This is a genomic window from Planktothricoides sp. SR001 (assembly GCF_001276715.1).
In the GTDB taxonomy this organism is placed as follows: Bacteria; Cyanobacteriota; Cyanobacteriia; order Cyanobacteriales; family Laspinemataceae; genus Planktothricoides; species Planktothricoides raciborskii.
Genome location: NZ_LIUQ01000004.1, coordinates 82,039 through 139,709 on the forward strand (window position 1 = coordinate 82,039; position 57,671 = coordinate 139,709).

Genomic DNA, 57,671 nt, shown 5'->3' on the forward strand with positions numbered 1-57,671 from the left:
TACACCCTACACCCTAAACCCTCTCTTCCCCACACCCCACATCTTTCCGTGTGAATGTTGCTCAAATTTCCGAGATACTAGATATAGATGAACACTGTTGTGGAGAAAAACTGTGCTACTAACAAAAGGCTTTGAGGTCGAAATGTACACAGGCACCCCGCAGGGGGATATTATCGGCCTCTCGGACAAAATTGTCGCGGCGTTAAATCGGTTTGTCCGCGAACCCGATAGCCGAAATGTGGAATATACGACTCCGCCGTTATGTTCCTACGATCGCCTATTGTGTGACTTGGTCCGACCTCGGTTGCAGCTACGAGACTATCTGAAAACATTGGGGGACTATACCCTGGTTCCGGGTAGTACCTTGTCCTTGGGTCACAGCGATCGCTTTTATCGGTCAGACCCAGGCAACCCTTACCATGACTATATCGAGCAAACTTATGGCACAAAAATCGTCACCGCCAGTATTCATATCAATATTGGCATTGAAGATCCAGAAGTGCTGATGCGGGCTTGTCGAGTGATCCGCATGGAAGCCCCTCTCTTCCTTGCCCTGAGTGCTTCTTCTCCGTTTTTAGATGGGGAAGTCACCGGCTATCATTCAACTCGGTGGCAGTTATTCCCGAAAACGCCTGTCCATGTGCCTCTGTTTGAAAGTCACAGCCATTTTATCCGCTGGACGGAAGAACAACTCGCAGCCGGGACAATGCAAAATGTGCGGCATTTATGGTCGTCGGTGCGTCCCAATGGGGATCACCGTCCTTATAATATTAACCGCCTGGAACTGAGGATTTGTGATGCGATCGAAGACCCGATCGCCTTATTAGCTATTGCGGCATTCTTAGAAGCCCGAATTATGCAGGTAATAGCAGACCCCAACTTAGATCCCCTGGTGCAAAGCCAACTCCCAGCCCAAAGTCGCGCTGAAGATTTAGCCAGTCTCGCTGATGCTAACGAAACCGCCGCCGCTACCAATAGTTTAGATGCTGAGTTGCGCCATTGGGTTGATGGTAGAACAATTTTAGCCCGGGATTGGATTGCTGAACTATATGAAGAAATGAACCCTTTGGCCAAAGAACGGGGTTTTGCTTGCTTCCTTTCACCCCTGAAAAAAATCTTGCGTCAGGGGAACCAAGCTCAACAATGGTTAAAACTTTATGAAGGAGGGACGGATATTCGCACGGCGATCGCGCAAGGGATTATCGCTATGATCAAAATGGAACATGAACTAGAAGATAAATTATGTCAACAATTGGTGGCGTAAACGTTCCCTGATTGTCGATATAAGTAGGTGGGCATAAATGAATTCAGTATATACTCACCAGATAAAAAGCTGTCATTCCCGCAAATGCGGGAATCCAATATATTGGAAAATCATCTCACCCTATTTTTTAGGCATTGATTCTCATGTTTGATCCCCCCAACCCCCATTAAGAATGGGGGATAAGAAAAATCATATTTCTCGGTCATTTCCACGTTCCCAGGTAAGACCTGGGAACAATCATTTTTTAATTTTTCGCCTCAAGCAAAAGTGATGAAAAACGGAGGCAACAGGTGCTACGTCTTTACTCTTATACCTTATTTTTAAGTGCATTTCTGTTATTTTCCGTGCAACTAATGGTTGCCAAAATGATTTTACCCTTGCTGGGGGGTTCGCCCTCAGTTTGGAATACTTGTCAGTTCTTTTTTCAAGGCACATTATTGCTGGGCTACGGATATGCTCATTTAAGCAGTAAATGGTTAGGAACCCGTCGTCAAGGGATGATACATATTCCTTTGCTTTTATTGCCACTGACTTGTTTACCGATCGCGATATCCACCCCTTTCTATACTCCTGAAAATTTGCGTCCTATTCTGTGGTTATTGACCGTCTTAACCCTCAGTGTCGGATTACCTTTTTTTGTGGTTTCCACCACGGCGCCGCTGCTACAGAAATGGTTTGCCGATACAGACAATCCGGGCAGTAGCGATCCCTATTTTTTATATAGTGCTAGTAATATTGGCAGTTTATTGGGTCTCTTAACCTATCCGACTTTAATTGAGCCATATTTTTCTTTAACATTTCAAAGTAAGATATGGTCTATATTATATATATTATTAATTTTTTTAGTCTGCTTTTGTGCTGTTAGTAGTTGGCAATCTAAACCGAAAATTAAAACAACAGAAAATGACGACGGAAATACAGATAATATTATTTTAGAGCGAGATATCGAAAATATCGAAAGAGAATCGCCACATTTAATAGAAATTTTCCAATGGATTATTTTAGCCTTTATTCCTTCCAGCTTGCTGTTAGGTTTAACAACTTATATTACCACAGACTTGGCGGCAATGCCAATGCTTTGGGCAATTCCTCTCGCCCTTTATTTGTTATCATTTATTCTCACTTTTGCCCGAAAGCAATTTTTGCCTTATCCCCAATTTTTGGCCATATTACCGGCGTGGTTGACTCCGTTAATTTTCCTCTGTTGGGCGCGATTGGTTAATCCTTTATGGTTTGTCCTATTGTTACATTTGGGCGGATTTTTTATCACTGCTTGTTTGTTTCATTGGCAGTTAGCCCAAAGACGCCCCAACCCGGAACATTTAACCAGTTTTTATTGGTGGATTTCCGTGGGAGGAGTTTTGGGCGGATTGTTTAATGCGATCGCCGCGCCTTTAGTATTCAACTACTTATTAGAATATCCGCTGATAATGTTGTTGTCTATTTTAGTGGTGCGTTCGCGGAGCGTTGCGGATGCAACATCGCCCCAATTATTCCAGGGCATAGAATTTGCATCTTCCGCCCAATTTTTAACCATTAAAAAAATTCAAACTATCAGTGTCGGGTTATTGTTTGGCGGATTATTCGTAGGATTTTCGCCAGAAGCATTTCTGAATAATCTCAGGGGTTATATTATAGCTATAGGGCTAATGATATTGATATTTTATCCCTTTAAATTGAAAAAGATCACCTGGGTACTGGGTTTATGTTTTATTTTCCTAATTGGCCAGTTTTCTTTGAATAACTTAGGCGGCATCCTCTACAGTGAACGGAGTTTTTTTGGCATAAATCGAGTAATTCAGTATGATAATGAAATTGGGGGTAAATATCATAGTTTACTGCATGGCACCACCCTGCACGGGAAACAGAGTCTCGATCCCAAACGCCGGAATGATCCGTTATCTTATTTTACTATAGATAGCCCCATTGGTCAATTTTTTTCTTCGGTAAAACCGCAAAAGTTATCCCAGGTTGCTGTCTTAGGTTTGGGTGTTGGTACTTTAGCCGCTTATGCCCAACCGGGACAAGCATGGACTTTTTATGAGATTGACCCCACGGTGGAAAAAATCGCTCGCGACCCGCGTTATTTTACTTTTTTACAAGACGCCAAAGCCCCTTATAAGGTAATATTGGGAGATGGTCGATTGCAGTTAGCGCAGGTGCCGGATCGGGCTTATGATTTACTGATTATGGATGCCTTTAGTTCCGATTCTATTCCGGTTCATTTGGTGACAAAAGAAGCGTTTCAGCTATATTTTAGGAAAATCAAAGCATCGGGATGGTTGCTGGTGAATATTTCTAATCGGTATATTGATTTAGAACCCGTACTAGGCGCGATCGCTCATAATTTAGGACTGGTGGCCATCCATCAACAAGAAGGAGAAATATCCCAAACAGAAAAAGCAATGGGTAAATCCGCTTCTCACTGGGTAATTTTGACTCAGAAATCCGAGAATTTTGGCTCATTACTCCAAGACCCTCGCTGGGAAGCGATAGCATCCACCCAAACCCGGTCTAGTCCAGAAACTTTAATTTGGACTGATGATTATTCTAATATATTGAGTGCTTTACGTTGGGTGACTCAAAAATAATGCCATTATGGTTATTTGTTGTTTGTTGTTTGTTGTTTGTTGTTGGGTAGGGATTCTTTTGTTGTTTGTTGGTTGTTCTTTCATGGAAACCAACAACGAAGAACCATAGGAATTACGCAGGGAATCTATATATGGGGTGTTGGTGCGTTACGCTTTGCGCTAACACACCCTACGGATTTCTATATATGGGGTGTTGGTGCGTTACGCTTCGCGCTAACACACCCTACGGATTTCTATATATGGGGTGTTGGTGCGTTACGCTTTGCGCTAACACACCCTACGGATAGCTGATAAATAAGCCAACAATCAACAATCAACAACCAACTAACAACGAACAACCACCAACCAACAACCAATAACCAACAACGAACAACAATCGCTGATTTTTTATCAATAGAGAAACTACCAATGACCACAAATATCGATGAAATCTTAAAAGAGTTTGAACATTTTGGGGTGAACCTGGGTTTAGAGAGAATTCAACGACTCTTAGGCGACTTGGGCAACCCTCAAGCCAAAGTGCCCATAATTCATGTCGCGGGTACTAATGGCAAGGGGTCTGTTTGTGCTTATCTGTCCGCAATTTTAACCGCCGCAGGTTATCGGGTCGGTCGCTATATTTCCCCTCATTTAGTTGATTGGACGGAACGAATTTCTCTGAATGAAAAGCCGATCGCCCGTGAGGAATTTATCTCTCTTTTAGAACAAGTTAAAGCAGCGATCGACCCAGCCGCCCCCTGTCCGACGCAGTTTGAGGTGATTACTGCTGCCGCTTGGTTATATTTTGCCCAACAGCAAGTGGATATCGCGGTGATGGAAGTGGGACTGGGGGGTCGATTGGATGCCACCAATGTCTGCGATCGCCCCTTGGTTAGCATCATTACCTCAATTAGTTGGGAACATTGGCAACGCTTAGGGCCAACGATCGCCGATATTGCCAGAGAAAAAGCTGGTATTCTCAAACCCGGTTGTCCGGCGATTTGCGGGTCGCTGCCTCCTGACGCGCAAAAGGTCGTAGAAAATCGCATTGCTGAACTGAATTGTCCCGCGATTTTTCCCGAACCAGCGCGGATCGTCGAACATAATTCTGTTAATTCCTCAGAGGATAATTTTTTGCCTAATCAACCACAATGGGCAGTTTATGAAAATATCAAATATCCTTTACCATTGTTGGGTGAAATCCAATTAACCAATTCTGCTTTAGCCATTGCTGCCATAAAAGTCTTGCAAGGGCAAGGTTGGCAAATTTCCGACGCACAAATTGCTGATGGCATGGGGAAAACACGCTGGCCCGGTCGTCTGCAATGGGTCAACTGGTCCAATAGTGGCACACGATTATTAGTTGATGGCGCTCATAATGCGGCTGCGGCTCAAGTTTTGCGCCAATATGTAGATCAAATATCCCCGCAACCTGTGAACTGGGTAATGGGAATGTTATCGACAAAAGACCATCCGGGTATCTTTAAGGCATTGCTCCGACCGGGCGATCGCCTATACTTAGTACCAGTCCCCGATCATAGTTCTGCCCTGCCCGAAGACTTAGCCGCGATCGCCCAGCCAATTTGCCCAGAATTGGCGGAAATCAAGTGCTATCCAGAATTGGCGATCGCCCTAGAACATTGTCATCATCCGGATCTGTCTAGTTGCGACACCCTGACAATTTTATGCGGTTCTTTATACTTACTGGGCTATTTTTTTGCCACTCATAACCAGATTGACCATTAACCCCAAAAATTGTTATTGGTTATTGGTTATTTGTTATTTGTTGTTTGTTGGTTGTTGTTTGTTGTTTGTTGTTTGTTCTTTGCTATTGGTTATTATTTCAGGGAAACCAACAACGAACAGGGTGTAGGAGAGCGGGGGTGCCGCCATCGAGCAGAGGAGTGGGGGTGCCGCCATCGAGCGGGGGAGCGGGGGAGCTTTCGGTGCAGGGGTGCTTTCGGTGCAGGGGTGCAGGGGGGATATTTTTCTCCTCATCTCCTCTGCTCCTCTGCCCCTCCGCCCCTCATCCCCTCATCCCCCCTGCCGACGGCAGGCTCCTCATCCCCCCTGCTCCTCTGCTCCTTATCCCCGTTCCCCGTTCCCTGATAACTGTTCCCCTTTCCCCAACCAAAGAATCCCTACCCAAAGAATCCCTACCCAACAACCAACAAATAACAAACAACCAACAACCAATAACCAACAACCAAAGACAGGAGCCATACTGCCGTGCAGAGTCTGCAAAATCTATTGAAAAAGTTCTTGCCAGGAAAAGCCCCTGGATTGGGCATCGAAATAGCCCCAGACCGGATTAATATTGTGCAATTGAGTCAGAAAAAGCCTGGATATAAACTAGAAACTTTTGTATCGGTGGAAGTAGGAGAAGGGTTGATCGAAGAAGGACTGATTGCCGATCCACCGGAAGTCGCCATGCTGATTCAGACAGCTTTAGCGGATAATAATATCAAAGCCAGACACATTGCCACGGCTATCCCTGCCAAAGAAGGTGTGATCCGGGTGGTGCCAGTGCCCGCCGAACTCAATGATTTAGAATTGCGGGAAATGGTGAATCAAGAAGCGGGGCTATACTTACCCTTTCCCAGGGAAGAGGCTGATGTAGATTATCAAAAGATGGGGGTGTTTGAGGATGAAGACGGAATTTCTAAATTCCAAGTCCTCCTAGTGGCAACTCGTAAAGAAGTCACCGATACTTATATTAGTACCTTTGAACAAGCAGGGTTAAAGATTGATGTTTTAGATTTAACTATTTTTTCCCTGCTGCGGACGATTCAAGGTGAATTAAGCCAACTGCCCCAAGAAGAACCAGTGGCGATCGCGGACATTGAATTTGACAGTACCGAAATAGCCATTCTCATGGATGGCATTCCCCAATTTTCCCGCACTATTCCCATTGGCACTTACCAAGTTCAGATGGCACTGTCCCAAGCCATGAACTTGCCTCCCTCCAGACAGACCGATATGCTACAAGAGATATCGATTCCCGCTAATCCAACGGAAATTACTGGGGAGGGTACAATGGGAGAAAGCAATCCTGGAGTCCAGGCAATTGTTAAAGTATTGTCTGAGCTTACCGATGAATTGCGGCGATCCATTGACTTTTTTATCAATCAAAGTGAAGGCCCTGATGTCTCCCAGCTATTTCTCGCCGGACCAGGGGCAGCGATCGGCCAAATCGAGGAATTTTTTAGTCATCGATTAGGTTTACCCGTTATGATCGTCGATCCAGTTGGTGACTTGGCGATCGAAGATGAAGAACAAAAACTATCCCAAGCCATCCACCCAGCATTGGGGGTCGTCTTGGGTCTAGGAATGCGAGAGGTCTAATCATTATGTATTCTATTGATATTAATTTTCTTAATGACCGACCTGATTATAAGCCACCGGATATTTCCAAACCAATTCCAGGTAAACAGACATCCACTGCCAGTCTTCCTTTCCTGATTGGGGGGGCAGCGGTGGCGGTGGCTGCCATTTGTAGTGCCGGGGGGTGGTGGTGGATTGTCACTACCAAAAATGCCCAATTACAAGCAGAAATTACAAAATTAGAAAGTGAAAGTGGTCTGCTAGAAGCTGAAGTGAAGAAAGTTGAAGAACTGGAAAATAAAACCAAGCAATATAATGAGCAAACTAAATTTTTTACCAGTATCTTTAACACTTCAGTCAAACCCGTATCCTCTTTGCTAGATGAATTGAGTAGCATTCTGCCTCCTGGGATGCAACTTTCCCAGATTAGTCAGACCTTGAAACCAGCAGAAGGAGAAAATATTCAAGCCAACACTCCTTGGGGGGTGATTTCACAAGATATAGAAATTACTGGACTTTCTCCTAGCTTTGCCGAAGTGAACGATTTGCTATTAATTCTGAAAAGCTCTCCTTTTTTTAATGAAAAAGAAACTGCATTAGTGGAAGCAGAGTTAATAGAGATTCCCATACAAGTAGAATGGACGGGAATTGGGGATGCGCCAGAAAATTTAACTCCCAAAGTGGTGCAATATAAAATTTCAACGAAGGCCACCAATGTTCTGGCTTCAGAAATACTCCCAGATTTACAAAGAACAAACGCACAAGGACTATTAAGTAGGCTGAATCGATTACAACAATTAGGGGTGAAGTTCGATGACACTAGCAAGTGAAGAAGGTTTTGTACCTCAACAGGAAAGTCCGCCGCCGCCGCCAGGTAGTTTGGTAGTCGGCCCACTGGTAATTACTCCCCAGATCCAAGGGATTGCGATTGCTTTGGTTGGGGTGGCTTTGGCGGGGGTTGTGGGCTGGAAATTGATTTTACCAGCTATGACCCAAACTCAAGAACTGGAAGCAAAAATTAGTGAATTAAACAATAACATTGAAGGGCAGAAAAAAAGAAAAGCTAAATTAGAAGAAGTCACGAATCAACTAGAAACTGCCAAACAGGAAAAAGAAAGTGTGATGGCATTATTTGGGAAAAACGACTTTTTGGATACCTTGCTATTTGATGTGAACAAAATCGTGGTGGAAAAACACCAGGGAACAATAGACAAGTTTAATCCGGTGAAAAGTTCTAGTAGTGGTTGGATTCTCGGGCAGACTGACGCCACTGCCGAGGCACAACCAGCCCCAGCAGACCCGGCTGCCCCACCGGGTCCTAAATTATCAGAAGCGATTAAAGGGGTGACGATTGAGGTAGAGATGCAAGGCAAGTGGGAACAACAGCAAGCTGCTTTGCAGGATTTGGAAAGATTACCGGCAATGGTGTTAATGGATCAGTTTGTGTTAGAAGTCGATCGCACTAACCAAAAACTCTTATCTAGCAGAGTGAATCAATACACTCCCGAAGGCGAACCGAAACTGAACACTAAGTTTAATTTATTAGCTATAGTGCCTTTACCGGCAGAAGAGTTAGAAAAGCTGGCCGCACCCCCGCCACCGAAGGAAGGAGAAACGAAAGAGGGTGAAGCGCCAGCCCCGGCAACGCCCGAAGCCAAACCAGAATAAATCACCGCAAATCCGGTTATCAAAACCCACTTATACTCGTGAGGTGTCATTCCCGCGAATGCGGGAATCCATAAGCGTTTTAGGGGATTGTAGGGGCGGGAATATTCTCCTCTCTTACCAGAAAAGCGGATTGGGAATCTCAGGTTAATGTGCGATCGCAGCGATAAATTTAATTGCCTTAATTGCCCAATTAATCGCCCCGATCGCCAAAATATCGCCAAAATGATTAAAGACTAATTCAAAGATCGGATCAAACATATTTAGTGAGGAGGAAACAGTGAAACCAAATTATCTCCTGGGGGTAATCCTGGGCAGTTCAATGGGTGTCAGTCTAGGCGCGATCGCCGTAGTTCAGCCAGCTTGGGCTCAATCTACCGCAATTACTAACGTAGAAGTCATCTCCAGTGGTGGCGGAATTCAACTGGTCTTACAAACTTCTGGCGGCGAAGCGCCCCAAGTTTTTACCATCAATCGGGGTAATGACGTAGTAGCGGATTTAGTCAATACCACCCTCAAACTGCGAGAAGGCGGCAGCTTCCGGCAAAACAACCCGGCTCCGGGCATTGCCTCAATTGTGGTCACGCCCTTAGATTCTAATAGCGTGCGGGTGATTGTCAGTGGCAGCGGCAGCGCCCCGAATGTAGACATTGCCGAACGTAGTCCGAATAGAATTACCATCAACTACGGCACCGGCATCGCTGGCGCCCCAGTGAATCCGCCACCCCCAGGGGCAAATCCTCCCCCAATGGCGCAAGAACAACCCAGACAAATTTCTCAGCAACCGCAACAACCGCAATCAGAACCGGAAGTCCTAGTCCGCAACCCAGAGATCACCATTAATGGGGTGCCGGTTCCTTCAACGGGAACCAGCCAAGCCCCACCGTTCTTGCCCCGCGCTGTAGCGCCGCCGGTCGGGGATATTGCGATTTCCAATACCGACTCCTCTCCCAACTTAATTACGCTGGGAAGTAGCGAGATGATCCAAAGTTTAGTGTTCAAAGATACACCAGTCCGAGAAGCCTTATCGGTCGTCGCACGATTGGCCGGAGTCAACGTCGCCTATGCAGCGGCGGGAAATACCACCAACGCTCAAGAAGTCGGAGAACTGACCATTAACCTGGATATCGAAAACGAGTCCCTAGAAAATGTCTTTAACTATATTCTTCAACTGAGTGGCCTGCAAGCTAACCGAGTCGGCAATACCATTTTTGTTGGACTTAAACTTCCTGAATCGGCTCAAAATATTGTCACTCGTAGCTTGCGGATTAATCAGGCTAACGTAGCGGAAGCTTCAGCTTTTCTCAGCGCTCAAGGTGCGGAAACTCAACGGGTGGTAACTCGAACAAGACGAACAGCGGAAGGAGAAGGGGCTAATCGAACCATTATTGAAGAAACTACAACAGAAATCATTCCCCTCGGAGCCACCGAAGGAAATGGACCATTATTGCTCAGAGGATTGTCAGTTCTTACCGATGAACGATTGAATACGATTACTTTAGTTGGTGAGCCAAGCAAGGTTGATATCGCCACTCGATTCTTGGTTCAGCTTGATGCTCGTAAGCGTCAAGTAGCTGTCAATGTAAAAATTGTGGATGTTAACCTGAATAACCAGGATACTTTTAATACAAGCTTTTCCTTCGGAATTAATGACAGTTTCTTTGTCAGTGATAACGGTTCAGCAGCGATTAACTTTGGTGGAGTGAATCCTCCTAGTGCGACAACTACCGCTGGAGGTACTCTGGTGCCCACGGTGATTCGCAGTCCGCTTCGTACAATTGACGAAATTGAAGATGTGGAACTTCAGCCTTTCTACGATCCCAACCAAGTTCGGGTGCCGCTAACGGCTCCTGGTCAAGAGGGGGGAGCATTTTTACGCCCGATCGCTCCATTAGCGAATGATGTCAACAGCGCTTTGCAACCGGGAATTTCAGGATATACCTCATTTAGCCTCGATCCCGGTGATACGACTCTGGGTTCTTTAGAGTTGGGAGAAGCTTTTTTTGGCCTCCCGACTTTATTTCAATATCCCACTAAGTTTTTGGCTCTGCTACAAGCACAGGTGATCAGCCGCAATGCCAAAATCCTCACCGATCCTACCGTGGTGGTTCAGGAAGGAGAAACCGCCAGCGTTGGTCTGACTCAAGATGTCTTGTCCAAGGTGGATGTGACCATTACTGATACCAATGCCGGTCAAAGAGAAACCAGAACTCCGCAACTAGCCCAAGTGGGTTTAACCCTGGAGTTGAAAGTAACTCAAATTGATGACAATGGTTTTGTCACCCTCTCCATTTCGCCAGAAGTGAGTTCGCCGATTGGGACAGAACAAACAGGACAGGGTGGTTTTGTCACTTTGGTTCAGCGAAGATCTCTTAATACTGGCACAATTCGCCTGCGGGACGGTCAGACCTTAATTCTTTCTGGAATTATTCAAGAGCAAGAACGGTCTACGGTGACTAAATGGCCAATTCTAGGGGATTTACCGATTATTGGCTCTTTATTCCGGGGAAGTTCCACAGAAAACCAACGGGCTGAGGTGATCGTGTTGGTGACTCCCCAGGTTTTGGATGACTCCGATCGCTCTGGGTTTGGTTACGGTTATGTCCCCGGACAAGATGCCCAAGAAATGATGAACCGTTCCCGCTAAGACCGCCATTTTTACGGCGATCTGCCATCCGTGGATCCTTGATAAACCCAAAAAATACAATAACTTGTCAGATTTTACTCAAAACCCCTGTTGCCAAAACAGGGGTTTTTTCTGGAGTTCAGCAAATTTCAACCAATTTCGCTTGTAGCCACAAAAGTAATGATAAAATAACGTCAATTTAGAGGCTTTGGCACATCCAGTCGGTCGTGAATTGTTAAAAAAATCCTGAAATCTACAGAAATTAAAGGTTTCATCGATCCATTTTCAGGTTGAATACTTTCAGAAACCGGGTTTCTGCGTTAAATTTAGCATCACAGCCAAAATCTCACTTTTGAGGTTGAATATTTTCAGAAACCGGGTTTCTGCGTTAAATTTAGCATCATAGCCAAAATCTCACTTAAGAAACCCGGTTTCTAGAAAATAGATTGTATGGGAGTTTCAGAGATTTTGTGTCAGAATGACTGAGAATTGCCACGAAATCCCCCTGGGCGATCTGAAATTTCATCGTGGCGTTCAACGCCCAAACACATAAAAGGAGTATCGAAATGAACAAAGGTGAACTCGTAGACGCAGTTTCCGAAAAAGCCGGTGTCACCAAGAAACAAGCTGACGCCGTTTTGACCGCAGCATTAGATGTAGTCATCGACGCCGTTGCCGCTGGAGATAAAGTGACTTTAGTGGGCTTTGGCTCATTTGAAGCACGTCACCGCAAAGCCCGTGAAGGTCGTAACCCCAAAACTGGCGATAAGATGGAAATCCCCGCTACTACAGTTCCAGCTTTCTCCGCTGGAAAATTGTTTAAAGAAAAAGTAGCCCAAGCGCAATAAACCATCAATTGCGAATTTAATGGCCGTTAACCGACCAGTACACGGGGGAAATTTGCTCTGGGCAGCCGCACTAGCAGGTTGTCCCCCAAGTTCACTTGTGGATTTTTCCGCCAGTATCAATCCTCTGGGCCCGCCCCAGTCGGCGATCGCGGCGATCCAATCTCACCTAGAGGAAATCGCCGCTTACCCCGACCCTAATTATCGTGAACTGCGTAAATCTCTCGGTGAGTATCATCAAATTTCCCCAGAGTGGATTTTGCCGGGAAATGGCGCCGCTGAGTTGCTGACCTGGGCTGGTTGGGATTTGGCCACTCTTCCCAAGGTGGTGCTGGTGACTCCAGCATTTGGTGACTATCGGCGCTGTCTGCGGGCATTTAACGCCAAAGTTGTTGAGTCTTGTCTGTGGGCAAACTTACCAGAAGACATGGAAGCAGTTGATATTGACAGATGGTCTTTGCCTTCTTCCATGTCCCCAAGTTCAGGACTCTTGCTGAATAATCCTCATAATCCCAGTGGTTGGTTATTTTGCCGGGAAACTTTGCTGCCCTATTTGGAGCAATTTGAGTTGGTGGTGGTGGATGAAGCCTTTATGGACTTTTTGCCGCCACCAAAACAAGAAAGTTTGGTCAGCGAGGTGGCAAGATTCCCTAATCTGGTGATTTTGCGATCGCTGACTAAGTTTTACAGCCTGCCCGGACTGCGCTTGGGATATGCGATCGCTCACCCCGATCGCCTGCGCCGCTGGCAAGAATGGCGCGACCCTTGGCCGGTGAACGTTTTAGCCGCTGCGGTGGGGGGCGCGGTACTCCAAGATACAGCCTTTCAGCAGCAAACTTGGTCTTGGTTGCCCCCAACGCGAGATGAACTATTTCAAGGCTTAAGCCAGCTACCAGGGCTGACCCCATACCCAAGTTCGGTTAATTTCTTATTAGTAAAAACCGAGCAGCCCAGTTCTGAACTGCAACAAGCTTTACTCCAACATCATCAAATCTTGATTCGTGACTGCCTGAGTTTTCCCGAACTAGGCGATCGCTATTTTCGGGTAGCCATTCGTTCCCAACCAGAAAACCTGCGTCTCCTCCAAGGACTCAGGGACGTTTTATCATAATTGTTGATTGTTGATTGTTGATTGTTGATTGTTGTTTGTTGTTGGTTGATTGTTGTTGGTTGTTGGTTGGTTGTTGTTGGTTGTTGGTTGGTTGTTGGGTACGGGCGAAGCATTCCCGTAGACAGATTGTTCTTTAAACCGGAATATTTCTGCGGGAATGCTTCGCCCCTACAAACTGTTAACTGCCAATAACCAATAATCAACAATCAACAATCAACAATATAGCGGTAGCAATGCGGATGAAGTACAGAGGTTTTCTGGATTCCCGCCTGCGCGGGAATGACGGATTTTTTTTGGACTTCATAACTCTGACATACGATATAAACAACCACCAACCAACAACAATCAACCAACAACCAACAACCAACAACCAACAACCAACAACCAACAACCAACCAACAACAATCAACCAACAACAGTGAATTTTGATTACGATTTAGTCATTATTGGCGGCAGTGTGGCTGGGGTTTATGCGGCGAAAACCGCAGCCCAGCTAAAAGCCCGTGTCGCCCTGGTACAACCGCTTCTAGAAACCGGGTTTCTTGAAGAAACCCGGTTTCTCCAGCAGGAAATTTGCAGATTTCAGCAGCAAAGATTTTCCCTTTCTCCAGAGTTAAGTTTCTATGATTTGCCCGTAGGAGAACCGTATTCTCCGGGGATTTTGGCATCGTTGGGCATTGATGTGATCATTGGTGAGGGTCAATTTTGCCCCAAACCTAGGTTAGCTTTTGAAGTGAAAGATCGCCTATTGCGATCGCGTTCTTATTTATTAGCCCCGGGGTCAATTCCAGCAATTACTAACTATATCGAAGGATTAAATAGGGCTAAAGCCGAACAATTTAATCAAGAAGTTTTAGCCGATTTTATAGATTTAAATCCTTTAAAAAATACCGATAATTCACCTAAGCGTTTAATTATAATTGGCGGCAGTCCTCAAGGGATAGAAATTGCTCAATGCTTTGCCAAAATTGGCTATTTAGTAACACTTATTGTCAAGAGCGATCGCCTGCTTACGGAAGAAGATGCGGAGGCAGCTTTTTTAATTCAGTGTCAATTAGAAGCGGATGGCATCCGATTATTGACGAATACTTCCGTGAGTCAAATTAAGCGAATTAATGACAAAATATGGGTGCAAGCTGGTGACAAAGCCCTGGAAGCTGACCAAATTTATATTGCTACCGGCAACCAGCCCAATCTAGAATCATTAAATTTAGACCGGGTTGGGGTGGAAACTGTTAAGCATGATTCATTATATCAGGAGTTAATTTTAAATAAAAAACTCCAAACCACACGGTCTTCTATTTACAGTTGTAGCCATTTAGCCCAAAAATATGGCTGGAAAAATCTGGCTATATATGAAGCAAATATAGCCATAAAAAATGCTTTATTTTTGCCGATTCATCAGGTAAAATATCATCATATTCCCTGGGCTATTTTTACTCATCCTCAATTCGCTAGGGTCGGTTTAACGGAAGCCCAAGCTAAAGAAAGCTATGGTAAAGATGTTTTAGTATTTCGCCAGTATGAGAAGAATATTACAGCGGCACAGTTGTCGGGAGAAACTACCGGAATTTGTAAAGTTATTACTCGGAGAAATGGGGAATTATTGGGAGTGCATTTGGTGGGAAATAGCGCCAGTGAGTTAATCCATACCTGGGCTTTGGCGATGCAAAATAATTTAAAAATAGGTGCGATCGCTTCTCTGCCGCATATTTTCCCGTCCTTCTCGGAAATTAACAGCCAAACAGCCCAATTGTGGCGATATCATCAGCGGATTCGACCCTGGGAAAATCTGCTTGAAGGCTTCTTTAATTGGCGCCGGGGTTGAAGCGATTCCAAAGCCAGTGCGGTCTTGGGGTCTCCCCAAGTAGAGCAACTGGCGTACTTATGCCACAATCTGATTATTACTAAATCTGTGATTTTTCCCCCTTGTAATGACTAAGCCCAAAGACCAACAATCAAACCAAGACTCTAACGCCAAAATTATCCAGCGATTGCGTACCTTAACTCATGTGCTGGATAATGCCATTCCGATTCCCGGAACGAACTACCGTATTGGACTCGATCCCTTTTTAGGACTGATTCCCGGTGGCGGTGATATTGCTGGGGCGGCATTGTCCGCTTATATTGTAATTTCGGCGGCACAGTTGGGTTTACCGCGAGAAAGTTTGCTGCGAATGGTGTTCAATATTTTGCTAGAAGTTTTTGTGGGGACTGTGCCCGTCTTGGGAGATTTGTTTGATGTGGCATGGAAAGCTAATGTGAAAAATATGGAATTGTTGGATATCCATATTAAGTCGCCACAGATGGGTAAAAAAGCTGATAAGTGGTTTGTGTTTTTATTAGTAGGTGGTTTGATGTTAGTGGTAATCGGCGCGATCGCTCTCGGCATTACCTTAATCACTTTGGTGTTTGGTTTACTCACCGGCAATGGATAGGAAATTTCTTCAGTTAAACTAAGACAGAGAAATTGTCAATGGAGAAAACCCTTGTCACAGCCAACCCCAAAAACTCAACAGCGGGCAGAACAACTGCGGCAACAATTGCAAAAAGCTAGTTATGCCTACTATGCCCTAGATAATCCGATCATGGAGGATGCGGTTTACGATCGCCTCTATCGGGAACTGCAAGACCTGGAACAGCAATATCCGTCCCTCATTTCACCGGATAGTCCCACCCAACGGGTAGGGGAACGACCTGCCACCGCATTTGTCTCGCTTCAGCATAAAATATCTCTCTACAGTTTGGAAAATGCCTTTAATTTGGCAGAGTTTGCCACTTGGCAGGAACGCTGGCAAAGGGTAGTGTCCCCTGAGAAACCGGGTTTCTATGTAGGGTCCGGTGGGGAGGCAAACATTTCTCAGAGAAACCCGGTTTCTGGGTCTGGGGGGGGTTATGTTTGCGAATTAAAAATAGATGGTTCCGCTTTAGCTTTAAGTTATGAAAATGGCTTACTGGTGCGCGGCGCCACACGGGGGGATGGCACCACTGGGGAAGAAATTACCCAAAATGTGAAGACTATTCGCTCCATTCCCTTACGCTTAAATTTAGATAATCCGCCACCTTGGGTAGAAGTGCGCGGGGAGGCATTTTTAGCCTTAGATGTGTTTGCCCAAATTAATCAAGAACGAGAAAAAATAGGGGAATATTTATTTGCTAATCCACGCAATGCAGCAGCGGGAACTTTGCGGCAGTTAGACTCCCGCAAAGTGGCCGATCGCCGTCTTGATTTCTTTGCCTATACCTTACATTTGCCGGAAGAACTGCAACCAGCATCTCAATGGGAATGTCTGCAATGGTTGCAACAAGCTGGATTTAGGGTTAACCCCAATCGAGATTTATGTCCCTCTTTGACCGAAGTCAAAGCTTTTTACGATCGCTGGGAAACGGAACGAGAACATTTACCCTATATGACCGATGGGGTGGTGGTCAAAATTAACTCTTTGGCGTTACAAAAGCAATTGGGCTTTACCCAAAAGTTTCCTCGTTGGGCGGTTGCCCTAAAATATCCCGCTGAAGAATTACCGACGATTGTAGAAGCGGTGACTGTACAAGTGGGACGGACGGGGGCATTAACTCCGGTTGCGGAGTTGAAACCCGTACAATTAGCCGGAACTACGGTGTCACGGGCAACTCTGCACAACAGCGATCGCCTGGATGAATTAGATTTACATATTGGCGATACGGTAATTGTGAGAAAAGCCGGGGAAATTATCCCGGAAGTGGTGCGGGTGTTGCCAGAGTTACGCCCAGAAAATGCCCCACGGTTTCAAATGCCTAAGTTTTGCCCGGAATGCGGGTCAACGGTGGTAAAACCCGCTGATGAAGCCGTTACCCGTTGTATTAATACCTCTTGTCCGGCAATTCTGAGAGGTTCCCTGATTCATTGGGCTTCGCGCAAGGCTTTAGATATTAATGGTTTGGGCGAAAAACTGGTACAACTTATGGTCGATCGCGCATTAGTAAAATCCGTTGCCGATCTATATAGTTTAACCGTGGCAGAATTGATGACTTTAGAACGCATGGGTCAGAAATCGGCGGAAAAGTTAGTCACAGCGATCGCCAGCAGCAAAACCCAACCTTGGGCTAGAGTGCTCTATGGTTTAGGGATTCGCCATGTGGGGAGTGTGAATGCTCAAGTTTTGGCAGAAAAATTCCGTGACATAGAAGCATTAGCCGCCGCTACCCCTCTTGCGATCGCCTCTGTTTATGGCATTGGTTCAGAAATTGCCGATTCCGTGTCTCAATGGTTCCAAGTTCCCGCCAATCAAACCTTAATTGACCGCTTAAAAACTGCTGGGTTGCAACTAGCTACACCTTTAGAAACCAGTACACAACAGCCGCAAGCTATATCTGGAATCACAACAACATTGCCTCTATTGGGTAAAACTTTTGTGATTACCGGCACTTTGCCCACCATGACGAGAGAGGAAGCTAAGGCGAAAATTGAACAAGCGGGCGGTAAGGTCACGGGTTCAGTCAGTAAAAAAACCAACTATTTATTAGTGGGAGAAGATGCCGGGTCTAAGTTGGAGAAAGCACAAGCCCTGGGGATTCCCTGTATTTCCGAAGCGGAACTCTGGGAGTTATTGCGTCCTTGAAGATGGGGTGTAGCCCTGAGCCTGCCGAAGGGTAAGAGGTGTAGGGAAGAGTGAATAGTGAAGAGTGAATAGTGAAGAGTGAATAGTGATAATTCTTTTGTACGGGCGTCCTTGCGAAGCCCATGCCGTCAGGCTATATGGCCATTCGCCCCTACGACTTTTCACTTCTCGATTGGCGGATCCTCGGTCGGTGAGCGAAGCCTGTCCTGAGCGCAGCCGAAGGGCCGAACCGCCGCTCCTCCGCCCCTCCGCTACTCTGCTCCCCCGCACCAGAAGCTCCTCATCTATCAATTAGAAGCGTGAATTTGTTCCGGGAAAGATCGCGCCCGTACCTGGTGAAAAATTAAAATTGAGTTGCGATCGCTGACGGCAAGTTACGCGATCGCTACTCAAAATAGGATATTATTATAAAATAAATCCCGCCATTGAAATTGATTTTATAATTTATAATTTTTAATTTTTGTCACTGATTACTAAATAGTAAAAAGCCACTATGAGAATTTTACTGGTAGAGGATGACGAGGCGATCGCCAATGTCTTAGTTTCCACACTCAACAACCAAAATTATCTTGTAGATGTTGCCACTGATGGTCAAGAGGGGTGGCAATTAGTGGAAAGTTGTGTCTATGATTTGATTGTCCTAGATGTAGGACTGCCAAAAATTGATGGGATTAGCCTTTGCCGGAAGATGCGATCGCAGGGCTATCAAATGCCCATTTTGTTACTCACCTCCCGTGATAGCACCCACGATAAAGTCATGGGACTCGATGCGGGGGCGGATGATTACCTGGTAAAACCTTGTGAACCCCAGGAATTATCGGCGCGAATTCGGGCTTTACTGCGTCGAGGTGACTCCGCATTACCTCCGGTGATTTCTTGGGGCAGTTTACAGCTTAATCCTAATACTTTTGAAGTGACTTATGAAGACGAACTGGTGAATTTAACTCCGACAGAATATCGTTTGTTAGAGTTATTCCTGCGGAACAGTAGTCGAGTTTATAGTCGGAGTGCCATTCTGGATCACTTATGGTCTTTTGAAGATCCACCGGGAGAAGAAACTATCCGCGCTCACATTAAAGGATTACGTCAAAAACTCAAAGTATCTGGCGCACCGGGAGATTTAATCGAAACAGTTTATGGGTTAGGTTATCGCTTAAAGCCATTGCCGAAAAAAACTGAAACTACCCCAGCAATTAGTAAGGTTCTCCTGGCAGGACTGCCGGATGAATTAGGCGAATGGTTGGTTAAAAGACTAGAGTATATCTCCGTGGAAACCGCTTATACCGGAGAAGAAACTCTGCAATACCTGACGACAGATAAATGGTCTCTAATTATTATTGATGAAGGCTTGCGAGAACCTTCGGTGTCAGAAGTTTTTCGCTTAGGGAGTAAAAAAAATATTTTTAGGAAAATTCCGATTATTTTTTGTCAAAAAGTAGTCAATAATAGCGATAAAAAATCTATTATTAGTCAACTGATAGAACCCCTAAATTATCCGATCGCCATTTTCAATATCACTCCCCCAATCGATCGGGAAAAATTAGCGCGGCAAGTGGCGGAAAAACTGAAGATTTCTCTATCGCCGCCACCGGAAAAACTGTCGAGTCCGGCTAAAACTATTACTGAGCCGACTGTGGCCACTGCCGAAGAAGAGGGCAAAACAACGGCGCCTGACCATCCGCCATTATTCACCGCAGAAACTCACCAAGAAGAAGACCATCGAGAGGCGATCGCCGAAGTTTGGGAACGGTTTAAGCATCGGATTGGCCATCGAGTCACTGTATTGGAGCAAGCAGTCATCGCTTTACGGGCAGGAATTTTAGATGATGAACTGCGTCAGTCAGCCACGGAAGATGCTCATAAATTAATTGGTTCATTGGGAACTTTTGGCTTTGTCCGGGGTTCAGGCTTTGCCCGAAAAATTGAAAGCATTTTAGAACAACCGAAAGTAGGGCGAGAACAAGTGCCGGAGCTAGAGAAGTTAGTCCAGCATTTGCGCGACGAATTAGAACATAAGCCCAATGAAACCATCAGGGATGTTCAGAAAATTTCTCCTAGCAACCCTAGTTTCGAGTCAGATCGGGCAGTGACACAACTGCTGATTATCGATCGCGATCACACGGTAGCGGAACAAATGCAACAAGAAGCTCAACGCTGGGGCATCAAAGTAAAAATTATTGATGATTTATGCACCGCACGGGAGGCGATCGCTCAAGCACGACCGGAGATGGTTTTGCTAGACCTAGCCATCTCAGGAGAACCTTGCACCAACCTGGAAACTGCCCAGGAAGGATTAAAACTCCTCGCTGAACTCACGAATCACGTTTCTCCAGTGCCGGTACTGATTTTTACCGCCTCTGGCAGCACCGAAATTCGTTTAGAAGTGGCTAAATTAGGCGGACGGGCTTTTATCCAAAAGCCTCTCAGCGCCGCTCAAGTCATGGAAACGGTGATCCAAGTTAGACAGCGATCGCTTCGGGAAGAAGCCAAAGTCATGGTCGTTGATGATGATGCGGATCAATTAGTAGAATTACGCAGTTTTTTAGAACCTTGGGGACTCAAATTCATGGGCTTATCTAATCCAGAGAAATTTTTAGAAGCCCTCGACTCTTATCAACCCGACTTACTAATTCTTGATGTAGAAATTCCCAAAATCGATGGCATTTCCCTCTGCCAAGTCGTGCGGAATGACCCCCGTTGGAGTGGCATTCCCATCTTATTTTTAACTGCCCATCGAGAACCGAAAATGGTTCACCGTATCTTCGCAGCCGGTGCCGATGACTATGTAAATAAACCCATTGTCGGCCCAGAATTAGTCACCCGCATTCTCAACCGCTTAGAACGGATTCAATTACTCCGCAATATGGCCGAAACTGACCCCCTCACCGGGGTAGCCAACCGCCGAAAATCTAGCCAAGAACTCAATCGATTTTTACAACTAGCCAAACGGCATAAACAACCCATTTGTTTTGCCCTCTTAGACCTAGATCACTTTAAACAAATTAATGACAAATATGGTCACGCAATGGGAGATGCTATTTTACATCGCCTAGGTCGATTATTAAGTCTGTCTTTCCGCAGTGAAGATATTGTCGCTCGTTGGGGGGGAGAAGAATTCATTGTCGCCATGTATGGCATGACCAAAGAAGATGGGCTGAAACGGCTCACGGAATTACTGGAACAACTCCAAAATCAAGAATTCAATGCCACGATTTTGTCATCATATAATGAGCCAACCGATGAATTTACAGAAGACTGGGAGCATCAACCACCAATTACAGAAAACATTACAGAAAAAATTACAGAAAGCTTTTCTGTCACATTTAGTGCCGGAATTGCTCAGTATCCCGAACATGGTTCAGATTTACAATCTCTCTATCGATCTGCTGATAGGGTACTTCATCAGGCTAAGGCCGCTGGTCGTAATCGGATTATGATTGGTGAGTAAAAATCAGCGATCGGCGAGATGTCTGGGGAAACTTTTGTCTGGGGAAAAATTGGATTATTCATCCTAATTACCCCAGATATATCCCAGATACATTCCAGATATTTCATCCTGGAAACCCTCAGAATATACCGATAAGATACCGATAATATACCGATAATATCCTGAGCCTTTTCTTCCCTCTTCTCCTGCTTCCCATCACCTCATACCCCACCCCCTCACAGCCCCAGATCCGGGAACCGCCCCAATTTAGGTTCGGTAAATACCCCTACATAATCAGCCCAAATACCCTCACCATATAGATTAGTAAACGTAAAACAATATGGGAGCGCTGGAAACAAATTGCCGGTTGCATTCCCAGATCGCTGGTGAACAACTCGGCGCCAGCCATAAATAATATCTTTGTTATCAGTGGAGTGAAAATAACGGTATGGGTAAAGTAGTTGGCATCGACTTAGGAACTACAAACTCTTGTGTGGCAGTAATGGAAGGGGGTAAACCCACCGTGATCGCCAACGCAGAAGGCGGTCGCACCACCCCATCGGTGGTCGCATTTGCCAAAAACGGCGATCAACTCGTTGGTCAAATCGCCAAACGTCAAGGGGTAATGAACCCAGAAAACACCTTTTATTCCGTCAAGCGGTTTATCGGGCGACGATTTGACGAAGTGACCCACGAAACCACGGAAGTTTCTTACAAAGTTCTTAACGTCAATGGCAATGTTAAATTAGATAGTCCAACCCGTGGTAAGCAGTTTGCTCCTGAAGAAATTTCGGCTCAAGTGCTGCGTAAACTGGTTGATGATGCCAGCACCTATCTGGGAGAACCAGTCACTCAAGCAGTGATTACCGTTCCCGCTTACTTTAACGACTCTCAACGGCAAGCCACCAAAGACGCGGGTAAAATTGCTGGGATTGAAGTATTGCGGATTATCAACGAACCCACCGCCGCTTCTCTGGCTTATGGCTTGGACAAGAAAAGCAATGAAACCATTTTGGTGTTTGACTTAGGGGGTGGAACTTTTGACGTTTCTATCCTGGAAGTGGGCGACGGTGTATTTGAAGTGTTGGCTACTTCTGGGGATACTCACCTGGGTGGGGACGACTTCGACAAAAAAATCGTAGACTATTTAGCCGAAGAATTTAAGAGAGCGGAAGGTATCGATCTCCGCAAAGATAAGCAAGCCCTGCAACGCTTAACGGAAGCGGCGGAAAAAGCCAAGATCGAACTGTCGAGCGTTACCCAAGCGGAAATTAATCTGCCCTTTATTACCGCTACCCAAGATGGGCCAAAGCACTTGGATGTGACTTTAACCCGCGCCAAGTTTGACGAACTGACTGCTGATTTGATTGACCGTTGCCGCATTCCCGTAGAAAACGCCATGCGCGACGCGAAACTCAAGAATGCCGATGTTGATGAAGTGGTGCTGGTGGGCGGTTCTACCCGGATCCCCGCCGTCAAAGAACTGGTGAAGCGATTAATGGGTAAAGAACCCAACCAAACCGTGAACCCCGATGAAGTGGTGGCGGTGGGTGCGGCCATTCAAGCCGGTGTGCTGGCTGGGGAAGTGAAGGATATCCTGCTGCTGGACGTGACTCCCCTATCTTTGGGTGTGGAAACCTTGGGCGGTGTGATGACTAAGATTATTCCTCGCAACACCACTATTCCCACCAAGAAGTCAGAAGTTTTCTCTACCGCTGTGGATGGTCAAACCAATGTGGAAATCCACGTTCTGCAAGGGGAACGGGAAATGGCCACCAATAACAAGAGTTTGGGAACTTTCCGTTTAGATGGAATTCCCCCTGCCCCCCGTGGTGTACCGCAAATTGAAGTGACTTTTGACATTGACGCGAATGGTATTCTGAACGTGACCGCTAAGGATAAGGGCACTGGTAAGGAACAGTCGATCAGTATTACTGGTGCTTCGACTCTGCCGTCTGATGAAGTCGATCGCATGGTGAAGGAAGCGGAAGCTAATGCCGCTGCCGATAAGGAACGCCGTGAGAAGATTGATATGAAGAACCAAGCGGATACTTTGACTTATCAAGCGGAGAAACAGCTTAAAGAGTTCGGTGATAAGGTGCCTGCGGCTGATAAGACCAAGGTAGAAGGTTTGATCAAAGATTTGCGGGATGCGGTGACTAAGGAAGATTTCGATCAAATCAAGTCTTTGACGACCGAATTGCAACAAGCCCTGTATCAAATTGGTGCGAATATGTACCAACAAGCGGGCGGACAAGCCCCCGGCCCAGATGCAGCAGGCGCCCCTGGTGCTGGCGGACAAGCTCCCGGTGGTTCTAGCAGCGGTGGCGATGATGATGTGATTGATGCCGAGTTTTCGGAAACTAAGTAAGTGGTGATTCGTCGCTAGTTTTAATACCCTAAATTGGGTGCTAGATAGATAAGTTGGATAAGACCTGAGTCGATAGAATTGACTCAGGTCTTTTTTTTGTTGGATATCGCCGTGATTTTTCTGACTGGTTTGTGATCAGTTTAGGGGACAACCTCAATGGATTGATTTCCCCACAATCGATAAATATAGAAATCACGATCGAGAGTGAATATTTGTCTTTGATGAAGCACTTCAGCCATCGCTACTAGAGAAGCATCCGCTAAATCCATTGGTACATTTTGATACTGAGCCATTAAACTTTCCATTCTGGTGAGTTCGTTTAAACTATGATGGTGTATGACTAAGATTTCATCAGAAACATAATCCCATAATTCTTGTTGCGCGAACCACCCCCCATATCGACCTAACAAATACATTGCTTCAGTAAAACAAGCACAAGTGGTAATCAGGGGGTCTGACAGATATGGTAAAATTTCCAGGCAGCGTTGATGATTGCGATCGCCTGAGTTTATGAGGGCAATTAGGGGTGAAGCATCGCAAATTGTCATTGATTTAATGATGAAGCTTGAGTATCTAAAAGGTCTGTAAAAGCTTCTGAAACTCGTTCAGATAAGTCTGATGGCTGAAAATTTACTCGTCCAACTCTTCCTTTTAATTTTTGCTCTAGAGTGGGAATCATCGAGGCATTTGAAGATTCATGGGGTAAAATAGTCAGTCTGACTCGCTGACCAGCTAATTCAGCACTATGTTGGAGAATTTCTTCCCAAGTTCCTTCTAAAGTTTGTGGTTCCATTTGTCGTATTTTTGATGGTTATTGTTTTTAGTTTAGCATCCACCTTAGCCAAAATAAGATATGGAGAAATATCCAGAATTTATAGAACAATTACGCCGAGATTCCGGTAATCCTTCTATGGCAAGGATAGGCGATCGCTTCTCAGCCACCCAGAAACCGGGTTTCTTCGATCGCATCTCAAAGATAACTGCTGATATGAAGAAACCCGGTTTCTTTCTCGAAAAAAGAGGCGATCGCGCTTCTAGCGGATCCCGAAGCGGGAATCGCGCAAAATTAGGGATCTTTCACTTGTTTGGCGATCGCTTGCTCAAGGAACTTGAGATCCGCTTCATTCAAGCCCCCAATTTGTCGAATAACACCAGGATCATTGTGCATTCTATCCATATAGATCCGTAAAGCTTCTTCATCTTCCCGGTGGTTCAGAACATAAGTTCTAAGTTCTTTTCGGCTCATTTTTTGAAAGTCAAGCTTCTGTGTCATCATCTAACTCCCAAGTTCCATTGCTAAAAATTGTGATGCCGATCGTCTCCCCGGCTAAAATGTAAATTTCTTTTCTTTTTTCGTCATAGCGAAATAGATGAATATCGGTATAGAAGTTAGACAAAGTTTGACAAACTCGCACACAGGCGATCATTTGTTCTACACTAGGCATTATTTGTCACCACGAACATCCCCAAGTATTTGTTTTTCTGGTTCACCAGTTCGATCCGCTCATTTTTTGTCTGATATTGCGATCGCGCAATTTCTGTCGTCATCAGCTAGATTGTAACACTTTAGGTTTCATCCCCACTAGCCAAACGACCAGAGAGGCGATCGCTTCTCAGCCATCCAGAAACCGGGTTTCTTTGAAAGCATCTCAAAGATAACTGTTGATATTCATAAAAGAAACCCGGTTTCTTTCTCCAAAAGAGAGAGCGATCGCGGGAAATCGCACTAAAACTTGGGGTTGACATGAGAATTCCAGACATCTATAAGCTGTTGGGCATCGGCTGGAGAAATATGACCAATGCGAGCAATCAAGAGAGATTTTTCCAAACAATCTAATCGGGCAAGTCGGATGACTGAGGGGACTCGTAAACTACTTTGTTCCCAATCTTGGAGGATTACATCAGTTATTGATCTTGGGGATGCAGATGTTACAGCAGCAACGATCGCGTCTTGAGCGTCCAGCCATAAAATTAGAACTGGGCGTTTTTTGGCGGCACTCCCGTCGGTAAATGGGATTTCGGCAACCCAAATATCACCGGGTGTAATCATCATAGAGTCCCTCGTCTTCTGGAGCATAGCTATTCAGAAAAGCATCGTGACTGCGCTTTGGCTGATACTGAGGGGATAATACTGGTTGAATTGTAATCAACCAGCGTCCGGCGCCAATCCGGGCAGTTAATTCGGGAGGTAGATGAAGCAGTTCACCAGGTTGTAGATCGATTTCGTAGGTGATATTGATTGGCTGGCTTCTCATAAGATAAAGATTAATGGTGACATTTCTCCAATTATAGCGATCGCGCCTTCGCTACCCAGAAACCGGGTTTCTTCGATCGCATCCCACAGATAACTGCTGATATGAAGAAACCCGGTTTTTTTTCTCCAAAAGAGAGGCGATCGCGCATCAGCCATCCAGAAACCGGGTTTCTTCGAAAGCATCTCAAAGATAACTGTTGATATTCATAAAAGAAACCCGGTTTCTTTCTCCAAAAGAGAGAGCGATCGCTTCTCAGCTACCCAGAAACCGGGTTTCTTCGATCGCATCCCAAAGATAACTGCTGATATTCATCAAAGAAACCCGGTTTCTTTCTCGAAAAGAGAGAGCGATCGGGCCTCGGATTAAAATAGTGCTGGGAATAGAGAAAGAGAGGCGATCGCTGATATTTTTTCAACCCAATCTGATCGCCGATCTTGTAGTGCGATCGGATTAGATTGAAAGCGATCGCATTGAGGACAAATTGATCCCATCGAGTAAAAGGCGAGTAAAATGCGATCGCACTATTAATGCTTATTGTTCAGCCGTTGAGCGAGAAGACAGTCTTCAAAGCTCAATGCTTCTTCATCTAAGAAGTTGGCAATTGCCATTTCAATTGTAGCCTCAAGGGAACATTCAAATGCAGCAGACTTTTCCAAAAGTGCAGCTTTTATGTAGTCAGGCAAATAATTAACCAGCCGCTCGATCGCTTCTGGGGAAAGGTGTTGATTGGTTAAGGTTTGAGTCATAATTCTCTGGGGATTTTTACGTTGTAAGGGGGATTGGTGGCTTGGAGGATGAGGGTTTCTAATTCATATAATAACCCGGGTCTTTGCCAGTGCTTGAGAGTGACGAAAGCAATTCGCACATCCTCTGGATTATAGCGATCGAGCCAGCCCCAGAGAAAGGCTTTATGTCCGCCGCGTAGTCTGTCTCGTAGGTTGTTGGCTTTGCCGATATAGAGTAGCCCTTCGGAGCAGTGCCGAAATGCGTATAAACCAACCCTGGCGGGGATAGTTTCAAATTGGCGGCTGAGGGGTTGACATTGCTCGAAGGGAGTAAAAACAAGAGTATCGAGAATTTGACGGGCTTCTTGTTGGATAGAGTCAGGCATGGAAACAGAAGAGGGTATTTGCCTGATTTTATCAAGAACGATCGCTCATCAGGGTTTTTCCCACAAAGAGCGATCGCTTCTCAGCCATCGAGAAACCGGGTTTCTTCGATCTCATCCCACAGATAACTGTTGATATTCATCAAAGAAACCCGGTTTCTTTCTCTAAAAGAGAGGCGATCGCGCCTTAGCCACTCAGAAACCGGGTTTCTTCGATCGCATCCCACAGATAACTGCTGATATTCATCAAAGAAACCCGGTTTTTTTCTCCAAAAGAGAGGCGATTCCGCGAAGCGGATCCAGAGACGGGAATCGCGCCTCTGATTAAAATAGTGCTGGGAATAGAGAAAGAGAGGCGATCCCCCCTCAATTCTTAGCAAGGGCGATCGCCTAGTCATAATTATATATAGCCATAGAATTCTCTATAACTTCCTGAACCCAATTATTCAGGCAGAAACTTTCATCTAATTTAGATCGGACTGTAATTGTTGTAATTGAAATACATAAGCATTCATTGTATTCAGATTCCCAGTAATTATTTTTTCTAACACTTGTTGGTTTAACGTTTCTTTACTTAAAGGTAAAGAAGTTCTAAATCTTAATTCTCCGTCATCAAAATCCATTTCAAAATTACCGAAATTCAATTGATAATTAATTCCAGTAATAAATACTGCAAATTGCCCTCGATGTTCTTCTGAAATCGGTTCAGGATAAATAGAATAACAGCAGATTTCCTGCTCTGGCTCATTTATTGCAATTAAGAAAGACCATTGAGCCGTTTCTCCATTAAATACTAGCTTAATAATTTGCTCATTAAATTCCTCATATTTCCAATTATTGTGATTAAGGTAATCAATCACAAATTCTTTGGTAGATTTAACTTTTGTACTCAATTTTTCTCGGATTAATGCCTGATTATGCCAGAGAGTCCGATAACCTTGTTTCAATTCCCCATCTTCTGCTAATTCAGGAGGTAACGACACCAATTGTTTGAAAGCGATCGCCAACCAGTTTTCTGTATAAAATAAACAATTGCTTTGCAGTCCACTTGAATCATCTTGATTCATTACACCTCCCAGCCCTTTTGCTGTTTCCATTTGCTGATTCAGGTAGGTGATTAGCGATGGTTTTAGCTGCAACTCTATTTCAACTAGATCCTCTTCAAAATCATTATAAGGATAACTAATCCCAATTTCAGGAAACAGATTAAACAGTGATTGCTGAATTATCTTTTGATAGGTTTCATAGGATACAGCCACAGTGAAAACCAAGGCTGTAATCTGATTATTTTCATCTTTTTGGAGATTGATTTCTTCTACCAAAATCTTTATAGGTTCTCCCAGGGCAGATAAAAATGGAGTTTCTTGTCCAACCTTGTATGTTTCTTTGTTCATAATTTGTTGTGCGATAATCCGCTGGTAATTTTGCCCATTTAAGTCGTAAACAGAAGTTAAAAAGTAAAATTTTAACTTCTGTTTCAGAGTCACTAATTTCCGCTCATTGATATGGATAAAAATTTACTTAAAACGTTTTACTAACAATTTTATTGGTAGCTTCACCTTTAATCTTTAAGCGGAACACTTCCCCTAATAAAGCTCCCGTATCAACTGCTATTCCTTTGACTTGACTCACATAAACGTTAACTTTAAAACCCTCACCTGACTCCCAAGAAAGACCCCCACCAATCTTCAATTGCTGTTTAATATCCAGAAGAGGATTCATAGCAGCTTCAGTAGCGGTAATCTTAATAATATCTTGGCCAACTTCCTCTCCTGCTACATTAACAATCTTACTACCCCACTCGGCTCCGACTTCATCACCGATGGTTACAGCCATCATTCCTAAGTCACTGAAAATCCCAGTAATTTCACCACCTTTTTCCGCTGTAGTCCTGGCCTTATTTTTGGCAACATTATAAGCTTTTTTCCCGATGGCGGCCAAAGAAGTCACATAACCGGCAATCGCTTTACAAACGTGATTCATAACGGTTCCATAGTCCTTGCCACCTTTAGCTAGGGCACTACTGAGGAATCCTGCCGCTTCTATTTCAACGCTCTTGAAAGTTGTGCCATCCAAACCAAATTTAACTCCAGCTTGACCTCCCGCAAATTCTTCCAAGGCTTCCATTTTGCCATTAACTTCAATATAGGTAACGTTTTTAGCAGCAAAAGCTTGATTTAGCTGTGTTTGGTCTTTAGATTTACCAACTGCTGTTGTACCACCAATTGATTCTGCTGAATATTGTTTAGCATAAGAGAATTTAGCTTCTAACTCTCCGGTAGCAAATCCTAAATTGGCTTTAGCGTTACCTTTCAGCAATGCTCCGACTTCCACTTTTGATGTTTCGTCAATATTTCCTTGAGCATTTTTGAAGAGATACTCTTCCATCGCTGTTGCCCAAGTTTCTGCTTCTTTTCCTTTATGTTTGAGTTGCGATTTTCCTCCATAACCCCAAATCGCGTTGGCGACTGTACTATCAAGGTTTTTAGTTTGGAGAGTTCGATACAAACCATAAGAAATCAAGCCTACCGCTTTCTTGGTGTCAGTAGCAGTAGATTCAAAGAAGAAACCTACTTGGGCGTTCAGATCCAAACCAAAACGCTCCCAACCACCACCCAGAGAAAATTCTGAGCGTAAGGAAACTTCAAGAGGTTCAGTTTCTTCTTCTTGTTCTTTTGATGCTTCTCCAATAAATTGAGAAATAAAGTACCCTCCCGTCATTGGGTCTTTAATCCTCAATTCAATATTGAGTGAAACTGAGGTTCCAGCAGCAGAGGCATTCGCATCAATTAAAGAAGCAATTTTCTCAAAGCCTTGGGTTAAGGTATCGGCTTCAATTACCTTTTGAATTGCTCGGCTCCCCACTCGATCAGTTTTGGTTTGGTCAATAACTTTTTCAGTTAGGGCCTGTTCTTCCTGCCGTAGAGGATCTCCCTTGGTGATTTCACGTGCGATCGCAACCGCTGCGGGTTCCTTTTGACTTAAGATTGATTTGGCTTGTTGAGTAGCGGCTTCAATTGCAGCTTTCTTAATGGCCTTAATGTTATCCTGATTTTGTAATTCAGGATCTTTGCTAATCAAACTACGGGTTTTGTCGATCGCCCGCTCATTGGCAGCTTTTCGCAAATCTAGAACTGTAGAAACTTTTGGTATGACGTTATCTACAATTTTCTCAGCTTGCTGTTTCATCACCTGATCAACGGAACCTTTAGCTAATCCATATGCTTCAACATTAGCCTTCATTTTAATGTATTCTTTACGAGCATCACCCGATAGTGACTGATGATTGATGGATTGTTCAATATCTGTGGCAGCTTGGGTTCTAGCAGCATCTTTCAACTTTTGGCGAAACTGATTCAACTCGTCCGATCGCCGCCATGCACCTCTTCCTACCCCTAGCTTGGAGAGAACAGCCCCATAAATCTCAGCATACAGTTCACTATCATAAATCGGATCAATCAATGCATTACTCACCCCTGTCTTCCCTAAAGTACCCCGATCATCTTGAGTAACATCTGCAACTTTTTCTTCTTTTTGGCGAGCGACTTCGGCTAACTCTTCTTCCGCTCTTGTGCGCGTATCGATAACTTCTGGTTTTTTTGTTTTCTTGGCACTATCAGCATCGGACTCAAGCCACGCTGTTGCTATTTCCTTTATCTTCGATAGGATTTCTTTTTGGAGATCGAAATTCTTATCATCCTGCTTAATCTGGTTATACTTGATGATTAATCCTTGAAGATCTTCGGCTTTAGTGCTGATTAAAGCACGGGTATCTATACTCGAAAGTTGAGGAATATTTTTTGTCTTACGTTGAATCGTTGAAGCACTACTTTGTTGAATAGTATGAGTTAACTCATGGGCAATTAATTCTTGTCCGTCTTTGCTACCAGGATCATATTGTCCTTGAGCAAAAAATACATCCTGCCCAGTGGTAAAGGCTTTGGCTTGAATGGATTGACTTAAATTATTAGCGGAAGAGTCAGTATGCACCCTCACCCCGCTAAAATCTGCCCCCATTGCCTGCCCCATTGACTGTTGCAGACCGGCATCTAACGGCTGGCCCCCACCTTTTGCCCGATTAATGGAAGATTCTAAATCCTGGGAAGCAGGTCCACCAGCGATCGCCTCTTTTGCTTGCATCATTCCCGCAAAGGGGGAAACGGTGATATCCCGACCAATGGGTTGCCGTTGCAAAACTTTGGTGGTTGGTTTTGCTTGGGCTGTAGGTGAATTAATCTGACTGACCACTTTTCGGGCAATGGTATCCGCTTCTTGTTCATACTTATCCCCAGGGGCGCCAATAGTTAACTTAGTCTGAATGGGCGGCAAGTCAGAAATATTCCCCATTAACGGATGATTTTGCAGGGCATTGGGTTCTAGGGGCGTATATTCGGGTAACGGCGCTTCGCTGGTGGGCGCGGCAACGGCATCACGCTGCACGACGATAGGTGGTGGCGCCAAGGATGGTGCTTTTTTCTGAATTTGTGGCGTCCAAGATCCGGATTTTTGCGCTTTTGTTGTAGTCATCATGTCACCTACTAGGTTCAGTGTGATCTATCAGTATGAAGCCCAGATGCACATTTTACCGATGGAGTGAATGGGACAGGATTTCTCTGGCAATTAGTCCCAGTCGTTAATAGTTAATTTTATATTCAGATTTTTCAATTTTTTTGATTGTGATATTTCTTAATATTTTCCCGGTAATGAATAGACATCTCCAAAAATCAGATATAAAGCCTTGATATGGCTTTGTGAAGGGCAATTATTGGAGATGTCTAATCGATTACAATATTGCGGGTAATAGAAAAAGAGGGGCGATCGCTTCTCAGCCACCTAGCTAGAAACCGGGTTTCTTTGATAGAATCCCACAGATAACTGCTGATATTCATAACAGAAAACCGGTTTCTTTCTCGAAAAGAGAGGCGATCGGGCCGCTAATTCAAATAGCACTAGCCATCAATAGTTCGGACAGTTTTGCAACAGCCACGTTAGAACAAAAACCCCAGCATCGGTTTTTTCTATAATTCCCAAAGATAGCATATTGCAGATTGTTTCGTTAATCTTCATAACTATTATTTATAAATATTCCTAAAGAATTGTTTGGATATTTCTGGATTCATTGCGGACAAATCTTTGATTTTGGCTCTCACTTCACTATTAAATTCCTGAGCCATTTGCAGAATTTTCACTTTCAGTGATGAAGCTGTATCTACATTTAAAATTGCTTTCATCTGCTGCTCTGCTGCTTCAATCTTCTTCGCTTCTGATGCCCCCTTAAATTCTCCATCCCCCTTGCGAATCAGCACTAATTTATCATTAATGTCTTGTGCAAGATTAGCCGCATTACCCTGTTGTTCCTCAATTTGTAAATATTCCAACCCCTTGAATTCTGGCTTGTATAAACGCAACTCTGCTACCGCCAAAAACAGACGATATAAATACTTAGAAGATCGATAAAAAATCTTGCCATTAGGCTCCCCGGCATAATGATTTAAATCTTTCAAAAAATCTCCAAACTGTTCATTGAAAGATTGCAAGTAATGCTCGGGTTTTAGGCTGCTCATAATCCTTTGTTTTTCTTGAGGATTTGCTTTAGATCCCTGAACACCAGCAACAATATGTTTAACCGCCCCTTCACTATGATAAGCCTCAGCCGCAAAGAAACAAGCTTCACCTAATAGTTGCTTGACTTGTGCTTTGAGAGTTTCAATTTCTTCTTTATTTTGTTGTTCTGCTTCTTTGTCCGGGCTGAGAACGCGAATTAATTCTTGAATTTCGCGAATCTTCGCCATCCTTTGCAAATAAAGCTTATTACTTTTTTCTAGCACTAAGTCAGAGTTTTCGTGGGTAACTCCTTGCAGTTGTTTAAGACCTAAAAACTCATCTCTCACCATTGATTGAATCTCTTTGGGCTGTTGAGCGATGAGTTTTTCTTCTTCATTACTTAATTTCGTTTTTTTGTTAACGTCAGCAATGATTTTTTGATTCTCCTCTGAAGGGTTATTCATCACTTCGTCACGAAGTTCGTAAGCGGCAATTTGATAAATAGCATCAGCTTCTTCATATTGATGTCGCGTAGTTTTCTTCTGGCTTTCATCCTGAATAGAGGCAACTACTTCCTCAACATATTTATTCCACTCCATTTGATTCATATACCGCCGTTGTTTTACCAAAGACGCCACATCTTGTGACAAGCCACCCATCTTGCCAAAACCACCATCCGGCTCATCTAAGTCAGTATCAGAAACTTGGTTTTTTTTCGATGCTTCGTCAATATTTTCTGTCACCTTCAGATAGTCTTTGGCATATAAATTGGTATCGAAAAGAGTACCTGGTTGAACCCCAAATTTTTTCTTGATTTCTCGATTAAAATCTTCAATCGCTTTAACATCATTTCCAGAGCCGGGCGTAGAGATAGTAATGTCATAGTCTGAAGTCGGATCCTGACTCCCCACTGACTTAGCAATTAAACCTTTATATTTAGAGCGAAGTTTGGAAATCAAGGAATCAACGTACCATTTACGATAATCAAAGCATAACCACATCATGGTTAAATCGCTACCATACTCACTCTTGATTTTATCCCAACTTTTATGATCTAAAAAAATTTTTTCAATTTTTTTACCGTATTTTTTAGAATCAAATTTTATCCGCGTATTAACATTATCTAAACCTCTAACTTGACGAATTTGATTAGCATATTTTACCTGGTCTAGAGTCAGTTCACTCAGTTCTCGTTGAACAGTGGAACCACCCTTCTGTTGCACCACATGAGTTAACTCATGGGCAATTAATTCCTGTCCGCCTTTGCTACCGGGATTATATTGTCCCTGTTTAAAAAATACATCCTGCCCGGTGGTAAAAGCTTTGGCTTGAATCGATTGATTCAACTGGTTAGATGTGCCATCAGTATGTACCCTCACCCCGCTAAAATCTGCCCCCATTGCCTGCCCCATTGACTGTTGCAGACCGGCATCTAACGGCTGTCCCCCACCTTTGGCCCGATTAATGGAAGATTCTAAATCCTGGGAAGCAGGTCCACCAGCGATCGCCTCTTTTGCTTGCATCATTCCCGCAAAGGGAGAAACGGTGATATCCCGACCAACGGGCTGCCGTTGCAAAACTTTGGTGGCTGGTTTTGCTTGGGCTGTAGGTGAATTAATTTGACTGACTACTTTTCGGGCAATGGTATCCGCTTCTTGTTCATACCTATCCCCAGGGGCGCCAATAGTTAACTTAGTCTGAATGGGCGGCAAGTCAGAAATATTCCCCATTAACGGATGATTTTGCAGGGCATTGGGTTCTAGGGGCGTATATTCGGATAACGGTGCTTCGCTGGTGGGCGCGGCAACGGCGTCACGCTGCACGACGATAGGTGGTGGCGCCAAGGATGGTGCTTTTTTCTGAATTTGTGGCGTCCAGGATCCGGATTTTTGCGCTTTGGTCTGGGTCATAATCTCACCTATCTAATTACTATGGAGAATTGCTGTTACATTGCTGTTACATTGTATCTGCGGCGCTTTTGACTCCTGAAAGGGAGACAAAGAGAGAAAAAGGGAGACAATTTGTTTTTGACTTTGTGATAGTTGTAAGAATCAATATCTTATCCTAAGTCAAGATTTTCTCTAAAAGTGTTTGGTTAATATTTCTTAATATTTTGCCAGCCGCAGGGTATGTAGAATAACAACCCGGTTTGATGAATAAAGTCTGATTACAATTAGAAAATGCCCTAATTATATATAAATCCTGAGACAATAGTGAGGCAATAGTGAGGCAGTAAAATGAATCATAAATGGTTTGAAGTGAATTCTCATTTTTTGTTAAAAAATGTTAAAGTTTTACAGGAATTCTTGCAGCAACAGTGGCAGCATCAACAAAATCCCGCTCGCGTGGCGCCACCGAATGAACTACCATTGGTGGAAATTCCTGAATTATCTCCACCTACAGCGTTAGAACAAGTTTGCACCACTTTTAACCTTTCTGCTTTTGAGGTTTATCTGTTGTTAATGGGGGTGGGGGTGGCGGTGTTTCCTGATTTTTCTTTTCTTTGTACTCAGTTGCACCAAAATCCCCAAATGCCTTACCCTACTTTTGGCCTAGGTTTGCAATTGTTTCCTAATGCCCATTGGAGTGCTTTTACCCCCCATGCACCTTTAAGACGTTGGCAATTGTTGCAGGTGGGAACGGGGACGGTGATTACCCAATGTCCGTTACAAATTGATGAGTGTATTTTACATTATTTGATGGGAGAAATTTATCAGGACGATCGCCTCTCTCATCTAATTAAATCTGTAGAGGATTCTGTTCCTGAGACTTTACCCAATTCCCATGAAAAAATTGTTCAAGAATTGCTGGCAATTATGAATTATGGGGATGATTTACTCAACTCATCAATGGGCTCATCAATGGACTCATCTATGGTGCAATTGTGCGGTTGGGAAACGGCGGATAAACGCGCGATCGCCGCTGCGGTTTGCCAGAGAATGAATCGCCAGGTAAAAGTTTTGTTGGCCGATCGCCTACCCACGGATCAAGAAAATATTAGTTATATTATTCATCGGTGGCAGCGAGAATTTGCCCTGACCAAAAGTATCTTGTTACTCGACTGTGACGGATTAAATCTCAGGGAACCCCTGAAACTAGGGGCTGTTTTACAATTTATTGACGATGTAAAGACTCCTTTAATTATCTCCACAGAAGAGCGAATTTATCATCCGCGAAATCCTCTCATATCCTGGGATATTCCGGGGCTTAGTTATCCAGAACAGTTAGAATTGTTAAAGAAAAATTTGGGAGGATTGGCGGCGGAACTGAATGGAGATGTGGAGGCGATCGCGGCTCAATTTAACCTAAGTCAAAAAGCCATTAAAACCGCTTGTAATTCTCTGCAAAAAAATCAAAATCAATTAGCCAAATCCACCGATACAAAACCAATATCTCATCATTTGTGGAATATTTGCCGGACAATGGCGCGACCAAGATTAGATGATATCGCCCAAAGAATCGACGCCAAAGCTACCTGGGAAGATTTAATTTTACCGGAACCACAACTAAAAATTTTGCGGGAAATTGCCGCTCAATTTAGACAACGGGCTAAAGTTTATCAACAGTGGGGATTTGCCAATAAAAATAATCGCGGTTTAGGCATGACTTCTTTATTTGCTGGTTCGAGTGGCACCGGAAAAACAATGGCTGCTGAAGTGATTGCCCAAGAATTTCGCCTCGACCTGTACCGGATTGATTTAAGTGTAGTGGTCAGTAAATATATTGGCGAAACCGAAAAGAATTTGCGGCGGATTTTTGATGCGGCTGAGTCCGGTGGGGCGGTGTTATTATTTGACGAAGCCGATGCTTTATTTGGCAAAAGAACTGAAGTCCGCGATAGTCACGATCGCCACGCCAATGTGGAGGTAAGTTACTTATTACAACGGATGGAAGCTTACCAAGGGTTAGCTATATTAACGACTAATTTAAAAGGTTCATTAGACCAAGCCTTTTTACGCCGAATTCGCTTTATTATCTCTTTTCCCTACCCAGATATTAAGGCTAGAGAGCAAATTTGGGCAAGAATTTTTCCATCTGAAACTCCTACAGAAGGCTTGAAACCGAATAAATTAGCCCAGCTATCTGTGGCTGGGGGCAATATAAAAAATATTGCCTTAAATGCGGCCTTTATTGCGGCGGATGCGGGGGAACCTGTGATGATGAAACATATTTTAGCGGCATCGCGCAGCGAATATATCAAGATAGAAAAATCTTTAATTGAGTCTGAGTTTAAAGGCTGGGTATAGTATTTGTTGTTGGTTGTTGGTTGTTGGTTGTTGGTTGATGGTTGTTGGTTGTTAGTTATTTGTTGTTGGCTATTCGTTATAGCGGTTATTGTCCGAATTACAGAGGTTTTCTGGATTCCCGCCTGCGCGGGAATGACAAGTTTTTTTGTACTTCATAACTATGACAATCGCTATATTCATTCTTTGAATTAAAAATACTCAACCACCAAAGAATCCCTACCCAACCACCAACCACCAAAGAATCCCTACCCAACCACCAACCACCAACCACCAACAAACAACCACCAACAAACAACCACCAACAAACAACAAATCTAAAGTTTTTCCACATAACTGAGTAAATCAGCCATTTCTTGGGTGGTGGGTTTAAATTGTGGCATGGGTGGGGTTTGACCGCTAATCACTTGGTGGACAATTTGAGGGCGAGACTTGCGGCCTGCAACATTGTGCAAACTCGGCCCAACTTGGCCTTTCCCCTGGGGGCCGTGACAACCAGCGCAGTTCATTTGAAAGATGGCGTGTCCCTGTACCGCGTCGCCATTGAGAGAAAGGACGGTTTTTGTGTACGGATCGGAAACCTGATACTGAAGCGCGATCGCTGTAATAGTCAGCCCGAATGCCAAGACAAGCGCCAGAAGCAGGATTCTGGTTGTATGCTGACCTGATAAACTGCGGCGGTTCGCCTCAGCTTGGTTTTCCAGTTGACCTACCTGATTATCCAAGAGCACTTTGGTTAAAGAAGATTCTAAATATAACTTTTAATTCCATTACATAGCTTAATATTTCCGCACCTAACAAGCAAGGGTGTGGGCAGACCAGATCCCTGATTTTGCCAAAAAACCGAGAATTTCATCGACAAGCATCTAGCTTAGAAACGGGGTACTATGAGAAACTGGTAATAAAGGTTAACGATTGTTGTATCTTATCTCTGACTTGTAACAAGGAGACTTAACGTGGTAGAACCCTTACTTTCTGGTATCGTCCTGGGACTGATTTTTGTGACTTTGACTGGTTTATTTGTCGCGGCTTATCAACAGTATCAGCGGTAAACCCTAGTCTGTAACTAGCCGATAGAAGGTGACGGCAGTATTTCCGTACACTTTCTGTCGGCAAATTTCTAAGATTGGCCGATCCGTTTGTGCTTCATCGGTTTCTGGGGATAAGTCGCGATCGCCAAAGCATACCGGAGGCATATCGCGGTCATGTTCGACGGCCATTTCCCCATCGGGCGCCAGCAGAGACGCGGCTAGGGAAATCACTGGCTGATATAAATCGCTGGCATAAGGCGGATCGAAATAGATGCGATCGAACTGTTGACCCGCCAGATTTTTCAACTGCTTGACCACATCCCCCCGTAAAACTTGAAAAGATTGCTCATCATTGGCAACTTTAGCTAAATTTTCTTGAATAATTCCCCAAGCCCGACCGGACTGTTCGATCGCTACTACCTCAGAAGCCCCTCTACACAATGCTTCTGCACTCATCGAACCAGCCCCGGCACATAAATCTAACCACCGACAGCCGGAAATACTTCCCTGCCAAATATTAAAAATAGCTTCGCGGACTCGCGCTGAGGTCGGGCGAGTTTGCTGTCCGGGTACGGTTTTTAATAGGCGATTGCCGTAGATTCTTAAGCTCATTAATTAGGCGCAATTCTAAACTTCCATTAATATTAAAGCATTAAAGCAATTTTTGTAGGGGCGAAGCATTCCGGCAGATATTTTTCGGTGAAAACGATAAATTTAATCCCGGAATGCTTCGCCCTTAATTGTAGGGGCAAAGCATTCCGGCAGATATTTTTCGGTGAAAACGATAAATTTAATCCCGGAATGCTTCGCCCTTAGATGTTTATGATGAATAAAATTATCGGCGGTTAGGGCGAAGCATTCCGGGACTAAGGTTAATATTTTTACCGATAAATTATCGGCGGTTAGGGCGAAGCATTCCGGTACTAGGGTTAATATTTTTACCCATAAATTATTTGCCGGAATGCTTTGCCCCTACAGCCCTGATCATAAAATTATCGGCGGTTAGGGCGAAGCATTCCGGTACTAGGGTTAATATTTTTACCCATAAATTATTTGCCGGAATGCTTTGCCCCTACAGCCCTGATCATAAAATTATCGGCGGTTAGGGCAAAGCATTCCGGTACTAAGGTTAATATTTTTACCGATAAATTATTTGCCGGAATGCTTCGCCCCTACAGTGATTTGGCAGCGATTTTGTTGGCAAAATATCATTCACCGCCATCACCAGTAAGTTGGGCAATTAAACCCACTCGTTGCAAAGCCAATGTTAAAGCTTGATTAATGGGAAATCTTTCAATTCCCGATGGATCTAGCATGGCCAATTGAATAGATATTTCAGCAAAATTCGGGGCGGGTAATCCATCAGCGATCGCGGCTTTGGTTTGCGCGACGGTTTCTGGCATCATTTCTTTGTGCCGAATACAAGCGGCTAATTCCGGTTTTCCCTGCTTATTTGTCACCGTGGCAAAGGCAAATAAACGACAAAGACTGGGACGAAATTCATAAACAGAACAACGACCATTTCCCGGTACAAAAGGGTCAGGTTGGTAGAACACACAAGGGCCACGGTTTTCCACGGCTTGCGATCGAGAAAGCCACTCCAAAGCTTCTCCTCGTTGCCACAATTCTAAGGCCAAGGGAATCATTTCTAACACCGTCGTTTCCACCTCTGGGTTTTCACAACAACGACCGCAACCAGCCGGACAATTTAACCCAGTTGCGGCTTGCAATACGGCAGTTTGTCCCTCGATTTGGGCAAAAATTTCTTTTACTTGCTGAATAACATCGGCATTCATATAATTAGGCTAAATTCCTACCCCTTAGAGGCAAAAATAAAATCATTCTAAATTTAGCGTATTTTTGCCCAAAAAGATCGCCGTAGGGTGGGCATTGCCGACCCTACGGGGAATTCCTAGGTGGGCATTGCCCACCTCAGACCGAATTTCTAGGGATTACATCAAAGCTTCACCTCGACGATAAATTTCCCGCGCATAATCCGTCCAAACTCCTTGCCCCCAGTAGCGAAAACAACTGGTTTGGAGTAATAAATTATACAGCAAAGCTTCGCGATAATCTGCTTGACGAGTAATTGCTGAATTTTCAGCTAATAAAGGGTCAAATTTTTGGTGAAATTTGGCACTTAATTGATTCATCGGTTCCAGGACATTTTCATATCCTTTAACCCAGCTAATATGATTTGTCCAAGAAGCCCCATCAACATGAAAATTATGATGTTCTTTTTTCGCATCTTGGATAGCTTTTTCTACCGCTTCCGGGGTACAATGATTTAAATCCACTCGTTCCCAGATTAAATGTTGCCCGATCGCCTGACAAGGGGGATAATCTTCCGGGTGACATCCGGCAGCTTCAATTAATTCTAAATATTCGGTGCCATTTAAAGCCACCACCTCCGCTTTTACCCCACCTTCTGCCTGAATTTTATAGGTGGCTTGCTTGAAAGCATCGGGAAATTCATTCATCATCACCCCGCCATTTTCCCCGTCGCCAATTTGGGTGACTAAAGCGGGAATAGAATTATTAGAGAAACCGGGTTTTTCTAAAAAACCCGGTTTCTGGCGATCGCGAGTTTTAGCCTCATAATAGGGCTGCATTTGCGCCACCAATTTAGTATCAGAACCTTGGGTTTTAATCAAAGCGGTGATGCTAATAGTTTCCCCGTGGGAATTGCGGGCAACTAAGCGATTTGGCAGATATTTTTCCCGCAAATAAGACCCATCTAAAGATTCTACGGAATGTTCTTGTACCATCACCCAGCGATAGCCACATTCTTTCAGGGCTTTGATATATTCAAATAGAGTATCCGGGTGATTGGGTAAGTGCATTTCTGGGGGAGAAAATCCTTTAACCCGCCCTAAAGCTTCCCAGCCAAAAATTGCGGCAAAATGATGTTGCCATGCTTGAATATGTAGTTTGATATCGGGAATGGGAGTAGTGGGAACTACGGAATGACTCCAGAGAGTTCCCAGCCATTCTACATAAGGTTGATATTCGGGATTACAGGTAATTTTTTTCAGGTTATTCAGAATATCTTCTCGCCCCATTTGTTGAAAAGCCCAGAGGAGATTTCCCGAATAATCTAACATCACACGAGGATTACAGCCATTAGCCACTAATTCGGGAATAAAATCTCCCATGCGACTGTAGCAATAGGCAAATGGCCCCGCATTATGATTATCCCCTTCTCCGGGATGTTCAAACATATATTGAAGGTTGCTAATTAGTTCGCCATTTTGCCCAGCAGGAATCGTCGGTTGGTGCATATGTAGCGCGATCGCGAATGCAGCTTTAATGTCCTCAATTTTAATATTCGTCTTTGACAAAAATACGGGTCGATCTTGGGTGGCGATCGCCTGCACGTCTGCTTCCCACCCGCAGATATTCGGCCAGCCATCAATCGATGGGCTTAAATGGGGTAAAGTCCGATCCGTTGCTGTAGCTATCATAATTTTTTAGTTTTCCAGATAATTGTCCAGGTATTTTTTTGTAAAAAATTTACATAGAATGCAAACTTATACTTATATAATATATCATGGATAGAGAAAATACATTTTCTGAATAAATCACCTAAAAATTGTGTTTGCCTCTTTTCTCCCATCCGACGTGCAAAAATTGACGGAATCAACCTCAATTTCCCTGGCGGAAAAAATTCAGCGCCAAGATATTGTCACCAGTTTGACCCCTGAAGCCATTGCTACTTCTTATGTTTGTCAAGGCAATGGCAGTACACCGATATTATTTCTGCATGGGTTTGATGGTTCCTTATTGGAAAGCCGACGACTTTTGCCATTACTCGCAACTCATTACCAAACTTATGCGATCGATTTATTAGGGTTTGGGTTTACCGACAGAATGGCAGGCACTCCTTTTAATCCCACTGCGATTAAAACTCATCTCTATTACACTTGGAAAACTCTGATTAGTCAGCCGATGATTTTAATTGGGGTTTCTATGGGAGGGGGGGTTGCCCTTGATTTTACTCTCACCTATCCAGAAGCAGTGCAAAAATTGGTACTAATTGATAGTGCGGGTTTTGCCAAAGGGCCAGCGATCGGTAAATATTTAATTCCCCCTTTGGGATATTTGGCGACTGAATTTTTGCGAAATGCCAATGTGCGGCGAAAAATTAGCCTTAATGCTTACAAAGACCCGAAATTTGCTACTACCGATTCTGACATTTGTGCCTCCTTGCATTTACAAATGCCGGGGTGGAGTAAAGCCCTAATTGATTTTACCAAAAGTGGGGGTTATAATTTTTTGGCGAATCACACTGATGAATTTGCCAAAATTCAACAAGATACCCTGGTTTTGTGGGGAGATTCTGACATAATCTTAGGCACTGGTGATGCAGAAAAATTTACCCAAGTCATACCCAATAGTCAGTTAATTTGGATTGAAAATTGCGGTCATGTGCCTCACTTGGAACAAGCGGAAATTACCGCTAAACATATTCTTGATTTTGTAGCCTAAAGGTAGGGTGCGTTAGGCGGTGACAGGAATTGGAGACATTTTCCCAAATCTAAAATCCGCCGTAACGCACCACTATATTATATAAATTTATTCATCAAAATTTTAGTTCAGGTAAGGTTTGTTTGAAAGGCAAATCCTGATTAATGGCATCGATTTGTTGTTGTTCAATTTTGTTGACTTCATTTAAATAAGGCCGTAAAATTTGACCAAAACGCTGATTATAAAAGCGATGTAAACTATGATTGGGCATAGCAGGAAATCCTCGGCGTTTTTTATGTTGTCCCCCTGCCCCTGGGTCAAAAAGTTGGATGCCATTTTGAATCCCCCATTCAATCGGTGAATAGTAACAAGCGTCAAAGTGGAGACAATCAATTTCTTGATTGCAGCCCCAATATCGCCCATAAAGCCGATCGCCTTTAGTCACACAAAAAGACATAGCTACCGGGTGATGTTCTTCCCCTTCGGGATAAGCGGCAATAAATATCACTCGGTGGCGATAATTATGATGCAGCATTTCAAAGAAATTCTTGGTTAAATATTTGCTGCCCCACCAGCCAAATTTATCGCAATGGTCGCTATAAAATTTATACATTTGAGGAAATAAACTATGGGGAATGTCTTCGCCGTGGTGTATTTTTACCACTAAACCCGCTTGCCCGATCGCCTTCCGTTCTCGTTTAATATTCCGCCGTTGGTTAGCGTTAAAAATTCCTAGGTAATCATCAAAGGTATTAAAACCTTTATTTTCCCAAATATAGCTATGGTGCAACCAACTGACGAACCCGTGACGTTCCATAACTAAACGCCATTCTGGATCGACATAGAGAAAATTGCAACCGGATACATTTTGGCGATCGCAAAAGCGATCAATTTCCCTGACCATTAACTCGGTCAATGTATCTTCATCTTCTCCAGGGGCGATTAAAAATCGATATCCCGTAGCGGGGGTAAATGGACTCATGCCCAGCATTTTGGGATAGTATTCGATGCCCAAACGATAGGCTAAATCAGCCCATTGATGATCGAAAACAAATTCCCCATAACTGTGACCTTTTAAATAAAGCGGGGCAGCAGCAATTAGTTCTTTTCCTCGCCACACGGTTAAATGAGTGGGCAACCAGCCAGCTTTTCCCACCGCACTATTGGATCTTTCGAGATTATGCAACCAATTCCACTCTAAAAAAGGCGTTTTTAAAGGCATGGCCATTGCATCCCAAGGTTCTTGGGGAATTTCTTGAATACTGTGAATCCAGGCAACAGAAATATGAGATTTAATCTGTTCTAGCATAACCACAAAAGAATAGAGGGTTTAAACTCTAGGTTAATCCAATGTCACGGGAAAAGCTAACTAAAACCTAAGAAACTCGATTTTTGATTGAATAGTGCAAAAATAGCTCTTGATCCACCTCTTTAACCTCCAAGAGTTGCAAGCGGGGCGCCATCTGGGTGGGCAAGCCTGGGCCATCTACCGGCGTTGGGGCGCGATCGCCCCCAATAAGTAAAGGGCAGACGGTCAGCCATAACTCATCAATGGCATCAATGGTCAGCAAAGAACCCACCAGTTCACCACCGCCCAAAACCGCTAGGCGTTCGAGTCCCATTTGAGCAAAATGGGCTAAAGCCGCCAATAAATCCACCTCTCCTTCTGGAGTTTCAAAGGTAAAAATATGCTCCCATTTATTATTTAATTCATTTAATTCATCAGCGGATGATTGTGATTGCCAATTTTTTACTCCTATTTTAGTGGTGACTAACCAACGGGAAATCGGTTGCTGAAAAAAACGCATTTGCGGGTCAATTTTGCCCGATCGCGAACAAATAATTTGCATCGGTTGTGGAGGTTTTCCCTGTTGCTTTCTGTGGGCTAATAATTCTGGATTGCTTACGGGCATAGCCGAACCGCCAGACCGCAGAGTTCCCGCCCCACCTAACACCGCATCCGCTAGGGCAACCTGTGTTTCTAAATGGGCTTTATCGGCGGGAGAACCAAATAAGATGGGCGATCGCATGGCATCAGAAATTTTCCCATCAGCACTCATAGCCAATACCACCGTCGTATGTGGTCGATTTAACCGATTTTCGTTCATAATCATAAAAATTAATTATTAACATTTATTCGCAAAATATAGCATAGCACTTTTCAGAGTTATAAAGTAAAAAAAACTGTCATTCCCGCGAAGGCGGGAATCCAGAAAATGTCTGTACTCAGAATAATAACCGCTATATAGGCAAACACCGAAGGCTTGCCTCTACAAAAATTGTCTATTTTTGTTTATTTTTGTCTATTTTTGTTTATTTTTTCCGGCGATCGCCGATGTTCTAGACTGAGCATGGCGACACTCAATGTCACAATTATAACACCGAATAATTGCCAATAATTCAGGGTTTCTTGAATTGTAAACCAGGCCAAAATTACTGTCAAAGCTGGGTTAGTAGCGCTAATCATAGAGGCAGAAGTTGCCCCGATTAAACTAATGCCAAAATTATTCATCAAATGTCCGGTCAAAGTGACGATCGCGGATAAAAGTCCGCCCACCCACAGCGGTGCCCAGTTCATTTCAGAGTCAGGGTTATGCCAAATGAATAAACTGATGCCAGCAAGTACCAAAGTAGTAGCAAAACTGATCCAAGTAAAGGGAACTGGATGCATTTTGTCCTCAAATATTTTTTGGGCATTCACCGTATAAAGGGCATAAGTAATGCCCGATGCAATGCCCAAAATTACCCCCACCAGACTATAACTCTGGTCGCTACTTTGGTGATGGGGAATTGTCAGAAAAATGCCAGATAAAATTAGACCCATCACTAGCCAGCGAAACCGACTGGGAGCACTGCCAAAGAATTGCCAAGAAAATAGGGCAGTAAAGACGGGATAAGTAAAAAATAGCGTCATGGCAATTCCCGTTTCAATTAAGCCAATGGAGAGATAAAGTAGGGCTAAATAGAGAAACATTAACAGTCCTCCAGCAAGCGATCGCCACAACATAATGCGGGATTCAGACTGATTTAATCCTCGAATATCTTGCCAAGTGTTGGAATAGAGTTTGCTAGACAAACCTGCCATTAATGGCACCACTAATAGCATTCGCATAAACAGCAGCAAAAAAGAATTTTCTAAAGTGGGGAGAACATATCCGCCAATGATAAACTCTCCAAACATTGTGTATTGATTAAAGAGAATTCTGACAATCACATTTTGGAAACAGAAAAAAAACGAGGCCAGCAGAACAATGGCAAATCCCAGCATACAATCAAAAGTAGACGGCATTATGATTGTACGCCTATTTTATTTAAATTAAATCTAAATCGGTTACTTTTTTTGGAATTGGCTGAAATTTTTTCAAATTGTCCTGATAAACGACCGGCGAGTATGTATCAGGGAATAAGAGTGTTCTGGAGTCTTCCTAATGATAGCTAATTTATTTGCCAGTCAGACAAAAATTCATAATCAGTATTTTCCGGGAAATTCGATCGCGTTTATTGATAGCCGTTTAGATAATTGGCAGCTTTTATTCTCTGGAGTAGCTGAGAATAGCCCGGTTTTTGTCATCGATCGCACTGACAATGGTATAGACAAAATTACTCAAGCGATCGCCGAATATACCGCAGAATTTGGTAGGGTTGATGCGGTGCATATTTTCTGTCACGGGAGTCCGGGATGTCTTTACTTAGGCGATCGCAGCATTAACCTATCAAACTTAGAACATTATACCCCGCAATTAAAACAATGGCAAGCGGCAGAAATACTGCTTTATAGTTGCCACGTTGCCGCTGCATCCGGTAGTGATTTTGTCAATAAAATCAGTGAAATTACGGAAGCGAATGTCGCCGCATCTGTGGGTTTAATTGGTAGTAGAAAATATGGCGGAAACTGGGATTTAGAATTTACTACCGGAGAAATCAAAAGTGCCAATCCATTAGCCGCTAAAGTCCGAGAAAATTACGCCGGAATTTTAGCAGTGTTAACCGTCACCAGTTTAGCGGATAGTGGGTCGGGTTCCCTGCGAGAAATCATCAACCAAGCCCAAAATGGGGATACGATTAAATTTGCCTCAAATTTAGCCAATCAAAGCATTACTCTTACCACTGGTCAGATAGAAATTCCCGTAGGCAAAAATCTCACCATTGACGGTGCAGACGCGGCGGGTTTAACCATCAGTGGGAATAATAGTTCCCGGATATTTTTGCTGAAATCTACTTCAGTCAATCCCACCACATTAACTGTCAAAGATTTAACCCTAGAAAAGGCTTATACCCCTGAACGGGGCGGGGCGATCGCTACGGAACACCAAGGCAGTGTCAACCTGGAAAATGTCCAATTAAATAATAATGTGGCCGACAAAGGAGGTGGGGCAGTTTTTATCGCTTTTGAAGGCAATCTCACCGTTAACAAAAGTAAATTTAACGGTAATACTGCCACTGCTGCCAACGATGAACGGGGGGCAGGAGCGATCGCCTTTTGGGGGCCAAATAACCTGATTGTCAAAAATAGCGATTTTACCAATAACAAAGGGATTAATGGCGCCGCTATTAACAGTCTCAATGCCAAAGTCACCATTGAAAATTCCACATTTATCAACAACGATACCACCACAGCTTTCTACGATACTGGCAAATCAAATCCATTTTTAAGAGGCTATGGCGGGGCGATTTATACTGACCGCGCCAGCACAAATAGTGACGCGACATCGGGAACAATTCAGATTATTAATAGTAGGTTTGAAGGCAACAAAGGTCGGGGCGAAGGTGGAGCAGCTTATTTATACACCGGCACTCAAGATAATGTGGTAATTTCTGGCAGCAACTTTATCAATAATCAAATTTTAGAACTGCCAAATGGCGGTGCTCCCGGAAATGGCGGGGCGATCGCGCAATTAAACAATGCAGCCAATAAAGGCTTCACAATTACTGACACCACATTTGCCAATAATACCGCTACTAATTCCGGGGGTGGAGTCTGGTTTAATTTCGCTCCCACCACTATTACCAACAGCACTTTTTCCGGGAATAAAGCCCTCAGTCAAACCACCAGTGGTAACGGTGGGGCAATGGCCATTGGTGGCCCAACAGATATTATTAATACCACCTTTGCCAACAATTCCGCCGGGTGGGTTGGCGGTGCCCTGGTAGCGTCTGCGAACCAAGCTGTCAGCGTCAAAAATACCATTTTTGCTAACAACACGGCGGATAATGGGCCAAATGATTGGAACATTCAACAACATACAAATCGCCAATTAACTGACCTAGGTGGCAACATCCAATGGCCAGCAAAACTGACAAATTTGGGGAATGATTATAATGCCACCGCCACCATTACCATTGCCGACCCCAAACTAGGCCCATTACAAGATAATGGCAATGGCAGATTAACCCATGCTTTACTAGCAGGAAGTGCTGCGATTGATGCGGGAGTAAATACCGGCGCACCGACTACCGATCAGAATGGCAAATCTCGTCCGGTTGATGGAGACAATAATGGCACAGCTATGGTGGACAGTGGCGCTTATGAATTTTCTCTGGCTGCCCCAGAAGCCCCAAAAATTGAAGTTATTGAAAGCAGTAATAACATTGTTGATGGCACCACTACACCATTGGATTTTGGTAGTACCAATGTTGGCAGCATAATTACTAAAACATTCACTGTAAAAAATACTGGCAATGCGGCATTAAATCTGAGTAATTTACAACTGCCAACTGGATTTAGTTTAGTCGGCAGTTTACCCGCTACCTTGGCCGCTGCTTCTCAGGCAAATTTTGTTGTCCAAGTAGATGCTAATACCGCCGGTTCTTTATCCGGTGAACTCTCTTTTACTACCAATGATAGTGATGAAAATCCCTTTAATTTTTTCATTGCGGCTACGGTGACGACAAACCCCGGTACGACCGACCCCGGTACGACCGACCCCGGTACGACTGACCCCGGTACGACTGACCCCGGTACGACTGACCCCGGTACGACTGACCCCGGTACAAATTCTCCGATAAATTCTGGAACTAATAATAATAGTGTAGTATTGCCATCAGACTCTTTAACTGGAGGCAGTAATAGTGATGCGATCGCCAATAATACTGCCAATTTTTCTGGCAATTGCCAAGAAGTTTCTACCCCAACTTTCACCCTGAATATTGTAGAAAAAATTCTGAATGGTACTGATTTAGATGACATAATCACTGGTAGCGATATCCCTGAAGAATTACAAGGGTTCGGCGGTAATGATTTTATTCGGGGAATGAGTGGCAACGACAACGTTTTCGGCGGCGACGGGAATGACATATTGCAAGGAAATATGGGCGATGACTTCATTGATGGACAAGCGGAACATGACCTAATTTATGGGGGGCAAAATAATGATGTTTTATTCGGAAATATTGGCGATGATATCTTGTTTGGAGATTTAGGCAATGATACCCTGCTGGGTGGAGATGGCGATGACTTTATGAATGGAAATCAAAGCAATGATTTCTTAGATGCCGGGGCGGGCAATGATACCTTGCATGGTGGTCAAAACAATGACATTCTCAAAGGCAACCTAGGGGCAGATATTTTATTCGGTGACTTAGGAGATGACACCCTTTACGGGGGCGCAGAAAATGATTTTATCAACGGCAATCAAGGCAATGATTTTCTCTGTAGTGGCGAAGGAAATGATACCTTACACGGGGGCAAAGAAAACGACGTTCTTAATGGAGGAAGTGGGGATGATTTCCTCAGTGGTGACTTAGGCAATGATACCTTAATGGGAGGAACAGATCGTGATACTTTTGTCTTCCGGGTCGAAGACGGTAGCAACACAATTCTTGATTTTGAATTAGGGCAAGATAAGATCGGATTAGCCAGTGGTTTAACCTTTGACCAATTAACTATAGATGGCGATCAAAATAATGCAGTTATTCGCACGGGCGATCGCCTATTAGTCAGCGTCAATGGAGTGGATGTCAGTGCCATGACCGCTGATAATTTTACTTTGGTTTAAAATCCGTTGATTCAACTATTCATGTTGGAACGCTTGCCCTAAGTAATTATTAGTTTTGTTCTGGCTGTTTAATTACAGCCTTTTATTGTGACAAAATAAATTATTACCAGTCAAATCCGGTCAGAAACCTTTTTTCAGAATTATAGTCTTTTAAGGTTATCGGTAGATTTAAAATTTTACCAAAAAGCATCCGTAAAATTACGGATAATTCAAACCAGACATCGGGCGATCGCATCAAAAAAAATCACAGAACTATTTCACAGAAATCTTTCTGTGAAAAATCTCACAGAACTCTAGGAGTGTGTCTACCTGCTAATTGTCCCCTGGAGTATGTAGTATGGCTTATCCTGGAATTTCCGCTAATTTTTCTTTCCCTGAAACTTTCACTCAATTAAATCGTGTAGTTTTCATTGATGCCAGCATTGAAAACTATCCCATCTTAGTCAAGAGTATCAAGAATCAAGCAGAAGTAATAGTGCTAGATGGGACGGGCGATCGCCTGATTCAAATCACCAACATCCTGAAAAACTATCAGGAACAAAATCGTAAAATTGATGCGATTTATTTATTTGCTCATGGTCGTCCCGGTTGTCTTTACTTAGGCGATCGCGCCATCAATCAACTTAATCTCAACCATTACGCCCCGCAGCTTCAACAATGGAACATCCCAGAAATTTTCCTTTATAGCTGTCAAATTGCGGCGGGATATGGAGCAAAGTTTATCCAAAAACTGAGTCAACTCACTCAAGCGACTATTGCCGCTACAGATGGGTTGATTGGTCATCATAATTTAGGAGGGACATGGGACTTAAATTATACCACAGGTGTAGTAAAAAATCCCCTTAATTTATCAGTAACTTTTCGGAATAATTACCCCGGAGTTTTGGGAATTATTACCGTAACCAGTTTAGCGGATAGTGGCGCTGGTTCTCTGCGAGAAGCGATCGCCACTGCGAATTCTGGGGATACCATTCAATTTGATTCTAGTCTAGCAAACCAGACCATCACCCTGACCACCGGCCAAATAGAAATCAATAAAAACTTAATTATTGATGGTAGCAATTCGGCGGGGTTAACCATTAGTGGTAATAATGCTTCTCGCGTATTTGACCTGCGTTGGACTACCGACTTTCAACCCACCAATTTAACCCTAAAAAATTTAACCATTGCCAATGGTCAAACTACGGGAATTGGCAAAGCTGGTGCCGGGGCGGGAATTAGAACCGACCAACAAACCACCCTCACCGTAGAAAATACCACATTTAACAATAACAAAGCCAGCGGTTTAGGTGGAGGAGCGATTTATAGTGGTTATCGCAGTAAACTCACAATTATTAATAGTGAATTTAACAACAATGATAGCAGTCAAGCCCTAGATGATAATAGTCAACTCAGCGAACATGGTGGCGGGGCAATTTTAATTTGGAGCGATAGTCAAGCCACCATTCAAGGCAGCCAATTTACCAACAATAAAGGCATTAATGGGGGAGCAATTAACAATCTCCTCAGCCAACTAGCGATCAAAACATCCACTTTTCTGAATAATAATTCAACCCCAGGCTTAACCGCAAATCATGGTTATGGTGGCGCTATTTATACCGATGGAGCTTCCCCGAACGATGGCATAAATCCTGGGACAATTCGGATTACCCAAAGTCGGTTTGAAGGCAATCAGGGGGCTGGTCAAGGCGGGGCTTTATTTCTATTTATGTATCCCCCAGATCAAGCCATTGTAGAAGAAAGTACCATTCTTAATAACACGGTAATTAAAAATGCCAAAGGAGATGCCCTCGGCGGTGGTTTAAGAGCCGGAAATGGTCAATTAACAATTACTAAAACCACCTTGGCTAATAACATTGCTGATTCTCAGGGGGGTGGTTTGTGGATTGGAGAAGGCACGCCAACCGCCATTATAAATAGTACCTTTAGTGGCAACCAAGCCCTCAAAGGAGCCGATGGCAGTGGCACTGGGGTCGGAGGTGCGATCTCGATCAATACCACCCAACCAGCCCAAATTATTAATAGTACAATCAGCGACAATTATGCCGCTTTTATGGGAGGGGCGTTTTGGGGAAACAATCAAAATACCACTGCAACTAATTCAATTTTTAACAACAATCAAGGGGGAAATCCTTGGAATATTAAACACCAAACTGGTGGTCAACTTCTCGACGGCGGTGGCAACATTGAATGGCCTGGTCCACAAACCACCGCTGCGGATGATGTCACCGTCACGGCAAATATTACCATTGCTGACCCCAAAATCGGCCTATTACAAGATAATGGCAATGGCCAATTATCTTATGCTTTACTATCCGGAAGTCCCGCCATTGATGCAGGAGTCAATACCGGCGCACCGACCACCGATCAAAATGGCCAAAATCGTCCGGTTGATGGAGATAATAATGGCACAGCCATTGTGGATATTGGTGCTTATGAATTTCCAGGGATGCTGCCAGAAATTGAATTTATTGGAAGCACTAATAATATTGTTGATGGCACAACTACACCATTAGATTTTGGCAGCACCCCAGTTGGCAGCGTCATTACTAAAACATTTACGGTGAAAAACACGGGAAATGCTGTTTTAAATATGAGTAATTTACAACTGCCAACTGGATTTAGTTTGGTCGGCACTTTACCAGCAACCGTGGCCGTAGGTTCTCAAACAACCTTTGATGTTCAAGTAGATGCCACCAGCGCAACTGCTTTATCCGGTGAACTATCTTTTTCTACCAATGATAGTGATGAAAATCCTTTTAATTTTGCCATTGCTGCTACGGTGACGACCGACCCCGGTACAACAGACCCCGGTACAACAGACCCCGGTACAAATTCTCCCATAGGTTCGGGAACTAATAATATTGGTGTGGTACTGCCATCAGAACCTTTACCGGATAGCCAGATAGCAACCATCGGTGATAATTCAAGTAATGCTAGTCAAAATAATTGTGGTTGCCAAGAAGTTTCTACCCCAACTTTCACCCCGAATATTGTAGAAAGCATCCTGAATGGTACAGATTTAGATGACATAATCACTGGTAGCGATATCCCTGAAGAATTACAAGGGTTTGGCGGCAATGATTTTATTCGGGGAATGAGCGGCAACGACAATATTTTCGGCGGCGATCGCGATGATACATTGCACGGGAATATGGGCAATGACTTCCTTGATGGTCACGGGGGAAATGACCTAATTTATGGGGGGCAAGATAATGATGTTTTATTCGGCAATATTGGCGATGATATCTTGTTTGGGGATTTAGGCAATGATACCCTGCTGGGTGGAGATGGCAATGACTTTATGAATGGAAATCAAAGCAATGATTTCTTAGATGCCGGGGCGGGCAATGATACCTTACATGGGGGAAAAGATAACGACATTCTTAAAGGCAACCTAGGGGAAGATATTTTATTTGGTGACTTAGGAGATGATACCCTTTACGGCGGTGAAGATAATGATTTTCTCAACGGCAATCAAGAAAATGATTTTCTCTGTGGTGGGGCTGGGAATGATACCTTACACGGAGGCAAAAATGATGACTACCTTTGCGGTTCAACTGGGGATGATTTCCTTAGTGGTGACTTAGGGAATGATACCTTAATGGGAGGCGAAGGTCTTGATACTTTTGTCTTCCGGGCTGAAGACGGTAGTAATACAATTCTTGATTTTGAATTAGGGCAAGATAAGATTGGGTTAGCCAGTGGTTTAACCCTTGACCAGTTAACTATAGATGGCGATCAAAGTAATACATTTATTCGCATAAGCGATCGCCTATTAGTGACTGCGATCGGGGTAAGCGTCAGTGAAATTACGGAAAATAGTTTTACCTTAATCTAACTGAACCCGTAGCCAAAACCCCCGTGGCCAGGTCAGCCCAAAAGGTATCAGCAGTTAGCTATCAACCGTGAGATATCAGCCAAAAGCTGATATCTCACGGCTTAAAACTGATACCGGCTTAAATGTGCTTGAATCTGGTTGAATCTTAATGGGTGAAGTTTATGGGTGAAGTGAAAAACCGTCATCCCGATACCATAAACTGACTTATGTGTCAATATAAAATCATCCCGATCAAGACAAATAACTTGAGTAACATCTCAGATGTCTTACAAGGGCATAAAAATGTAACCCAGCCTCTCCACAGGTTGTTTTTTTTGGTCTAATTAACTAAAATTATCAGCATTTGATCAAAAAGTCTTAAGATCCAAGTAAATTTAAGTGGTTTCCAGAAAATAAAGGGAACTATCTTTATCTAACATGATTCTCTAGTGAATAAACATGCGTTATGCTCCAAAACAGTCACAAGGAATCAAACTGTAGTGACCCTGGAGGAGATGATACAGTTCCCATGATGCAGCAAATGCTACTCAAAACTCTGGCAACTGCCATTAAAAAGGCAGCCGCCTCATTATCTAGGCAACAGAAGCATGGACTTCTCCTCAGCCTAGACCTTTGTTTATTTGTCATCGCGATTTACGGTGCCTTTGGACTGCGGTTTGGTTCCCTTAGTGCTTTTTCTGAAGCATTCCAGTACAGTTGGTTATTGGTCTTGTTGATTACCACCAAGACCGTTGTCTTTATGGCAACGGGGTTATATCGACCTGTACTACGCTATGCGGGCTTAGAATTCTTATTTACCAGTGCCAAGGCTGTACTCTATAGTTCCGGTGCTTTTGTTTTACTGGCGTACTTACTAGAATTTTTACAACTACCTCGCTCAGTTTTAATCAATGATGCTCTGCTGACCCTCAGCTTGGTCAGTGGCTTGCGGCTATCAATCTGTTGGCTAGTCAATACCGTCAATTTCCTCGATCGCCAAAGTCCTGCCCCACAGAGAGTCATTATATACGGAGCCGGATCTGCGGGTTCTCAACTGGCTCAATCTCTAGCCATCCATCCAGCATATAACGCCGTTGCTTTCGTCGATGATGACCCTTCATTAACTAAGCAAATGATTCAAGGGTTAACGGTTTATGGGGCGAAAGACATACCCAGACTAATTGTCCAAAAATCAGCGGACAGTATTTTATTGGCCATGCCTTCGGTGGGCTGGGTCAAAAAACGGGAAATTCTGGAGCGGCTGCAAAATTTTGCCATTCCCGTCAAAACTGTCCCCTGTATTAGCGAAATTCTCTCTGGAAAAGTTTCTCTCAGCGAAATCCGCGATATTGATATTGCTGATTTACTCGGTCGAGAAGAAGTGGCACCAGACCCAGAACTCTTGGGCATGAGCATTACAGGTAAAAATGTTCTGGTGACAGGGGCGGGTGGGTCAATTGGTTCCGAGTTATGTCGTCAAATTGCCCAGCAGCAGCCTAGATGTCTAATTTTATATGAACTGAGCGAATTTGCCCTCTACACCATCGATATGGAGTTGGGGGAAACCTATCCCCAGCTAACAAAAGTACCTTGCCTGGGTTCAGTAGCCGATCAAAACCAGCTTAGTTCTGCGTTATCCAAATATAAAATTGATACGGTGTATCATGCGGCAGCTTATAAGCACGTCCCGTTGGTAGAAGCAAACCCCTCACCCGGTATTTTGAACAACGTTTTAGGGACTTTAACCGCTGCTAAGTCCTGTATTGACTGTGGAGTCAAACAATTTGTCTTAATTTCCACCGATAAAGCGGTGCGTCCCACTAATGTCATGGGTGCCACCAAACGAGTGGCGGAATTAATTATCCAGGGATTAGCCGATCGCCCCGGTATTCCCACCCGCTTCACCATCGTCAGATTTGGCAATGTTTTAGATAGCAGTGGTTCCGTGGTGCCCCGGTTCCGCAAACAAATTGCCGAAGGCAAACCCATTACCGTGACTCACCCGGAAATGACTCGTTATTTTATGTCAATTCCCGAAGCCGCTCGTTTAGTAATTCAGGCAGGCGCCTTGAGTCAAGGGGGAGAAATCTTTTTACTGGATATGGGCGATCCCGTGCGGATTTACGATCTGGCTATTCAGATGATTAAATTGAGTGGCTTGACTCCAGGAAAAGATATTGAAATTCAAATTACCGGATTACGACCGGGAGAAAAGCTCCATGAAGAATTGCTGGTTGATAGCGCCACCGCTCGATCTACAAAACACCCGAAGATTTTCTGCGCTCTCGAACCAAAAATTCATTGGGAATTTTTACATCCTTGTCTAGATGTCTTGTTTAATGCGGCTCTATCTAATAAAACTGCGGCAATCAAAACAGAATTGCAAAGATTAGTTCCCGAGTATAAACCCAGTATTATTCAGCCAAAAAATCCCAGATTCATTCCGCCTACTTCCATGCCCAAAGCGGTGGGATCTACGGGAAGCGATCGCCTATCTTGAAGATATTTCCATTAGCTGAAATAATAGACTTCTTGCTTTTATACCCTAGAATATCCCCCCAACCCCCCTTAAAAACTTAAAAAGGGGGGCTTTTTACAATTATAATTCTCATAATTTAAAAGGGGCAATCCGTTAGTTAGGATCGCCCCTTTGATAATTAAAAAATCAGGATTGATTTTATTAGTTAAAATATGAATATTTCTTAAGCATATTCACATTTTACTCCCAATTTTGCTGCCCAAAAACTATCTGGTCGATCCAGCAAAATAATCGGGATAAATCTTCAGAAAATTACAGCTTGACCTCAATATCCACACCCGCAGGCAGGTCGAGTTTCATTAAAGCATCAATGGTCTTAGAAGAAGGTTGATAAATATCAATAATCCGGCGATGAGTCCGAGTTTCAAAGTGCTCGCGAGAATCCTTATCAATATGAGGCGATCGCAGCACACAATAAATTTTGCGCTTAGTAGGGAGAGGAATTGGCCCGACCGCTGTAGCGTTAGTGCGGTTGGCGGTATCGACAATCTTTTCACAAGAAGTGTCTAGTAAGCGGCGATCGAATGCCTTGAGACGAATCCGAATTTTTTGCTGTGCAATAGTAGCCATGTTTAATTTCTTACTCAGTTCAATTGTCTAGGTTCGGTTGTCAGACTGAAAATGCTGGAGTCTTCAAGTGAATCAATGACTGATGACTCCAGGCAATAGAGAAACAGCAGTCAACTAATCGACTTAGCTGATGCTGTTTCAGGAAATCATCCTACTTGATGATCTTGGAAACGACGCCAGCACCGACGGTGCGACCACCTTCACGGATAGCGAAACGCATCCCTTGTTCAATCGCGATCGGGTTAATCAGTTCAACGGTCATTTTGATGCGATCGCCGGGCATCACCATCTCGGCTTCACCCCCCTCATCATCGGTAAAGGCACTAATGGTGCCGGTCACATCAGTTGTCCGCACATAGAACTGAGGCCGATAGCCTGGGAAAAAGGGAGTATGACGACCGCCTTCTTCCTTATTGAGAATATACACTTCAGACTCAAACTGAGTGTGAGGAGTAATCGAACCGGGTTTAGCAATCACCATCCCGCGCTCAATGTCAGTCTTTTGGATCCCACGGAGTAGCAAACCCACGTTATCTCCAGCCATCCCTTCATCCAGGCTTTTCTGGAACATTTCCACGCCAGTTACAGTAGTGCTGCGAGTTGCTTTAATCCCGACCAACTCAACGTTTTCACCCACTTTAACCTTACCGCGCTCAATCCGGCCAGTAGCGACAGTTCCCCGACCTGTGATCGAGAATACGTCTTCCACAGCCATCAGCAAAGGCTTATCGATATCCCGCTCTGGAGTCGGAATATAGCTATCCACCTCATCCATCAGAGCGTAGATCTTATCGATCCATGGATTTTCACCTTTTTTAATCTTTGGATTTTCCGTAATTGCTTCCAGAGCCTTCAGGGCTGAACCAGAAACAATGGGAATATCATCACCGGGGAAATCGTAAGAACTCAAGAGTTCGCGAATTTCCAACTCCACCAGTTCCAGCAGTTCCGCATCATCCACTTGGTCTTCTTTATTCATAAAGACCACGATATTGGGAACCCCGACCTGCTTGGCCAACAGGATATGCTCGCGGGTTTGAGGCATCGGGCCATCGGCAGCAGATACCACCAGGATCGCTCCATCCATCTGAGCCGCCCCGGTAATCATGTTCTTCACATAGTCAGCGTGTCCTGGGCAGTCCACGTGAGCATAGTGACGAGTCGTGGTTTCATATTCCACGTGAGCGGTGTTAATCGTAATCCCGCGAGCTTTTTCTTCGGGAGCCGCATCGATATCATCATACTTTCTGGCTTTTGCCTGACCGAGAGCCGCCAAGGTCATGGTAATAGCCGC

45 protein-coding genes and 1 pseudogene (1 of these 46 running past the window's edge) are annotated in these 57,671 nt (G+C 44.0%); 21 read left to right on the forward strand and 25 right to left on the reverse strand.

Annotation, left to right across the window (positions count from 1 at the left end):
* Positions 1-112 precede the first annotated feature (112 nt).
* From gshA to cobD, 9 genes are all read left to right on the forward strand, one after another.
* Complete coding sequence (gene gshA, locus AM228_RS03770) at positions 113-1,264, forward strand: glutamate--cysteine ligase (protein WP_054464774.1); 1,152 nt, start codon at positions 113-115, stop codon at positions 1,262-1,264.
* Between the two features lie 290 nt (positions 1,265-1,554).
* Positions 1,555-3,855, forward strand: a complete 2,301-nt coding sequence (locus AM228_RS03775; protein WP_054464775.1) for a spermidine synthase — start codon at positions 1,555-1,557, stop codon at positions 3,853-3,855.
* Positions 3,856-4,263: 408 nt separating this feature from the next.
* Positions 4,264-5,580, forward strand: a complete 1,317-nt coding sequence (locus tag AM228_RS03780) for a folylpolyglutamate synthase/dihydrofolate synthase family protein (RefSeq protein WP_054464776.1) — start codon at positions 4,264-4,266, stop codon at positions 5,578-5,580.
* A 492-nt stretch (positions 5,581-6,072) separates the two neighbouring features.
* A complete protein-coding gene (pilM, locus tag AM228_RS03785; protein ID WP_054464895.1) occupies positions 6,073-7,179 on the forward strand; it encodes a type IV pilus assembly protein PilM in 1,107 nt (368 codons plus the stop codon).
* 5 nt (positions 7,180-7,184) lie between these two features.
* Positions 7,185-7,988 carry a PilN domain-containing protein gene (locus AM228_RS03790; protein WP_054464777.1) on the forward strand — a complete coding sequence of 268 codons (804 nt, stop codon included), beginning with the start codon at positions 7,185-7,187 and terminating at the stop codon, positions 7,986-7,988.
* A complete protein-coding gene (locus AM228_RS03795) occupies positions 7,972-8,826 on the forward strand; it encodes a hypothetical protein (protein ID WP_054464778.1) in 855 nt (284 codons plus the stop codon). Before AM228_RS03790 ends, AM228_RS03795 begins: the two co-directional genes overlap by 17 nt.
* 277 nt (positions 8,827-9,103) lie before the next feature.
* The gene (locus AM228_RS03800) at positions 9,104-11,470 is read left to right on the forward strand and encodes a type IV pilus secretin family protein (protein ID WP_197285209.1); all 2,367 of its coding nucleotides are present in this window, start codon (positions 9,104-9,106) and stop codon (positions 11,468-11,470) included.
* Between the two features lie 545 nt (positions 11,471-12,015).
* Positions 12,016-12,297, forward strand: a complete 282-nt coding sequence (locus tag AM228_RS03805; RefSeq protein WP_054464779.1) for an HU family DNA-binding protein — start codon at positions 12,016-12,018, stop codon at positions 12,295-12,297.
* A gap of 19 nt (positions 12,298-12,316) precedes the next feature.
* Complete coding sequence (cobD, locus tag AM228_RS03810; RefSeq protein ID WP_054464780.1) at positions 12,317-13,405, forward strand: threonine-phosphate decarboxylase CobD; 1,089 nt, start codon at positions 12,317-12,319, stop codon at positions 13,403-13,405.
* A gap of 199 nt (positions 13,406-13,604) precedes the next feature.
* Here cobD and AM228_RS34870 read toward each other — a convergent pair.
* Positions 13,605-13,810 (reverse strand): annotated as a pseudogene (locus AM228_RS34870) (hypothetical protein).
* 13 nt (positions 13,811-13,823) lie between these two features.
* Here AM228_RS34870 and AM228_RS03815 point away from each other — a divergent pair.
* The 5 genes from AM228_RS03815 (at position 13,824) to dnaK (ending at position 23,804) form a co-directional block, all read left to right on the forward strand.
* Entirely contained in the window at positions 13,824-15,233 is a 1,410-nt protein-coding gene (locus tag AM228_RS03815) for an NAD(P)/FAD-dependent oxidoreductase (RefSeq protein ID WP_054464781.1), read from the forward strand.
* Positions 15,234-15,339: 106 nt separating this feature from the next.
* The gene (locus tag AM228_RS03820; RefSeq protein ID WP_054464782.1) at positions 15,340-15,843 is read left to right on the forward strand and encodes a DUF4112 domain-containing protein; all 504 of its coding nucleotides are present in this window, start codon (positions 15,340-15,342) and stop codon (positions 15,841-15,843) included.
* A gap of 51 nt (positions 15,844-15,894) precedes the next feature.
* A complete protein-coding gene (ligA, locus tag AM228_RS03825; RefSeq protein ID WP_054464783.1) occupies positions 15,895-18,006 on the forward strand; it encodes an NAD-dependent DNA ligase LigA in 2,112 nt (703 codons plus the stop codon).
* 493 nt (positions 18,007-18,499) lie between these two features.
* Entirely contained in the window at positions 18,500-21,454 is a 2,955-nt protein-coding gene (locus AM228_RS03830) for a response regulator (RefSeq protein ID WP_054464784.1), read from the forward strand.
* Between the two features lie 427 nt (positions 21,455-21,881).
* Positions 21,882-23,804: a molecular chaperone DnaK gene (dnaK, locus tag AM228_RS03835; protein ID WP_054464785.1), complete on the forward strand. Its 1,923-nt coding sequence runs from the start codon at positions 21,882-21,884 to the stop codon at positions 23,802-23,804.
* A 140-nt stretch (positions 23,805-23,944) separates the two neighbouring features.
* Here the strand turns inward: dnaK and AM228_RS03840 are convergent, their stop codons facing one another.
* The 15 genes from AM228_RS03840 to AM228_RS33945 all read right to left on the reverse strand — a co-directional run bounded on the left by AM228_RS03840 (position 23,945) and on the right by AM228_RS33945 (position 34,621).
* Entirely contained in the window at positions 23,945-24,352 is a 408-nt protein-coding gene (locus tag AM228_RS03840; RefSeq protein ID WP_054464786.1) for a type II toxin-antitoxin system VapC family toxin, read from the reverse strand.
* On the reverse strand, positions 24,349-24,597 hold the full coding sequence (locus AM228_RS03845) for a hypothetical protein (protein ID WP_054464787.1): 249 nt from the start codon (positions 24,595-24,597) through the stop codon (positions 24,349-24,351). The genes AM228_RS03840 and AM228_RS03845 overlap by 4 nt, the downstream gene beginning before the upstream one ends.
* A 273-nt stretch (positions 24,598-24,870) precedes the next feature.
* On the reverse strand, positions 24,871-25,080 hold the full coding sequence (locus tag AM228_RS37115) for a hypothetical protein (RefSeq protein ID WP_375339275.1): 210 nt from the start codon (positions 25,078-25,080) through the stop codon (positions 24,871-24,873).
* On the reverse strand, positions 25,061-25,249 hold the full coding sequence (locus tag AM228_RS03855; RefSeq protein WP_054464789.1) for a DUF6888 family protein: 189 nt from the start codon (positions 25,247-25,249) through the stop codon (positions 25,061-25,063). The genes AM228_RS37115 and AM228_RS03855 overlap by 20 nt, the downstream gene beginning before the upstream one ends.
* A gap of 121 nt (positions 25,250-25,370) precedes the next feature.
* Positions 25,371-25,550, reverse strand: a complete 180-nt coding sequence (locus tag AM228_RS31770; RefSeq protein WP_156331515.1) for a hypothetical protein — start codon at positions 25,548-25,550, stop codon at positions 25,371-25,373.
* Positions 25,531-25,857 carry a type II toxin-antitoxin system PemK/MazF family toxin gene (locus tag AM228_RS03860; protein WP_082348735.1) on the reverse strand — a complete coding sequence of 109 codons (327 nt, stop codon included), beginning with the start codon at positions 25,855-25,857 and terminating at the stop codon, positions 25,531-25,533. The genes AM228_RS31770 and AM228_RS03860 overlap by 20 nt, the downstream gene beginning before the upstream one ends.
* Positions 25,838-26,059, reverse strand: coding sequence for a hypothetical protein (locus tag AM228_RS03865; protein ID WP_054464791.1), 222 nt, complete (start codon positions 26,057-26,059; stop codon positions 25,838-25,840). Before AM228_RS03865 ends, AM228_RS03860 begins: the two co-directional genes overlap by 20 nt.
* The gene (locus AM228_RS03870) at positions 26,056-26,241 is read right to left on the reverse strand and encodes a hypothetical protein (RefSeq protein WP_054464792.1); all 186 of its coding nucleotides are present in this window, start codon (positions 26,239-26,241) and stop codon (positions 26,056-26,058) included. The genes AM228_RS03865 and AM228_RS03870 overlap by 4 nt, the downstream gene beginning before the upstream one ends.
* Positions 26,242-26,421: 180 nt before the next feature.
* Positions 26,422-26,550 carry a hypothetical protein gene (locus tag AM228_RS35965; protein ID WP_255353139.1) on the reverse strand — a complete coding sequence of 43 codons (129 nt, stop codon included), beginning with the start codon at positions 26,548-26,550 and terminating at the stop codon, positions 26,422-26,424.
* A 33-nt stretch (positions 26,551-26,583) separates the two neighbouring features.
* The gene (locus AM228_RS03875; RefSeq protein WP_054464793.1) at positions 26,584-26,805 is read right to left on the reverse strand and encodes a hypothetical protein; all 222 of its coding nucleotides are present in this window, start codon (positions 26,803-26,805) and stop codon (positions 26,584-26,586) included.
* Positions 26,802-27,170, reverse strand: coding sequence for a GIY-YIG nuclease family protein (locus AM228_RS03880; RefSeq protein ID WP_054464794.1), 369 nt, complete (start codon positions 27,168-27,170; stop codon positions 26,802-26,804). The genes AM228_RS03875 and AM228_RS03880 overlap by 4 nt, the downstream gene beginning before the upstream one ends.
* 80 nt (positions 27,171-27,250) lie before the next feature.
* The gene (locus AM228_RS31780; protein WP_156331517.1) at positions 27,251-27,565 is read right to left on the reverse strand and encodes a hypothetical protein; all 315 of its coding nucleotides are present in this window, start codon (positions 27,563-27,565) and stop codon (positions 27,251-27,253) included.
* 66 nt (positions 27,566-27,631) lie between these two features.
* Positions 27,632-28,654 (reverse strand): YbjN domain-containing protein, encoded by a 1,023-nt coding sequence (locus AM228_RS03890; protein WP_054464796.1) that lies wholly within the window; start codon positions 28,652-28,654, stop codon positions 27,632-27,634.
* Between the two features lie 34 nt (positions 28,655-28,688).
* Complete coding sequence (locus AM228_RS03895; protein WP_197285210.1) at positions 28,689-31,697, reverse strand: DUF4157 domain-containing protein; 3,009 nt, start codon at positions 31,695-31,697, stop codon at positions 28,689-28,691.
* A gap of 542 nt (positions 31,698-32,239) precedes the next feature.
* Positions 32,240-34,621 (reverse strand): DUF4157 domain-containing protein, encoded by a 2,382-nt coding sequence (locus AM228_RS33945; protein ID WP_054464798.1) that lies wholly within the window; start codon positions 34,619-34,621, stop codon positions 32,240-32,242.
* Between the two features lie 327 nt (positions 34,622-34,948).
* Here AM228_RS33945 and AM228_RS03905 point away from each other — a divergent pair, with 327 nt between their 5' ends.
* Together AM228_RS03905 and AM228_RS34875 are read left to right on the forward strand one after the other, a co-directional pair.
* Positions 34,949-36,958, forward strand: coding sequence for an ATP-binding protein (locus tag AM228_RS03905; protein WP_054464799.1), 2,010 nt, complete (start codon positions 34,949-34,951; stop codon positions 36,956-36,958).
* A gap of 3 nt (positions 36,959-36,961) precedes the next feature.
* A complete protein-coding gene (locus AM228_RS34875; RefSeq protein ID WP_072160639.1) occupies positions 36,962-37,150 on the forward strand; it encodes a hypothetical protein in 189 nt (62 codons plus the stop codon).
* A gap of 122 nt (positions 37,151-37,272) precedes the next feature.
* Here the strand turns inward: AM228_RS34875 and AM228_RS03910 are convergent, their stop codons facing one another.
* On the reverse strand, positions 37,273-37,686 hold the full coding sequence (locus AM228_RS03910; RefSeq protein ID WP_369817669.1) for a c-type cytochrome: 414 nt from the start codon (positions 37,684-37,686) through the stop codon (positions 37,273-37,275).
* 225 nt (positions 37,687-37,911) lie between these two features.
* Between AM228_RS03910 and petG the strand changes: the two genes are divergently transcribed.
* A complete protein-coding gene (gene petG, locus AM228_RS29140; protein ID WP_072160640.1) occupies positions 37,912-38,007 on the forward strand; it encodes a cytochrome b6-f complex subunit V in 96 nt (31 codons plus the stop codon).
* A gap of 3 nt (positions 38,008-38,010) precedes the next feature.
* Here the strand turns inward: petG and rsmD are convergent, their stop codons facing one another.
* The 3 genes from rsmD to AM228_RS03925 all read right to left on the reverse strand — a co-directional run bounded on the left by rsmD (position 38,011) and on the right by AM228_RS03925 (position 41,450).
* Positions 38,011-38,598 carry a 16S rRNA (guanine(966)-N(2))-methyltransferase RsmD gene (gene rsmD, locus AM228_RS03915; RefSeq protein WP_054464800.1) on the reverse strand — a complete coding sequence of 196 codons (588 nt, stop codon included), beginning with the start codon at positions 38,596-38,598 and terminating at the stop codon, positions 38,011-38,013.
* 596 nt (positions 38,599-39,194) lie between these two features.
* Positions 39,195-39,782: a YkgJ family cysteine cluster protein gene (locus tag AM228_RS03920; RefSeq protein WP_054464801.1), complete on the reverse strand. Its 588-nt coding sequence runs from the start codon at positions 39,780-39,782 to the stop codon at positions 39,195-39,197.
* Positions 39,783-39,938: 156 nt separating this feature from the next.
* Complete coding sequence (locus tag AM228_RS03925) at positions 39,939-41,450, reverse strand: glycosyl hydrolase family 57 (protein ID WP_054464802.1); 1,512 nt, start codon at positions 41,448-41,450, stop codon at positions 39,939-39,941.
* 130 nt (positions 41,451-41,580) lie between these two features.
* On the opposite strand from AM228_RS03925, the gene AM228_RS03930 reads away from it, so the two are divergent.
* Positions 41,581-42,474: an alpha/beta fold hydrolase gene (locus AM228_RS03930; RefSeq protein WP_054464803.1), complete on the forward strand. Its 894-nt coding sequence runs from the start codon at positions 41,581-41,583 to the stop codon at positions 42,472-42,474.
* Between the two features lie 94 nt (positions 42,475-42,568).
* On the opposite strand, the gene AM228_RS03935 is transcribed toward AM228_RS03930, so the two are convergent.
* From AM228_RS03935 to AM228_RS03945, 3 genes are all read right to left on the reverse strand, one after another.
* Complete coding sequence (locus AM228_RS03935; protein ID WP_054464804.1) at positions 42,569-43,762, reverse strand: GNAT family N-acetyltransferase; 1,194 nt, start codon at positions 43,760-43,762, stop codon at positions 42,569-42,571.
* 67 nt (positions 43,763-43,829) lie between these two features.
* Complete coding sequence (locus AM228_RS03940) at positions 43,830-44,561, reverse strand: RibD family protein (RefSeq protein ID WP_054464898.1); 732 nt, start codon at positions 44,559-44,561, stop codon at positions 43,830-43,832.
* 185 nt (positions 44,562-44,746) lie between these two features.
* On the reverse strand, positions 44,747-45,742 hold the full coding sequence (locus tag AM228_RS03945; protein WP_231636592.1) for a DMT family transporter: 996 nt from the start codon (positions 45,740-45,742) through the stop codon (positions 44,747-44,749).
* A gap of 139 nt (positions 45,743-45,881) precedes the next feature.
* On the opposite strand from AM228_RS03945, the gene AM228_RS03950 reads away from it, so the two are divergent.
* The 3 genes from AM228_RS03950 to AM228_RS03960 all read left to right on the forward strand — a co-directional run bounded on the left by AM228_RS03950 (position 45,882) and on the right by AM228_RS03960 (position 55,768).
* Positions 45,882-49,448, forward strand: a complete 3,567-nt coding sequence (locus AM228_RS03950; protein WP_054464806.1) for a DUF4347 domain-containing protein — start codon at positions 45,882-45,884, stop codon at positions 49,446-49,448.
* Positions 49,449-49,785: 337 nt separating this feature from the next.
* The gene (locus AM228_RS03955) at positions 49,786-53,289 is read left to right on the forward strand and encodes a DUF4347 domain-containing protein (RefSeq protein WP_054464807.1); all 3,504 of its coding nucleotides are present in this window, start codon (positions 49,786-49,788) and stop codon (positions 53,287-53,289) included.
* A 445-nt stretch (positions 53,290-53,734) separates the two neighbouring features.
* Positions 53,735-55,768 carry a nucleoside-diphosphate sugar epimerase/dehydratase gene (locus tag AM228_RS03960; RefSeq protein ID WP_156331518.1) on the forward strand — a complete coding sequence of 678 codons (2,034 nt, stop codon included), beginning with the start codon at positions 53,735-53,737 and terminating at the stop codon, positions 55,766-55,768.
* A gap of 291 nt (positions 55,769-56,059) precedes the next feature.
* Here the strand turns inward: AM228_RS03960 and rpsJ are convergent, their stop codons facing one another.
* Positions 56,060-56,368 carry a 30S ribosomal protein S10 gene (gene rpsJ / locus AM228_RS03965; protein WP_197285216.1) on the reverse strand — a complete coding sequence of 103 codons (309 nt, stop codon included), beginning with the start codon at positions 56,366-56,368 and terminating at the stop codon, positions 56,060-56,062.
* A gap of 160 nt (positions 56,369-56,528) precedes the next feature.
* Positions 56,529-57,671, reverse strand: partial view of an elongation factor Tu gene (gene tuf, locus AM228_RS03970; protein ID WP_054464810.1) — the 3' portion only. 87 nt of this gene lie beyond the right edge of the window; 1,143 of the gene's 1,230 nt are visible here — the last part of the coding sequence; its start codon lies beyond the right edge, outside the window; its stop codon occupies positions 56,529-56,531.

Bases quoted from the DNA above. Each gene is read 5' to 3' on its own strand.
- AM228_RS03780 (WP_054464776.1), top strand. From the start codon at position 4,264: ATGACCACAAATATCGATGAAATCTTAAAAGAGTTTGAACATTTTGGG.
- AM228_RS03790 (WP_054464777.1), top strand. From the start codon at position 7,185: ATGTATTCTATTGATATTAATTTTCTTAATGACCGACCTGATTATAAG.
- AM228_RS03795 (WP_054464778.1), top strand. From the start codon at position 7,972: ATGACACTAGCAAGTGAAGAAGGTTTTGTACCTCAACAGGAAAGTCCG.
- AM228_RS03805 (WP_054464779.1), top strand. From the start codon at position 12,016: ATGAACAAAGGTGAACTCGTAGACGCAGTTTCCGAAAAAGCCGGTGTC.
- cobD (WP_054464780.1), top strand. From the start codon at position 12,317: ATGGCCGTTAACCGACCAGTACACGGGGGAAATTTGCTCTGGGCAGCC.
- AM228_RS03820 (WP_054464782.1), top strand. From the start codon at position 15,340: ATGACTAAGCCCAAAGACCAACAATCAAACCAAGACTCTAACGCCAAA.
- AM228_RS03830 (WP_054464784.1), top strand. From the start codon at position 18,500: ATGAGAATTTTACTGGTAGAGGATGACGAGGCGATCGCCAATGTCTTA.
- dnaK (WP_054464785.1), top strand. From the start codon at position 21,882: ATGGGTAAAGTAGTTGGCATCGACTTAGGAACTACAAACTCTTGTGTG.
- AM228_RS03840 (WP_054464786.1), bottom strand. From the start codon at position 24,352: ATGACAATTTGCGATGCTTCACCCCTAATTGCCCTCATAAACTCAGGC.
- AM228_RS03845 (WP_054464787.1), bottom strand. From the start codon at position 24,597: ATGGAACCACAAACTTTAGAAGGAACTTGGGAAGAAATTCTCCAACAT.
- AM228_RS37115 (WP_375339275.1), bottom strand. From the start codon at position 25,080: ATGATGACACAGAAGCTTGACTTTCAAAAAATGAGCCGAAAAGAACTT.
- AM228_RS03855 (WP_054464789.1), bottom strand. From the start codon at position 25,249: ATGCCTAGTGTAGAACAAATGATCGCCTGTGTGCGAGTTTGTCAAACT.
- AM228_RS31770 (WP_156331515.1), bottom strand. From the start codon at position 25,550: ATGTCAACCCCAAGTTTTAGTGCGATTTCCCGCGATCGCTCTCTCTTT.
- AM228_RS03860 (WP_082348735.1), bottom strand. From the start codon at position 25,857: ATGATGATTACACCCGGTGATATTTGGGTTGCCGAAATCCCATTTACC.
- AM228_RS03865 (WP_054464791.1), bottom strand. From the start codon at position 26,059: ATGAGAAGCCAGCCAATCAATATCACCTACGAAATCGATCTACAACCT.
- AM228_RS03870 (WP_054464792.1), bottom strand. From the start codon at position 26,241: ATGCTTTCGAAGAAACCCGGTTTCTGGATGGCTGATGCGCGATCGCCT.
- AM228_RS35965 (WP_255353139.1), bottom strand. From the start codon at position 26,550: ATGGGATCAATTTGTCCTCAATGCGATCGCTTTCAATCTAATCCGATC.
- AM228_RS03875 (WP_054464793.1), bottom strand. From the start codon at position 26,805: ATGACTCAAACCTTAACCAATCAACACCTTTCCCCAGAAGCGATCGAG.
- AM228_RS03880 (WP_054464794.1), bottom strand. From the start codon at position 27,170: ATGCCTGACTCTATCCAACAAGAAGCCCGTCAAATTCTCGATACTCTT.
- AM228_RS31780 (WP_156331517.1), bottom strand. From the start codon at position 27,565: ATGACTAGGCGATCGCCCTTGCTAAGAATTGAGGGGGGATCGCCTCTC.
- AM228_RS03895 (WP_197285210.1), bottom strand. From the start codon at position 31,697: ATGATGACTACAACAAAAGCGCAAAAATCCGGATCTTGGACGCCACAA.
- AM228_RS33945 (WP_054464798.1), bottom strand. From the start codon at position 34,621: ATGACCCAGACCAAAGCGCAAAAATCCGGATCCTGGACGCCACAAATT.
- AM228_RS03905 (WP_054464799.1), top strand. From the start codon at position 34,949: ATGAATCATAAATGGTTTGAAGTGAATTCTCATTTTTTGTTAAAAAAT.
- rsmD (WP_054464800.1), bottom strand. From the start codon at position 38,598: ATGAGCTTAAGAATCTACGGCAATCGCCTATTAAAAACCGTACCCGGA.
- AM228_RS03920 (WP_054464801.1), bottom strand. From the start codon at position 39,782: ATGAATGCCGATGTTATTCAGCAAGTAAAAGAAATTTTTGCCCAAATC.
- AM228_RS03925 (WP_054464802.1), bottom strand. From the start codon at position 41,450: ATGATAGCTACAGCAACGGATCGGACTTTACCCCATTTAAGCCCATCG.
- AM228_RS03935 (WP_054464804.1), bottom strand. From the start codon at position 43,762: ATGCTAGAACAGATTAAATCTCATATTTCTGTTGCCTGGATTCACAGT.
- AM228_RS03940 (WP_054464898.1), bottom strand. From the start codon at position 44,561: ATGAACGAAAATCGGTTAAATCGACCACATACGACGGTGGTATTGGCT.
- AM228_RS03945 (WP_231636592.1), bottom strand. From the start codon at position 45,742: ATGCCGTCTACTTTTGATTGTATGCTGGGATTTGCCATTGTTCTGCTG.
- AM228_RS03950 (WP_054464806.1), top strand. From the start codon at position 45,882: ATGATAGCTAATTTATTTGCCAGTCAGACAAAAATTCATAATCAGTAT.
- AM228_RS03955 (WP_054464807.1), top strand. From the start codon at position 49,786: ATGGCTTATCCTGGAATTTCCGCTAATTTTTCTTTCCCTGAAACTTTC.
- AM228_RS03960 (WP_156331518.1), top strand. From the start codon at position 53,735: ATGCTCCAAAACAGTCACAAGGAATCAAACTGTAGTGACCCTGGAGGA.